At 62.6% G+C, this 56,121-nt stretch carries 53 protein-coding genes (1 of these 53 only partly in view); 23 read left to right on the top strand and 30 right to left on the bottom strand.

Annotation, left to right across the window (positions count from 1 at the left end; genetic code table 11):
• Positions 1 to 802 carry the 3' portion of an NAD(P)/FAD-dependent oxidoreductase gene (locus ACFQND_RS10525; protein ID WP_371437279.1) on the top strand. 134 nt of this gene lie to the left of the window's left edge, so 802 of the gene's 936 nt are visible here — the last part of the coding sequence; its start codon lies off the left edge, out of view; the stop codon is at positions 800 to 802.
• 21 nt (positions 803 to 823) lie between these two features.
• Here ACFQND_RS10525 and ACFQND_RS10520 read toward each other — a convergent pair whose 3' ends face one another.
• The 9 genes from ACFQND_RS10520 to ACFQND_RS10480 all read right to left on the bottom strand — a co-directional run bounded on the left by ACFQND_RS10520 (position 824) and on the right by ACFQND_RS10480 (position 11,738).
• Entirely contained in the window at positions 824 to 1,903 is a 1,080-nt protein-coding gene (locus tag ACFQND_RS10520; RefSeq protein WP_371437278.1) for a pirin family protein, read from the bottom strand.
• 225 nt (positions 1,904 to 2,128) lie between these two features.
• Entirely contained in the window at positions 2,129 to 3,124 is a 996-nt protein-coding gene (locus tag ACFQND_RS10515; protein WP_371437277.1) for a Bug family tripartite tricarboxylate transporter substrate binding protein, read from the bottom strand.
• Between the two features lie 14 nt (positions 3,125 to 3,138).
• On the bottom strand, positions 3,139 to 4,002 hold the full coding sequence (locus tag ACFQND_RS10510) for a hypothetical protein (RefSeq protein ID WP_371437276.1): 864 nt from the start codon (positions 4,000 to 4,002) through the stop codon (positions 3,139 to 3,141).
• 65 nt (positions 4,003 to 4,067) lie between these two features.
• Positions 4,068 to 4,922, bottom strand: coding sequence for a hypothetical protein (locus ACFQND_RS10505; RefSeq protein ID WP_371437275.1), 855 nt, complete (start codon positions 4,920 to 4,922; stop codon positions 4,068 to 4,070).
• Between the two features lie 43 nt (positions 4,923 to 4,965).
• On the bottom strand, positions 4,966 to 6,288 hold the full coding sequence (locus ACFQND_RS10500; protein WP_371437274.1) for a TRAP transporter large permease: 1,323 nt from the start codon (positions 6,286 to 6,288) through the stop codon (positions 4,966 to 4,968).
• A 67-nt stretch (positions 6,289 to 6,355) separates the two neighbouring features.
• Positions 6,356 to 6,886: a TRAP transporter small permease gene (locus tag ACFQND_RS10495; protein WP_371437273.1), complete on the bottom strand. Its 531-nt coding sequence runs from the start codon at positions 6,884 to 6,886 to the stop codon at positions 6,356 to 6,358.
• Positions 6,887 to 6,979: 93 nt separating this feature from the next.
• Entirely contained in the window at positions 6,980 to 7,957 is a 978-nt protein-coding gene (gene dctP / locus ACFQND_RS10490; protein WP_371437272.1) for a TRAP transporter substrate-binding protein DctP, read from the bottom strand.
• A gap of 98 nt (positions 7,958 to 8,055) precedes the next feature.
• Positions 8,056 to 9,555, bottom strand: coding sequence for an indolepyruvate oxidoreductase subunit beta family protein (locus tag ACFQND_RS10485; RefSeq protein ID WP_371437271.1), 1,500 nt, complete (start codon positions 9,553 to 9,555; stop codon positions 8,056 to 8,058).
• Entirely contained in the window at positions 9,552 to 11,738 is a 2,187-nt protein-coding gene (locus ACFQND_RS10480; protein WP_371437270.1) for a thiamine pyrophosphate-dependent enzyme, read from the bottom strand. Before ACFQND_RS10480 ends, ACFQND_RS10485 begins: the two co-directional genes overlap by 4 nt.
• Positions 11,739 to 11,976: 238 nt before the next feature.
• Here ACFQND_RS10480 and ACFQND_RS10475 point away from each other — a divergent pair, with 238 nt between their 5' ends.
• The 4 genes from ACFQND_RS10475 (at position 11,977) to ACFQND_RS10460 (ending at position 15,608) form a co-directional block, all read left to right on the top strand.
• The gene (locus ACFQND_RS10475; RefSeq protein ID WP_371437269.1) at positions 11,977 to 12,909 is read left to right on the top strand and encodes a LysR family transcriptional regulator; all 933 of its coding nucleotides are present in this window, start codon (positions 11,977 to 11,979) and stop codon (positions 12,907 to 12,909) included.
• A gap of 143 nt (positions 12,910 to 13,052) precedes the next feature.
• Complete coding sequence (locus ACFQND_RS10470) at positions 13,053 to 14,036, top strand: Bug family tripartite tricarboxylate transporter substrate binding protein (protein WP_371437268.1); 984 nt, start codon at positions 13,053 to 13,055, stop codon at positions 14,034 to 14,036.
• A 2-nt stretch (positions 14,037 to 14,038) separates the two neighbouring features.
• Positions 14,039 to 14,938 carry an alpha/beta hydrolase gene (locus ACFQND_RS10465; RefSeq protein ID WP_371437267.1) on the top strand — a complete coding sequence of 300 codons (900 nt, stop codon included), beginning with the start codon at positions 14,039 to 14,041 and terminating at the stop codon, positions 14,936 to 14,938.
• 106 nt (positions 14,939 to 15,044) lie between these two features.
• Positions 15,045 to 15,608, top strand: a complete 564-nt coding sequence (locus ACFQND_RS10460; RefSeq protein ID WP_371437387.1) for a DNA-3-methyladenine glycosylase — start codon at positions 15,045 to 15,047, stop codon at positions 15,606 to 15,608.
• Positions 15,609 to 15,706: 98 nt separating this feature from the next.
• Here ACFQND_RS10460 and ACFQND_RS10455 read toward each other — a convergent pair whose 3' ends face one another.
• From ACFQND_RS10455 to ACFQND_RS10410, 10 genes are all read right to left on the bottom strand, one after another.
• Positions 15,707 to 16,696, bottom strand: a complete 990-nt coding sequence (locus ACFQND_RS10455; RefSeq protein ID WP_371437266.1) for a Bug family tripartite tricarboxylate transporter substrate binding protein — start codon at positions 16,694 to 16,696, stop codon at positions 15,707 to 15,709.
• Positions 16,697 to 16,820: 124 nt separating this feature from the next.
• On the bottom strand, positions 16,821 to 17,903 hold the full coding sequence (locus tag ACFQND_RS10450; protein ID WP_371437265.1) for an amidohydrolase family protein: 1,083 nt from the start codon (positions 17,901 to 17,903) through the stop codon (positions 16,821 to 16,823).
• Positions 17,896 to 18,882 carry a Bug family tripartite tricarboxylate transporter substrate binding protein gene (locus ACFQND_RS10445; protein WP_371437264.1) on the bottom strand — a complete coding sequence of 329 codons (987 nt, stop codon included), beginning with the start codon at positions 18,880 to 18,882 and terminating at the stop codon, positions 17,896 to 17,898. Before ACFQND_RS10445 ends, ACFQND_RS10450 begins: the two co-directional genes overlap by 8 nt.
• A gap of 204 nt (positions 18,883 to 19,086) precedes the next feature.
• Positions 19,087 to 20,067 (bottom strand): Bug family tripartite tricarboxylate transporter substrate binding protein, encoded by a 981-nt coding sequence (locus ACFQND_RS10440; RefSeq protein WP_371437263.1) that lies wholly within the window; start codon positions 20,065 to 20,067, stop codon positions 19,087 to 19,089.
• Positions 20,068 to 20,089: 22 nt separating this feature from the next.
• The gene (locus ACFQND_RS10435; RefSeq protein ID WP_377413368.1) at positions 20,090 to 21,652 is read right to left on the bottom strand and encodes a bifunctional 3-(3-hydroxy-phenyl)propionate/3-hydroxycinnamic acid hydroxylase; all 1,563 of its coding nucleotides are present in this window, start codon (positions 21,650 to 21,652) and stop codon (positions 20,090 to 20,092) included.
• A 9-nt stretch (positions 21,653 to 21,661) separates the two neighbouring features.
• A complete protein-coding gene (locus ACFQND_RS10430) occupies positions 21,662 to 22,528 on the bottom strand; it encodes a fumarylacetoacetate hydrolase family protein (RefSeq protein ID WP_371437261.1) in 867 nt (288 codons plus the stop codon).
• 80 nt (positions 22,529 to 22,608) lie between these two features.
• Positions 22,609 to 23,121, bottom strand: a complete 513-nt coding sequence (locus ACFQND_RS10425) for a GlcG/HbpS family heme-binding protein (RefSeq protein ID WP_371437260.1) — start codon at positions 23,119 to 23,121, stop codon at positions 22,609 to 22,611.
• A gap of 50 nt (positions 23,122 to 23,171) precedes the next feature.
• Positions 23,172 to 24,077 carry a VOC family protein gene (locus tag ACFQND_RS10420; protein ID WP_371437259.1) on the bottom strand — a complete coding sequence of 302 codons (906 nt, stop codon included), beginning with the start codon at positions 24,075 to 24,077 and terminating at the stop codon, positions 23,172 to 23,174.
• Positions 24,074 to 25,120 (bottom strand): amidohydrolase family protein, encoded by a 1,047-nt coding sequence (locus ACFQND_RS10415; protein WP_371437258.1) that lies wholly within the window; start codon positions 25,118 to 25,120, stop codon positions 24,074 to 24,076. Before ACFQND_RS10415 ends, ACFQND_RS10420 begins: the two co-directional genes overlap by 4 nt.
• 6 nt (positions 25,121 to 25,126) lie before the next feature.
• Positions 25,127 to 25,552 carry a GlcG/HbpS family heme-binding protein gene (locus ACFQND_RS10410; RefSeq protein WP_371437257.1) on the bottom strand — a complete coding sequence of 142 codons (426 nt, stop codon included), beginning with the start codon at positions 25,550 to 25,552 and terminating at the stop codon, positions 25,127 to 25,129.
• Positions 25,553 to 25,682: 130 nt separating this feature from the next.
• On the opposite strand from ACFQND_RS10410, the gene ACFQND_RS10405 reads away from it, so the two are divergent.
• Positions 25,683 to 26,588 (top strand): LysR family transcriptional regulator, encoded by a 906-nt coding sequence (locus ACFQND_RS10405; protein WP_371437256.1) that lies wholly within the window; start codon positions 25,683 to 25,685, stop codon positions 26,586 to 26,588.
• Here the strand turns inward: ACFQND_RS10405 and ACFQND_RS10400 are convergent.
• Positions 26,575 to 27,828, bottom strand: coding sequence for an MFS transporter (locus ACFQND_RS10400; protein ID WP_371437255.1), 1,254 nt, complete (start codon positions 27,826 to 27,828; stop codon positions 26,575 to 26,577). The two genes, ACFQND_RS10405 and ACFQND_RS10400, sit on opposite strands and share 14 nt — an antisense overlap.
• A 654-nt stretch (positions 27,829 to 28,482) precedes the next feature.
• Between ACFQND_RS10400 and ACFQND_RS10395 the strand changes: the two genes are divergently transcribed.
• From ACFQND_RS10395 to ACFQND_RS10350, 10 genes are all read left to right on the top strand, one after another.
• Complete coding sequence (locus tag ACFQND_RS10395) at positions 28,483 to 29,625, top strand: cupin domain-containing protein (protein ID WP_371437254.1); 1,143 nt, start codon at positions 28,483 to 28,485, stop codon at positions 29,623 to 29,625.
• A 9-nt stretch (positions 29,626 to 29,634) separates the two neighbouring features.
• A complete protein-coding gene (locus ACFQND_RS10390; RefSeq protein ID WP_371437253.1) occupies positions 29,635 to 30,768 on the top strand; it encodes an LVIVD repeat-containing protein in 1,134 nt (377 codons plus the stop codon).
• Positions 30,769 to 30,793: 25 nt separating this feature from the next.
• The gene (locus ACFQND_RS10385; RefSeq protein WP_371437252.1) at positions 30,794 to 31,180 is read left to right on the top strand and encodes a RidA family protein; all 387 of its coding nucleotides are present in this window, start codon (positions 30,794 to 30,796) and stop codon (positions 31,178 to 31,180) included.
• A 33-nt stretch (positions 31,181 to 31,213) separates the two neighbouring features.
• Positions 31,214 to 31,807, top strand: coding sequence for a glutathione S-transferase family protein (locus tag ACFQND_RS10380; protein ID WP_371437251.1), 594 nt, complete (start codon positions 31,214 to 31,216; stop codon positions 31,805 to 31,807).
• A gap of 59 nt (positions 31,808 to 31,866) precedes the next feature.
• Complete coding sequence (locus ACFQND_RS10375; protein ID WP_371437250.1) at positions 31,867 to 32,691, top strand: ABC transporter ATP-binding protein; 825 nt, start codon at positions 31,867 to 31,869, stop codon at positions 32,689 to 32,691.
• Entirely contained in the window at positions 32,688 to 33,506 is an 819-nt protein-coding gene (locus ACFQND_RS10370) for an ABC transporter permease (protein ID WP_371437249.1), read from the top strand. The genes ACFQND_RS10375 and ACFQND_RS10370 overlap by 4 nt, the downstream gene beginning before the upstream one ends.
• Before the next feature lie 74 nt (positions 33,507 to 33,580).
• Positions 33,581 to 34,618, top strand: a complete 1,038-nt coding sequence (locus tag ACFQND_RS10365; RefSeq protein ID WP_371437248.1) for an ABC transporter substrate-binding protein — start codon at positions 33,581 to 33,583, stop codon at positions 34,616 to 34,618.
• A gap of 34 nt (positions 34,619 to 34,652) precedes the next feature.
• Positions 34,653 to 36,152, top strand: a complete 1,500-nt coding sequence (locus ACFQND_RS10360; RefSeq protein ID WP_371437247.1) for an aldehyde dehydrogenase family protein — start codon at positions 34,653 to 34,655, stop codon at positions 36,150 to 36,152.
• Between the two features lie 8 nt (positions 36,153 to 36,160).
• Entirely contained in the window at positions 36,161 to 37,792 is a 1,632-nt protein-coding gene (locus ACFQND_RS10355) for a GMC family oxidoreductase (protein WP_371437246.1), read from the top strand.
• 10 nt (positions 37,793 to 37,802) lie between these two features.
• Positions 37,803 to 38,738 carry a hypothetical protein gene (locus ACFQND_RS10350; protein WP_377413357.1) on the top strand — a complete coding sequence of 312 codons (936 nt, stop codon included), beginning with the start codon at positions 37,803 to 37,805 and terminating at the stop codon, positions 38,736 to 38,738.
• A 164-nt stretch (positions 38,739 to 38,902) separates the two neighbouring features.
• Here ACFQND_RS10350 and ACFQND_RS10345 read toward each other — a convergent pair whose 3' ends face one another.
• Positions 38,903 to 39,586: a FadR/GntR family transcriptional regulator gene (locus ACFQND_RS10345; RefSeq protein ID WP_371437244.1), complete on the bottom strand. Its 684-nt coding sequence runs from the start codon at positions 39,584 to 39,586 to the stop codon at positions 38,903 to 38,905.
• Positions 39,587 to 39,673: 87 nt separating this feature from the next.
• Positions 39,674 to 40,150, bottom strand: a complete 477-nt coding sequence (locus ACFQND_RS10340) for an FKBP-type peptidyl-prolyl cis-trans isomerase (RefSeq protein ID WP_371437243.1) — start codon at positions 40,148 to 40,150, stop codon at positions 39,674 to 39,676.
• Between the two features lie 172 nt (positions 40,151 to 40,322).
• Between ACFQND_RS10340 and ACFQND_RS10335 the strand changes: the two genes are divergently transcribed.
• A complete protein-coding gene (locus tag ACFQND_RS10335) occupies positions 40,323 to 40,913 on the top strand; it encodes an esterase (protein WP_371437242.1) in 591 nt (196 codons plus the stop codon).
• A gap of 78 nt (positions 40,914 to 40,991) precedes the next feature.
• Here ACFQND_RS10335 and ACFQND_RS10330 read toward each other — a convergent pair whose 3' ends face one another.
• The 3 genes from ACFQND_RS10330 to ACFQND_RS10320 are packed head-to-tail and all read right to left on the bottom strand — an operon-like array spanning position 40,992 to position 43,217.
• Complete coding sequence (locus ACFQND_RS10330) at positions 40,992 to 41,720, bottom strand: SPOR domain-containing protein (RefSeq protein ID WP_371437241.1); 729 nt, start codon at positions 41,718 to 41,720, stop codon at positions 40,992 to 40,994.
• On the bottom strand, positions 41,714 to 42,631 hold the full coding sequence (locus tag ACFQND_RS10325) for a biotin--[acetyl-CoA-carboxylase] ligase (RefSeq protein ID WP_371437240.1): 918 nt from the start codon (positions 42,629 to 42,631) through the stop codon (positions 41,714 to 41,716). The genes ACFQND_RS10330 and ACFQND_RS10325 overlap by 7 nt, the downstream gene beginning before the upstream one ends.
• A gap of 34 nt (positions 42,632 to 42,665) precedes the next feature.
• Positions 42,666 to 43,217: an SET domain-containing protein gene (locus ACFQND_RS10320; RefSeq protein ID WP_371437386.1), complete on the bottom strand. Its 552-nt coding sequence runs from the start codon at positions 43,215 to 43,217 to the stop codon at positions 42,666 to 42,668.
• Between the two features lie 236 nt (positions 43,218 to 43,453).
• Between ACFQND_RS10320 and ACFQND_RS10315 the strand changes: the two genes are divergently transcribed.
• Positions 43,454 to 44,014: a TlpA disulfide reductase family protein gene (locus tag ACFQND_RS10315; RefSeq protein WP_371437239.1), complete on the top strand. Its 561-nt coding sequence runs from the start codon at positions 43,454 to 43,456 to the stop codon at positions 44,012 to 44,014.
• Positions 44,011 to 46,965 (top strand): DNA topoisomerase III, encoded by a 2,955-nt coding sequence (locus tag ACFQND_RS10310; protein WP_371437238.1) that lies wholly within the window; start codon positions 44,011 to 44,013, stop codon positions 46,963 to 46,965. The genes ACFQND_RS10315 and ACFQND_RS10310 overlap by 4 nt, the downstream gene beginning before the upstream one ends.
• Before the next feature lie 121 nt (positions 46,966 to 47,086).
• Here the strand turns inward: ACFQND_RS10310 and ACFQND_RS10305 are convergent, their stop codons facing one another.
• From ACFQND_RS10305 to ACFQND_RS10290, 4 genes are all read right to left on the bottom strand, one after another.
• Complete coding sequence (locus ACFQND_RS10305) at positions 47,087 to 47,884, bottom strand: gamma-glutamyl-gamma-aminobutyrate hydrolase family protein (RefSeq protein WP_371437237.1); 798 nt, start codon at positions 47,882 to 47,884, stop codon at positions 47,087 to 47,089.
• Between the two features lie 16 nt (positions 47,885 to 47,900).
• Entirely contained in the window at positions 47,901 to 49,361 is a 1,461-nt protein-coding gene (locus ACFQND_RS10300) for a sensor histidine kinase (RefSeq protein ID WP_371437236.1), read from the bottom strand.
• 129 nt (positions 49,362 to 49,490) lie between these two features.
• A complete protein-coding gene (locus ACFQND_RS10295) occupies positions 49,491 to 50,165 on the bottom strand; it encodes a response regulator (RefSeq protein WP_296926259.1) in 675 nt (224 codons plus the stop codon).
• A gap of 101 nt (positions 50,166 to 50,266) precedes the next feature.
• A complete protein-coding gene (locus ACFQND_RS10290) occupies positions 50,267 to 50,764 on the bottom strand; it encodes a MarR family winged helix-turn-helix transcriptional regulator (RefSeq protein ID WP_371437235.1) in 498 nt (165 codons plus the stop codon).
• 164 nt (positions 50,765 to 50,928) lie between these two features.
• On the opposite strand from ACFQND_RS10290, the gene recA reads away from it, so the two are divergent.
• Complete coding sequence (gene recA / locus ACFQND_RS10285; RefSeq protein WP_371437234.1) at positions 50,929 to 52,053, top strand: recombinase RecA; 1,125 nt, start codon at positions 50,929 to 50,931, stop codon at positions 52,051 to 52,053.
• A 100-nt stretch (positions 52,054 to 52,153) separates the two neighbouring features.
• Complete coding sequence (recX, locus tag ACFQND_RS10280; RefSeq protein ID WP_371437233.1) at positions 52,154 to 52,627, top strand: recombination regulator RecX; 474 nt, start codon at positions 52,154 to 52,156, stop codon at positions 52,625 to 52,627.
• A gap of 128 nt (positions 52,628 to 52,755) precedes the next feature.
• Here recX and argC read toward each other — a convergent pair whose 3' ends face one another.
• On the bottom strand, positions 52,756 to 53,667 hold the full coding sequence (gene argC, locus ACFQND_RS10275; protein WP_371437232.1) for an N-acetyl-gamma-glutamyl-phosphate reductase: 912 nt from the start codon (positions 53,665 to 53,667) through the stop codon (positions 52,756 to 52,758).
• Between the two features lie 291 nt (positions 53,668 to 53,958).
• Here argC and sucC point away from each other — a divergent pair, with 291 nt between their 5' ends.
• Positions 53,959 to 55,119, top strand: coding sequence for an ADP-forming succinate--CoA ligase subunit beta (sucC, locus tag ACFQND_RS10270; RefSeq protein WP_377413349.1), 1,161 nt, complete (start codon positions 53,959 to 53,961; stop codon positions 55,117 to 55,119).
• Positions 55,120 to 55,146: 27 nt separating this feature from the next.
• On the top strand, positions 55,147 to 56,040 hold the full coding sequence (gene sucD, locus ACFQND_RS10265; protein WP_377413346.1) for a succinate--CoA ligase subunit alpha: 894 nt from the start codon (positions 55,147 to 55,149) through the stop codon (positions 56,038 to 56,040).
• Positions 56,041 to 56,121 lie beyond the last annotated feature (81 nt).

The raw sequence follows: 56,121 nt of genomic DNA, 5'->3' as shown, positions 1-56,121 counted from the left end.
GCGCAACCGTTTTGCCTCGCACGCACATGGCATGCTGGCGCAGGACGGCAAACCCGGAACGGAAATACTGGCCACTGCTGCGAAACAGTTGCTGGCCTACCCGACGGCGCAGATTTTCAAATGCAAGGCCACGGCTGTAACCCGCAAGGGCAATGATTTTGTGGTCGAGGTTGAAGACGGCGCGCGCTGGTTCACCGGCCGCCGTCTGCTGCTGGCCACCGGTGTTGCCGACAACTTGCCCGATGTGCCGGGCCTGCAGGAGCGCTGGGGCAGCACGGTGCTGCATTGCCCGTATTGCCACGGCTACGAACTTGGCGGCGGGCCGATTGGTGTGCTGGGTGTGAGCGCGATGTCTGTCCACCAGGCCCTGGTGGTGGCGGACTGGGGCGACGTGACGCTGTTTGCAGGCAAGGCCGTCAGCATTGATGACGAGCAGCGCGCCATGCTGGCGCGGCGCAAGGTGAAGGTCGAGCCTGTGGCCGTGGCGGCGCTGGAGGGCGATGCACCTGCCATCGACGTTGGCCTGGCGGACGGCCGGCGCATCGCCCTGCGTGCTGTGTTTGTAGGCGGTGGTGTGCGGCCCGCCAGCCCGTTTGCGCAGATGCTGGGTTGTGCGATGGATGAAACACCCATGGGCCAGACGGTGCAGACCGATGCCCTGAAGCAGACCACGGTCCCGGGCGTTTATGCGGCCGGCGATGCTGCTGGCATGCGGCACAGCATCAGCCTGGCTGTGGGCGATGGTGCGCTGGCCGGGACCATGCTGCACCAGTCGCTGGTGGCCGAAGACGCGCGCGGCTAACGCCTTGCGGCGTGAGTTGCTTCAGCCGCTGACGGCCTCTTTGCCTGTGGCTTCGCTGTGCGGGCGTTCCACATGCCCGCCCGGATGTTTGGCAAAACGTGCCGGGTCGCGGCCGTGCGTGGGCGCGTGGTCTGGCCAGGGCCAGCCGCCGAACTGGGTGCGCTGGTAGTCCTGCATGGTTTGCATGATCTCGGCCTGGCTGTTCATCACAAACGGGCCGTACTGCACCACAGGCTCGCCAATCGGCTTGCCCTGCAGAACGAGGAATTCGCTGACGGTGTCGCCGTTGACCAGCTCAACTGCCGCGTCGGCACGCAGCTCGATCGCACCGTTGGCCTTGATGGCCTGGCCGGCAACGCTGACCGATGCGCCCTTGAAGAAATACAGCACGCGGTTTGTGCCCTGGCTGGCGGCGGGCAAGGTCCAGCGGGCGCCGGGCTCCATGCGCAGCGTCCAGATGGCCAGGTCGGCCTGCTCGCGCGAGGCCCATGAATCGGGCGGCGGCGCCAGCGGGGTGATGGGCTCGGCTGCGGCGCTGGCCTGCAGCTTGCCGGCCACTACTGAAATATGGGTGGCGCGGCCCTGCTCGTCTTTGGCAACGGTATCGGGGATGTCTTCGGACCAGAACATCTTGAAGTGTGGTGGCGCCATCTTTGAGGCGGCGGGCAAATTCAGCCAGATCTGGAACAGCTCCATCGGGTTGGGTTTGCCCGTGTCCAGCAGCGGGAACATCTCCGAATGCACGATGCCCTTGCCGGCCGTGAGCCACTGCACATCGCCCCGGCCAAAACGCGCCGTGGCGCCCAGCGAGTCGGAGTGGTCGATCAGGCCCTTTCGGACGATGGTGACGGTTTCAAAGCCGCGGTGCGGGTGGCCGGGAAAGCCGGGCACGGTCTCGCCGTGGTACATGCTCCAGCCGTCCTTGCGGCTGAAGTCCTGGCCCATGTCGCGGCCGGCCAGCGAGGCCTTGGGGCCCATGTCCGCATTGGCCTCGGGGTAGGCATCGTCGTGGTAGACGCAGAACAAAAACGGGTCCAGCGTTTCCCAACGGTGGCCCAGGGGTTTGATATTCAGGATGGGGCTGGCGGTGGCGGTAGACATGGTGCGGGCGGGGCCTTTCTGCCTTCAGGTTTGCAAAGAAAACACATGAGGGTAACCGCATCTTCTTTCAAGCGCTTGCCTGGAGCGGGCCTGGAGCCGTCAGGCTGCCGTTTTGGCCGGTTTTGGCCGGTTTTGGCGTGTTTTCAGTATGAAAAGTGCCCGTGGCCGCCGTCAATAGCGCGCCACCAGCTATCAAAATGATAGCGTTTTCCTGTGTCCGCGCGTTTATTCGGGCTCGATACCGGCCTTTTTGGCGAGCCTGATGTTGAGTTCCACATCCTTGTGGATGAACTTGTCGAACTCTTCCGGCGAGACGGACCACGGCTCTATCGACAGCGCGGCCAGTCGCTTCTTGACCTCGGGGGTGTTCAGCGCGGCCTGGATGGCGGTGTTGAGCTGCTGCACCACCGCTTTGGGCATCCTGGCGGGGCCGACAACGCCCCACCAGCCGCCGGCCTCGATGTTGGGAAAGCCCTGCTCGGCCAGCGTTGGCACCTCGGGCAGGAAGGGGGTGCGCTGCGGCGACAGAACGGCGACGTAGTTGAACTTGCCGCTGCCCTTCATCGCCAGCGTCGAGGCAATCGTCGTCACGCTGTAGTTGACATGGCCGCCCGCCAGGTCGGTCATGGCAGGGCCGGTGCCCTTGTAGCTGACCGAGACCATCGGCAGGCTGGTGGCGCCGGCCAGCATTTCAGTGGCCAGGCGGGTTGAGGTTTCCGCCGAGCCGAAGGACAGGCTGTCCGGCGTTTTCTTGCCGGCGTCGGTCAGGTCCTTGAAGGTCTTGACGTTGGTGACGGACGACGACACCAGCACCAGCGGCGAGCGGCCCAGCGTCGCGATCGGCGTGAAGTCGGTGAAGGTGTCGTAGGGCAGCTTCTTGAAGGTGGCCGGGTTGGTGGTGTGGCCGTTCTGCAGCACCATCAGCGTGTAGCCGTCGGCCGGTGCGCGGGCCACCATTTCCGAAGCGATGGTGCCGCTGGCGCCGGCCTTGTTTTGCACGACAAAGGGCTGCTTGAGCGCTGCGGCGAGCACGTCGCCCAGCACGCGGCCAATCGCATCGGTACCGCCGCCGGGCGTTGCCGCAACGACGATCTGCACCGGCTTGCTGGGGTAGGCCTGCGCTGTGGCGTCAAAGGCTGCGCTGCCAAGACAGGCCAGTGCGGCGAGCGAAGCCAGCGCGCTGCGGCGCGGGATAAAACCTTGCGTTGAATTCTTGTGCATGGCAGTCTTTCGGATCAGAAGCGCGGGAACAGCAGCACCATCGCTTCGGTCAGCGTGGTGGCCGTCATGGCTGCGGATTCGCCGGGGCCGAGGTCCACGGCGGTGTGTGCATACCAGCTGTCACCATCACTGCTGCCGTTGCCGAACCGGCCGGTGCCGCTGCGTACAAAAAGCAACTGCTGCTGCGGTTGTGCGGGCAGCGTGTAGCTGGCGCCAGGCTGCAGCTGCACAAAATAGACCTTCACGCCCCTTTCGGTGAAGCTGCCGATGTCCTTGGCCGCCACGCCGGGGTTGCCTGCAAGTGCCTGCCATTCAAAGTTGGGTTCGCGAAAGTGGATGGCGTCCATAAAACGCGGCTTCTGGTATTCAATCGGCCGGCCGCTGTGGTGCTCCCAGATGGCTTCGTAGGCATCCTGGTTTTTGCGGCCGTCGGCGGCGGGGCTGTGGCGTTTGTAGATGCCGCCTTCAAAGTCGCCGTGGGCCTTCAGCGCCTGGGCGTTTGTATCGTGCTGGCCCATGCTCATGTAGCCGTTGCCCGAGGGGCCGCCGAACTGGATCACCATGGTCAGGCTGGGCTTGCCGACTTCTTCCTGGTTTTGCGGGCCGTAAAACGTGCCCTCGGGAAAGTAGGCGAGGTCGCCGGGTTCGAGGTTGCGTTTGGGGCCGATGTTGGTCGAGCCGTCGAGTGCAAAACGCACCTGGTCAAAGTTGTGCCGGTGCCGTGGTGACTGGAAACTCGGGTCGGTGTCGGCCAGCAGCAGCTGGTAGTTGGCGGGCGAGCCTTCCCGGCCCTCGAGCAGGGTCTTGAACTTGATGACGCCGCCGCGCGTGGAACGCACAGGGCCCCAGGGAGTGGTTTCGGAATGGGCTAAACGCATGCTTGTCTCCTGTTTCTGGAATGGTGGTTCGCTGGACGGGGGAGCGGGGTTGCGGGCTTTTTGCCTTATGGACTGGTTTCAAATACCGGGTGTGCAAACACCAGCAGCTTCGCCGGCTCCTGTGGTGTCAGCGTTACGGTCTCGCCTTCTTTCAGGTGCACGACATCAAAAGGTTCGAATGTTTTGTGCTGCCCTGTTGCGCCGCCGGCCTGCACCTGGCCTGCGCCCTGTTCGACAAAGCAGGACAAGGGGCCTTCAAGCTCAAGCGTGGCTGCGGCTGCAAGCCGGTACTGGGCCACTGCAACGGTCTGGCTGCCGAAGTCCCAGACCTGGCGCCGCTCTATACCCCGGCAGCCGGCCTGCCACGCCAGTGCTTCGGGGTTCATCAGCACGGGCTTCTGGAAGCGCTGCGGCGGGTAGACCATCTTGCGGCCCTGCGCGTATTCCCAGGCGGCCTGCAGGCTGTCCATGCCCGTGCTGCCGGTGTCGCCGGGTGCGAAGTAGCGGCCTTCACTGAAGCGGCCGACTTTGGCAAGGGCATCCACCGCGGCCACGCGCTGCGCCTCCGACATATAACCGGCGCCGCTGGGCCCGCCTATCTGCAGCACCAGCTGTATGGTTTCGTCCTGTGAGGTTTGCGGGCCATAGGGCGTGCCCTCGGGGAAATAGGCCACCGCGCCGGGCTTCATCACGCCGTCGGTTGCAAAGTCAAACTCGCCCTGAATCTGCACCCGCACCTGGTCGAAGTTGTGCAGGTGGCGCGGCGAGAAAAAATCCGTCTGCGACCACACCAGGCGCAGAAAGAAATTGCCCGGCGTGCCGGGCACGCCCTCGCCCAGGTCCTTGTAGCGGAAGGTGCCGACGCGGTGGTTGATGCCGCGCGTCTGCAGTTCGGTATCGGCATATCGGACCAGTTGCATGGAAGCTCTCCGGTAACGAGGACGCTGAACGGTGGGTGGCTCTCTATCCGATCAGCTGGGGCAGCCAGGTGGCAATGGCCGGTATCCAGAACACGGCAGCCAGCAAAATCAGGCTCATCGCCACATAAGGCACCACGGCCATGAAGATGTGGCCCATGGTGACCGAGGGCGGCGCCACGCCGCGCATGGTCATCAGCAAAAGTCCGTGCGGCGGCAGCAACAGGCCCAGCTGCATGCAGATCAAAAACATCACGCCGAACCAGATCGGGTCTATGCCCAGCGCCTGCACGATGGGCATGAAGATGGGCAGGGTGATCATCATCATGCTGACCTGGTCGACAAAGATGCCCAGGAAGATCAGCATCAGCATCATGCCCACCACAATCATGTTGGTCGACAGGCCCTGGCCGGTGATGAACTGCACCAGGCCGTTGCTGGCACCCGAGAACGAGAGGATTTGCGCAAAGGTGGTGGCGCCCAGGATGATGAACAAAATCATGCCCGAGATGCCGGCCGTGCCCTTGAGCGCCTTCAGCACGGCGTCCACGGTCAGCGCGCGGTAGCACAGGGCCAGCAGCATGGTGGCAAAGGCACCCAGCGCGGCGCATTCGGTGGGTGTGGCCCAGCCGGCGGCCAGCGCACCCACCACCACACCGAAGATCGACAGCGTAGGCAGCACATAGCCGAAAAACAGGCTCCAGCGCGCCCAGCCGCGGTGCTGCGCCGAATCGTCCTGGTCTATGGGCGCGAGCTGCGGGCTGATGCTGACGCGAATCACAATCCACGCCACAAAGGCGATGGACAAAATCACGCCCGGCACCACGCCGCCTATCAGCAGCTTGGAAATCGAGATGCCCGACAGCGAACCCAGCAGCACGGTGAGCGCCGAGGGCGGAATCAGCATGTCCACTGCGCCAATGGCCATGATGGGGCCGGCGGCAATCGTCGGGTGGTAGCCGCGCGCCAGCATCACCGGCAGCATCAGCGAACCCAGCATGGCGGTGGTGGCAATCGTCGAGCCCGAGATGGCCGAGAACACGGTGCCTGCAACCACGGCCACCACGGCCAGGCGGCCGGGCACATGTTTGATCAGGCGCTCCACGCCTTCAATCACTTTCAGCGCAAGGCCAGTGTGAAAAAGGATCTCGCCCATCAGCACAAACAGCGGAATCGGCGTGAGCGAAAAAGCCGTGACCGAACTCACGCTGCTGCGCGCCAGCTGCATCAGCCCGGGCTCGCCGCCCATGTACAGCCAGGCACCGATGATGTTGATGGCGATGAATGTCAATGCCACCGGCATGCCAATAAACAGCAGTACGGTGGAGCCGCCCAGCATCAGCCAGGCGGCTATGCCCCAGGCGCTCATGACAGCACCCTTGCGCTACGCGCTGCCGCCTTAGCGGGAAATTCGCCCTTGGGGCGGCCCTGCGGGCTCATGCTGCGCTCACCGCGTCGTTGCGCGGGCCGCGCTCGCCGCGTTGCAGGCGAATCATGCGAAAGATCATTTCAATTCCAAGCAGGACAAAAATAAAAGGCAGGGGCGCCAGCGCCCACCACTCGGGCGTGACCAGGGTCTTGATGTTGACGGCGCCCGACAGGTAGCTGGACCAGGCGGCCTGCGTGCCGAACCAGGCAATCACGATGCAGCAGGCAAAACCGATCACGTCGCCCACCCATTCCAGGTGCCAGGCGAGCCGGCGCGGGATCGCCTGCAGCATGATGTCGACCCGTATGTGCTGGCCCTGGCGCAGCAGCCAGGGCGCGACACACATGGTGATGAGGTAAAGCATCAGCTCGGAGATTTCGGTGCTCCAGGCCAGGCCTGTTGGCAGGCCCCGAACGGCCAGGTTGCGCAGCGCCACGTCAACCACAATGAGCATCATCATGGCCATCAGGATGGCGCAGCCGAACAGGGCCAGGCGCTCCAGAAAACGGCCGTAAAAAAGCGAGATCCGGTCTATCACTTGGTGTGTTCCTGAATTAGGGCCTGTTAACACTATGTTTTCACCGCGTTCGCACTCGCAAACATAGTGTTAACAGGCCCTAGCCCCAAGGGCTTATTTGGAAAAGAGTGCTTTGAAACGCGCAGCCACTTCGGGGCTTTGTTTGGCGGCACCGGCCCAGCCCACTTCATAGGCCTTGTCGTAAAAAGCCTTGGTCGCAGCGGCATCAAACTTGATGGTCTGGATGCCGGCTTTTTCCTGGCGTGCGGTTTCTTCCTTGCCGTACTGGGTCCAGAAAATGTTTTGTGCTTCCAGCGCCAGCAATTGTTTCTGCAGGTAGTTGCGCTGCGCATCCGTGAGTTTTTTGTAGGCCGGCAAATTCATGGTCAACGAAACTTCGGCGTCGTAAAAACCGGGGTCCACGCGGAACTTGGTTTTTTCGTTCCAGTTCAAATCGAAGATGCCGCCAATCGGCCAGCCATAACCATCGACCACGCCACGCTCCAGTGCGGTGTAGACCTCGCCCGGCGGCGTGGTGACCACGCTGGCATTCAGTGCCTGGAAGAAGTCACGGTACACCGGCGAGATGCGGATCTTCTGGCCGGTCAGGTCGGGTTTGTCGATCTTCTTGTTGGTATAGATGTGAAAGGGCTGGTTCTCCACCATGCGCGCCAGGTACTGCGTGTTGCCCTTTTCGTTCCAGACCTTGTTGATCGCATCAAACGCACCGTTCTTGCGCTGCTCGGCAACGGGGATTTGTGTGAGCTTGAGGAAGTCTGCCTCGGGCATGACGTTGGTGTAAAACGCACCGGTGTTCATGGCCATGTCGACCACACCGGTCTTCACCGCATTGCCGGCCTCAAAGGTTGGTATGGCCTTGGGGCCACCCAGGAAATTGATTTGCAGGACACCCTTGCCTTCGGTGTTGACCTTTTGAATCCAGGGCAGCAGGCGCTGCACGTAGATGCCGTTTTCAGGGAAGGCGCTGACGAGTCGCAGCGTGACTTCCTGCGCGAGTGCACCGGCAGAAAAGCTGGCGGCCAGCAGCAATGCTGCGGCGGTGCGGGCGGGTTTGAAGGACGTGATCTTCATTGTGTTTGTCTCCTGTTTTTAGTTGGGTATCAATGATCCGGTTTGCACAAAATCCCGTCAATGCGGGCTACTACCACTTCGTGCGGTGGCTTGTTGATTTACACGGTAGCCGCCAGCATTTGTTCCAGCGCCTTGCCGCTGTCATCGGCAAGCGCGGCCTGGCTCAGTGCATGCAACTGCTGCGCGCCTTGCGGCATGGTTTGCAGTTGCGGCAGCTTGGCCATGACACGCTGGTAGCTGCGCCAGCCGCGTGCATGGGTGTCGCCATAACCTTTGACCAGCCGCTGCGAGCGCGCCACCTCCAGCGCAAGCGCCGGTTGTGTGGGGGCCAGCCGTGTGATGGTGGCCAGCCAGTCGGCGATGCGCTGGTGTTCGACCTGGAAACGCAGCGAGCGTGGGCGCAATGGGCGCATGGCGGCAATGATGTAGAGCAGCAAATAACCGCGTATTGAACTGGTCTGCACGGTACGGCCCTTGCGCGTGAAGGGCTCGACGCAGGCGCATGCCCAGGGCGTGGCAAGCAGCCAGCGGCCCAGTCCGGCGGGCAAGGTGTCGGCAATTTCTTCCACACGCGGATGCAAATATTCATTGATGCCCAGGTGTTGGGCCTGGCTCAGTTTGACCTCGCCACCCACGCGCTCAAAACGTGAACGACGTGTCTTGAGGTCGGCCACACGCACAGTGTCTTCATACGACATCCACAGCGCGAGGTGCCGTGCGGTGTCGTCCATCAGTTCTGCGGCAAGCTTGGGGTCTGCCGGCAGGCTGGCCAGCAGCGGCTGCAGGCGGTCCAGGTAGCTGGCGGCATATGCCACGTCCTGGTAGTCGGCCGCACGTGTGATGCCGGCTGCCAGCGTGGCGTGGTTGGCCGGCGGAAAGTCTTGTTGAATACGCTGGGCCAGCGCCGCCAGACGGGCACCCACCGCTGGCATGGGTGTTACCGGCGCAGCAACCAGCGCCGGTGCCGGTGTTTGCTGCGCGACTTCAAAGCCTGCGACAAACGCTTTCAGGCTGGACTTCACGCCCACACCGCCGCGTGTGATGGTGTCCTCAAACTGGGCACGGGTAAAGGGCAGGCGGCCGGTGGCGGCCAATGCGCCATACAGGGCGGGGGCGATCAGGCTGCCGGTGTCTTCGGCCAGTTGGGCAAAGTCGGCGCTGACAAACTGTTTTGCGGCAGCGCGGCCGCCTTCGAGCAGTTTGTCGGAGTCGACGCGGCCGTCGCCCATGGCGGTGCGTTCGGTCATCGAATACACCCGGTGGGTTGATGCAATAAAGGTGGTGCGGTCGGCGGTGACCAGACCGCGCTGCAATGCGCGGCCGGCTTCCATCAGCTCCGACGCAATCACGATGTCGACTTCGCCCGGCACCGGGCTCAGTGCCATGATGGGCAGGCGGCCCGGGGGCGCGCCTGCCTCGGGGAACATCTCCAGGTAGTACACCGTGGCGCCTGTGCGTTGTGCCACGCCGGGCACCGAAGTGGTCTGCGCGAAATAACCGTTCTGTTCGGCCAGGTCGACCAGCCAGTCGGCCAATACACCGCCGCCTTCGCCGCCCATGGCAAGGATAGCGATCGTTATCGAATGTGAAGTGTTCATGCCGCAATCCCTTCCAGCCGACGCTCGATGCGGTTTTGCAGCCAACCGATCACGCTTGTACGCAGGCGCAACTTGAAGCGGTCCCAGGCCGTCGGGTTGTTGATGATCTCGGCACGGTAAAACGAAGGGCACAGCACGGCGGCATGTGCCACTTCACCGCACAGGCCGCAGCCTACGCAGCTGTCTATCACGGTCGCAATCGGGTCGCGCCGCAGCGGGTCGGGATTGGGCTTGATGGTCAGCGAGGGGCAGCCCGACAGGCGTATGCACGAGTGGTCGCCGGTGCAGGTATCGGGGTCTATGCCGAAGCGCTCGCGCACCACACGCTCGCCGCCGGCAATCTTCTTGCGGATTTGCGGTTTGATGCGGCGCTGGCGATTGAGCTGGCATTCGCTTTGCGCAATGATGACCTTGGGGCCTTTTTCTTTTGTGGTCAGTGCTTCGCGCAGCACGTCGCGCATCTGCGTCAGGCTGTAGGTGTTGGTGACCGTCCTGGTCCACTTCACGCCCACGCCGCGCACGGCTTTCTCGATCGGGTTGTTGGTGCTGCGTATCGGGCTGATGGCTTTGGACGAGAGCACGTCCTGCCCGCCGGTCGCTGCCGAGTAGCCGTTGTCCACCACCATCAGGACGTTGTCGCTCTGGTTGAACACCGCATTGCCGACACCGCTGGTCAGGCCGTTGTGCCAGAAGCCGCCGTCGCCCATCATGGAGATCGTGCGTTTCGAGGTCTCCGTGGTGTTGAAGGCCGAGGCGCCGGCCCAGCCCAGGCCGTAGCCCATGGTGGTGGCACCTATGTTGAAGGGCGGCAGTATGGAAAACAGGTGGCAGCCGATGTCGCAGCTCACATGGTGCTGGCCCAGCTCGCGTTCAATCAGTTTCATCGCGGTGAAGATGGGGCGCTCGGGGCAGCCGGTGCAAAACGAGGGCGGCCGGCCCTGCACTTCGTCCGACGCGGCCTTGATGGCAAATGCCTTGGGGTTGCCGTCCAGCACGGCCAGGCCGCTGGAAGCGGGCCGCGCCGCCAGCGGCAGCTCGCGGTCCTGCAGCAGCTCGGGTGCGTAGATTTCAAGAAAGCGCGCCACGCCCTTGAGCACCACGCCGCCGGTGTACTCGCCCACCATGGGCAGCACATCCTTGCCGTGTACTTTGGTCTGTATGTCTGCCTTGCGCAGCATGGAGTTGACGTTCTGCTCTATGAAGTCGGGCTGGCCTTCCTCCACCAGCAGGATGCCGCGTTTGCCGGCGCAAAAGCGCTTGAACTCGTCGTCTATCAGCGGGTAGGTGATGTTGAGCACATACAGCGGCACCTTGGATTCGCCAAAAGCATCGGCCAGGCCCAGCAGTTCCAGCGAGCGCAGGACGCTGTTGTAGAGGCCGCCCTGCATGACGATGCCGAAGTCTTTGGCATCGGCTGCGAAAAATTCGTTGATCTGGTGCTGCTGGATGAACTTCACCGCAGCAGGCCAGCGCTCGGTGATCTTCTCCTGCTCCTGCGTATAGGTGGCCGGCGGCAGCACGATGCGGCTGGCATCACGTTGCGGGTTTTCAATCGCGTCTTTCAGCGTGAAGCTGGGGCGCTTGTTGGCCTTGGTGGCAAAACGCCCGTGTACATGGCAGGCGCGTATGCGCAGCTCCAGCATCACCGGCGTGCGGCTGGCTTCGGACAGCTCAAAGCCCATCTCGACGGCACGCACAATGCTTTCCAGGTTGGGGCGGGGGTCTATCAGCCAGACCTGGGACTTCATCGCAAACGCGTGCGAGCGCTCCTGCATGATGCTGGAGCCTTCGCCGTAGTCTTCGCCGACGATCAGCATGGCGCCGCCGGTCACGCCGCCGGATGCCAGGTTGGCCAGCGCGTCTGAGGCGACGTTGGTGCCGACGGTGGACTTGAAGGTCACCGCGCCGCGCAACGGGTAGTTGACGGAAGCGGCCAAGGTGGCGGTGGCGGTGGCCTCAGAGGCGCTGTGTTCAAAATGCACGCCAAGGTCCTGCAGGATGTCGTTGGCGTCGGTCAACACATCCATCAGGTGCGAAATCGGTGCGCCCTGGTAGCCGGCCACATAGGCCACGCCGGATTGCAGCAAGGCCTTGGTGACGGCCAGGATGCCTTCGCCGCGAAACTCGTCGCCTTCGCCCAGGCGCAGCTTCTGGACCTCGTTGGTAAATGAGCGTTCAGCCATGGCGCATACCTGCGGCGTGGGGCTGAACAAGGGCTCTGTGCTGAATCATGGTCGCGATTTTTCTGTACGTGGGGTAGCGGCGGGCAATGGGGTGCGCCCGCTGGTTTGGGGCAATTTACGCAGGTCGGAGTCATCCGGCAAATGGATTGTTTGGATGGAGCACATCCATTTGGTGAATAATTCGGTGAAACCCTGAGAAGCATTTCCGCATGGAGAAACCATTGATGGAGACGAGCACATGAACTTCCGCCAGCTTGACCTCAACCTTTTGCGCGTGCTGGCGGCGATTCACCGCACCGGCTCGGTGACCCGGGCCGGCAAGGCCTTGTCGCTGTCGCAACCAGCCACCAGCAATGCCCTTTCGCGCCTGCGGGATTTTTTTGAGGACGAGCTTTTTGTGCGCGCACCCTCGGGCCTGAAGCCCACACGCCTGTGCGAACAGCTGGCGCCGGCTGTGCTGGCGCAATTGCTGGCGCTGGAAACGGTGGTGACGGGCCATGAGGATTTCGAGCCCGCAGCCAGCGGCATGCACTGGCGCCTGTCCCTGTCGGACCTCGGGGAGATGCTGTTCCTGCCGGGGCTGGCGGGTGCGCTGCGCAGCGAGGCGCCGGGTGCGCGACTGTCCAATGTCTCGGTGGCGGCAACCGATGTGGCGGCTGCGCTGGAGGCGCGTGAAATTGACCTGGCGATAGGCATTCTGCAGCCGCGCCACCGCGGCATAAGGACGGAGATGCTGTTTCGTGAAAACTATGTGGCCGTGGCCTCGCCGCATTGGCGCCCGGCATCGGGCCGCAGCGGCCGTACGCTGACGGCGCAGCAACTTGCCGATGCGGCCTTTGTGGTCGCATCACCGACGGCGACCTTTCACACCAGCGTGGAGGAAATGCTGGTGCGCATGAAACTCGAAGACCGCATCGTGCTCCGCGCACGCCACTTCGGCGCCTTGCCCGAACTGGCGCTGACCTCGGACCTGCTGTCCATCGTGCCGGAAATGTATGCCCGCAACCTGCGTCAGCGCTACGACTTCAGGGTCTGGGGCATTCCGGGTGCGCCGGCTTATGAGGTTCGCCTGGTCTGGCACAGCAGCACCGACAAGGACCCGGCGCACCAGTGGATGCGCGAGCTGGTGTACCGCCTGTTCAGGCGCCCGCTGCAGGCCGGGGCTGTTTGACATGGCCTGAGTCGCCGGCAGTGCCCGCAAACAAATCAGTAATAATCAAATCGCGAGAGGGGAGTGTTACCGAGTCAGGCTGGCAAAGTATCAGGCTGTCGGATCAAAGGTGTGACAGCCGGTTCTTTTTCTGGAGCGACCGCATGACCGTGTTCAAGACTTCCCTGGCAGCGCTGCTGCTGGCCTGCACCGCCATGGGCGCCGCGCCCGCCGCGCTGGCGCAAAACTACCCCAACAAACCTATACGCATCGTGGTGCCCTACCCGGCCGGTGGCGGCATCGACGTGCTCTCGCGTGTGATCGGCGAGCGCCTGGGCCGCAGCCTGGGCCAGCCGGTGCTGGTGGACAACAAACCCGGCGCCGGCACGCTGGTGGCGGCTGAATTTGTGGCGAGAGCCCCGGCCGACGGCTACACGCTGATGGTCACCACCGACTCCACGCTGACCATCAACCAGCACCTCTACGCCAGGCTGCCTTATGACCCGGTAAAGGACTTTGCGCCCATCACGCAGCTGGTGGTGCTCAACCAGCTGCTGCTGGCCAATCCGGCCGTGCCCGCGAACAACCTCAAGGAGTTGATTGCCTACGCAAAAGCCAATCCGGGCAAGCTCAACTACGCCTCCTACGGCAGCGGCAGCCAGCCGCACCTGGCGATGGAGACGCTGAAAGCCCAGGCCGGCATAGACATCGTGCATGTGCCCTACAAGGGCATTCCGCAGGCCGTGCCAGCAGCGCTGGCCGGTGAGGTGCAACTGACGTTCTCCGGCGCGGCCTCATCGCAGGCCTTTATCAAGGCCGGCAAGCTCAAGGCACTGGCCGTGGGCGGCAAGCAGCGCATGGCCCTGCTGCCCGATGTGCCCACCTTCACCGAATCGGGTTTTCCGGATGTGCCGTCGAATGCCTGGTTTGGCCTGTTTGCACCAGCCGGCACGCCGCGTGACGTCGTGATGAAGCTGCACGCCGAGGTCACGCGCATCCTGAAAGACCCGGAGTTCGTGCAGAAGGAAATCGTCGCCAAGTCTTACGACCTGGTGGCCAGCACGCCGGAAGAGTTTGCCGCCTTCCTGGTGGCCGACAGCGTGCGCAACGCACGCGCCGTGAAGATCTCCGGCGCCAAGGTCGAATAGCCATGAGCGTAACCATGCTCTGGCGCGGCTACGACCAGGCCGCGCTGGACCGCCAGTACAACAGCCGCGGCACCGTGCCCGATGTGACGGTGTACCTGCGCGAGTATGCAGAGCGCACCGTCCAGGCCAAGGCGGCGCTTGCCTGCACCGAAAACATCGCCTACGGCCCGGACGCGGATGAACGGCTGGACATCTATCCTGCCTATCCTGGGACTGGCCGCAACGCGCCGGTGCTGGTGTACCTGCACGGCGGTGACTGGCGCGCATTGTCGAAAGAAGACAGCGGGTTTGCCGCGCCGGCTTTCGTGCAGGCCGGTGCGATGTTTGTTGCGCTTGACTTCAGCCTGGTGCCGGCCACGACCCTGCCCGCCATGGGCGCGCAGGTCAGGCGCGCCATGCACTGGTTGTGGCAGAACGTCGCAGCCCACGGCGGCGACCCGCAGCGCATCCACATTGCCGGGCATTCGTCCGGCGCCAACCTGGTGGGCCAGTTGCTGATGACCGACTGGCAGCGCGAATTCAATGCGCCTGCCGACCTGGTGAAAAGCGCGGCCTTCATGAGCGGGCTGGGCGACCTGGAGCCGGTGCGCCTGTCGTTTCGCAATGAAAAGCTGGGCCTCACGCCGGAGGTCGTGGCCGAGGTGTCCCTGCTGCGGCGCGGCGCGGTGGCCAACTGCCCGTTGCTGGTGGCGGTGGGCGGCAATGAAACCGAAGATTACTTGCGCCAGAGCCGCGAGGTGGCCGACTGGTGGGCGGCGCAGGGCAAACACGCGGAGTTCTTTGCGCTGGCCGGGCGGCACCACTTTGACGCCGTGCTGGAATGGGCAGAGCCGGCGAGCGCGCTGTTCAAGGCCCAGTGTGCGCTGATGGGGCTGAAGCCGGGTTTTAACGTTCATTTATAGGAAATAAGGCCCTGGGCCGCCGCAGGCATTGCGCAGCCAGCTATCAAATATGTAGCGAAATGATGCCATTGCAAGCTCGCACCAAAGCTGGTTATTCTTGATCGTCATGCCCGCACTGCCGCTCGATTTCTCCGCTTCTTCCGACATCGTCGCCCGCGCGCTGATTGGCGTGACGCTGCTGATCGATGGGGTGGGCGGCCGCATCGTGGAGACCGAAGCCTATGACCAGGGCGACCCGGCCTCGCACACCTTCGGCGGGCCGACCTTGCGCAATGCTGCAATGTTCGGCCCACCCGGGCGGGTCTATGTTTACCGCTCTTACGGCATTCACTGGTGCCTGAACCTTGTGTGCCGTGAGGAGGGCCATGGTGCCGGGGTGCTGATTCGTGCCATCGAGCCGACGGCCGGCATTGAACGCATGCAGGCGCGCCGCGGCCTGGAGGATATCCGCCTGCTGTGCTCAGGTCCCGGCCGTGTCGGGCAGGCGCTGGCGGTGGACGCCGGTTTTAACGGCATGCGCCTGGACAGGCCGCCCTTCAAACTGCTGGGGGCGGAAGGTGCAGAGCCGGCCGAGGTCCATGTTGGCCCGCGCATAGGCATTTCAAAAGCGGCGGATGTGCCCTGGCGTTTTGGCGCTGCGGGCTCGCGCTTCCTGAGCAGGCGGTTTTAGGCAGGGGTTCCCGCTTTTTGGGGATTTTTGAGTATAAAAAGGCCCCGAAGCCGAATAAGGATGTGCGCAGTCAGCTATTAAAAATGTAGCGCGCCGACTCACTCCGGCTGGATGCCTCCGGCCTGGATCGCCTTGCGTGTGCGCTCGATGTCACGGGTCAGGTAGCTGCGGAAGTCCTGCGCGCTGCCTGCGCTGGGCACTGCGCCGTTGGACTCGAATGCTTCACGCAAGGTCGGCTGTTGCAGCGCGGTGGCCAGCGCCTTGCGCAGCGTGTCCGCGACTTGCGGCGGCAGGCCTTTGGGGGCCATCAGGCCTATCCAGCCCGCAAATTCAAAACCCGGCACCGCCTCTGCAATGGAAGGCGCATTCGGTATCGGGTGCGCGTCCTGCGCCATGCTGTGCGCCAGCAAACGCAGCCGGCCCGCAGCCACCAGCCCGAGCGCTGCGGGCGCTGGCGTCAGCACCCAGTCGGTTTCGCCGGACACGACGGACGCCACGCCGGCGCTGCCGCTTTTGTAGGGCACATGCAGCGACTCGAAACCCGCTGCCGTCTGCAGCGCCACGCCTGCGAGATGGCTTGCCGAACCGATGCCGGCCGACGCCATATTGGTTTTGCCGCCTTTTGATCTGGCGTAGGCAATCAGCTCGGCAGTGCTTTTGACGTTCAGGCTGGGCGTGCACACCAGGACATTGGGCAACAGCGCGATCAGAGAGACAAAGTCAAAGTCGACTAGCGGTTTATAGGTGACTGCTTTTTGCAGCAAAGGCGCTACGGTGATGGCACTGCTGGACGCGACGATAAGCGAGTAACCGTCGGCTGCAGCCATGCGCCCGGCCTCGATGCCGATGGCCCCTGCGGCACCGGCCTTGTTGTCGACGACCACGGCCTGGTGCAGGAGCGGCGGCAACTGGTTGGCAACGATGCGGCCTATCGTGTCCACGCTGCTGCCCGCTGCGTTCGGCACGATGAACCTGACCGGGCGCTGCGGGTACGCGCCGGCCTGCGCAAATGCCTGCAAGGGAAAGGCCGAGGCAGCCGCCATCCAAAAGAGACCCTGCCGGCGATTGATGTGATGAAGTGTGTTCACGATGCTTGTCTCCTTCATATGTCTCTCCACAAGTGCCAGCGCGGAACCGGCTCAGCCGGGCCGCAGCTGGCGCCCCTGCAAGGGGAGGGGAGGCTACACGCAGTGAGCCTCAGCAGGGGTGTGCCTACTCCAGTCCAAGCAGCTTCGCCGCGTTGCCGCCGGTGACAGCCTCCAGGTTTTTGCCTTCAAGCCCGCAACTGCGCAGCCAGCCGACCGGGTCCGCCTCGCCTACCGGATAGTCGCTGCCCATCACCAGCCGGTCAATACCGATGCGGTCTTTCAGCGCCTGCAGCACCAGCGGGTCATAAACCGTGGTCTCGTAATAAAACGAGCGCAGAAAGTCGCCAGGCTTGATGCCGCCCGTGTTGCGCACGGTGTCCGGCCGGTTGGCGGTGTTGCGGTCAACCCGGCCCAGGTAGTGCGGAAAGTAGCCACCGCCATGCGCCATCACCACTTTCAGCGCCGGGAACCTGGTCATCACGCCTTCGTAAATCATGGAGGCCATGCACTTGGTTTCTTCAATCGACTGGCCCAGCGAGTTCCATAGTGCGTACTGCTGGAACCACGGGTCGCGCGCGCCCTCGGGATGTATCCAGGCGGTGATATTGTGCTTTTCAACCGCTTCCCAGAACGCGTGATACGGTGGCGCGCCAACATACACGCTGTTGTAGCTGGACGCCACGTTGGCCACACGCAGGCCCATGCCGGTGCAGCGCTCAAATTCCTGCATCGCCACGGCCGGGTCCTGCAGCGGCAGCACAAAGCTGCCGACAAAACGCGTCGGGTGGTCTGCCTGCCAGCGTGCGGCCTGGTCATTGCAGCGGCGGCACAGTTCAAGGTCGGTCTGCGCGTCGGCCCAACTGGTGCCCTGCAGCACCGTGCTGACGGTGAGTACGCCGATGTCTATGCCGCGCGCATCCAGGTCCTCGATGATGGCCAGCGGATCGAACATGCGCTCCATCGCGTTCTGGGTGCCGGGCCGCGGCGTTTTGGAGGGTGTCGCACCAAAGCCGGTGAACACGGTCTTGTTGGTGGACGCCTCAAACACACTGCGTTCCAGCATGTGGACGTGAAAATCGATGACAAGATTGTTGGCCCCCACGCTCCCCGCTTCGCGTGGTTCGCTGCCCCCCGAGGGGGCGTGTTTTCCTAGGGGCGGCCCGTCGGAAAACGATGCCGCAACTGCGGTGCTGTTGCTTTTATTCATTGGTCTTGATGTTTGCGATGCGGGCAACCTGCCGCCATTTGCCGAGGTCGTCATTCAGCAGCGTGGTCAGGTCCTGGGAGTTTCCGGACGCCGGTTGAACATGGATGCCCGCCATGCGCTGCGCCATGTCGGGCTGCGAGGTGATGCCGTTGATTTCTGTCTCCAGTCGCTTCACCGCAGCGGCAGGCGTACCGGCCGGCACAAACAGGCCGGCCCAGAACTGCATCTGCAACTCGGGCAGGCCCACGCTGCTCATGGTTGGCACGCCGGGCAGCGCCGCAAACGGCGTGGGCGATGTGACAGCGATGGCGCGCAGGCGGCCGTCGGCCAGCCCCAGTGCGGCCGGACCGGGGTCGACAAACGCGGTCAACAGGTCGCCGCTGATGAGGGCGGTGATGGTCTCGCTCATGCTTTTGTACTGGATAAACTCGCCGCCGGTCTGCGTCTTGATCTTGAACTGCTCGGACGCAAACTGGAAGGCCGGGCCGGAGCCGCCATAGTTGGCCTTGGCCGGATTGGCCTTCACATACGCCACCAGCTCGGGCACGGTCTTGATGGGCAGTTTCGAATTGACCAGCATCACCAGGGGGAAGGTTGCGACCAGCGCGACAGGCGTGAAGTCCTTCTGCGCGTCGTAGCGCAGCCTGGGTGTGAGGATGGGCGTGAACACCATGTTGCCGATGGGGCCCATCAGCAGCGTGTAGCCATCGGCGGGCGACTTGGCAACAAAGTCGGTGCCGATGATGCCGCCCGCCCCCACCTTGTTTTCCACCACCACAGGCTGCTTGAGCGCATCAGCCAGCCGGTTCCCGATCAGCCGGGCCAGGGTATCCATGCCGCCCCCGGCAGCCTGGCCGACGATGATGCGCACCGGCTTTGCGGGAAAGTCCTGGGCGAAGGCAGGCAAACCTGCAAGCGCAGCGCCAGCCGCCGCGACAAGCGCCATGCCGTGGCGCCGATTAATTTGCTTGTGTTCCATCTTGTCTCCATTCCTTGTTTTTTTGTCTTCTCTCTTCTCTCTAGGTCCTCACAAGTGCCAGCGCGGAACCGGCTCAGCCGGGCCGCAGCTGGCGCCCCTGCAAGGGGGAGGCGGCTACGCGCAGCGAGTCCGCAACAGGGTGTGCCACATACTGCGTCCCCTGCAAGGGGAGGGCAGGCTACACGCAGTGAGCCTGAGCAGGGGTTATTCCGGAAGAATGCCGATTTCCTTGGTAATCGCAGTCCAGCGTGTCATCTCATTGCGCAGGAAGGCGCCTGTCTGCGCTACCGACACATTCGCTTCGGCAATCGGGCCCATGGTGGCGATGCGCTCGGCTACTTCCTTGTCGGCCAGCAGCGCGCCCAGGTCGCGGTTGAAACGGTTGATGGCCGCGGGCGGTGTGCCGGCAGGGGCCACAACGGCGAACCAGCCGACCATGTCAAAGCCGGGCATGGTTTCAGACAGTGATGGCACTTGTTCCCAGCCCGCGACACGTTTGGGAGAGGTGGTGGCCAGCACGCGCATGCGGCCCTGTTTGGCCAGGGCTGCGGTTGAAGCCAGGTCGGCCACCATGGCGTCAATGTGTTTGCCCATCAGGTCCTGCACACCGACGCCAACGGAGGAATACGACACCAGGTTGGCCTGCGCCGCGGTGCGCGAGTTAAAGAGGCGGGCAATCATGCCGCTGAAGGTGCGCGGGCCTTCATTGCCCAGCGACAGCTTGCCGGGCTCTGCCTTGGCACGGGCAACCAGGTCTTCAATCGATTTGATGGGTGATGCGGTTTCGACCAGTATGGCAAACGGGCTGCGCGCGACAAATGAAACCGGCACAAAATCCTTTTGCGGATCGTAGGGGAGCGTCTTGAACAGCAGCGGATTGGTGATGAGTGCAGCGGTCGTTGCGAAATAAAAGGTCGTGCCGTCGGCAGCCGAGCGCGCGGCAAACTGGGCGCCAATCGCGTTCTGCCCGCCCGGCTTGTTGTCGATGACAACGGGCTGGCCCCAGTTTCTTGCCAGCCGCTCGGACAACAGGCGTGCCACATTGTCGGGGCCGGAACCTGCGGGTTGCGACAACACCAGCTTGACGGGCTTGTCCGGCCAGGCGGTGGACTGCGCGTGGCTGGTGGGCAGCCAGGCGGCAAGCGAGAGTGTGGCGATTGAAAGTGTTATCAGGCGGCGGTTCATGGTTTTTGTCTCCTTGGGTTTTTCAATTGGCGGTAGCGGTTTCGGGTTTTCCGGTCACTGCATTGGAGGGCCAGTGCCTTTGCCAGTCGGCGAGCAGTTCGTCAAGCTCTGATGCAGTGGCGGCGGTGCCAAATACATAGTGGTCGGGCCGCACCAGCGCGGCATGGCAATGGTGTTTTTTCATCCAGAGCGCTGTCACGCCATCGTTTTCCGTGACGTCGTTGCCGAGCCGTATGGTGGTCATGGGGGCGCCATGTTTCACTGCTGTTTCCAGCGAGCTGTCTGTTACCAGGCGCCATCCGTAGCCAAAGCGCTGGTCCATCAGTGCGGCTTCACCCGACTTTTGCATGACGCGCGGCTGCGGAAAAAGCGTACCGCGCCCGCTGCCGGCGGCGGCGCAAAGCAGGCCGGCCTCAAGCCGCGGGATCATGTCCTGCCGGGGCGTGTCTTTCACCACACCGCCGCATTCGTCCAGCATGTGTTTGTCGCGGGCGCGCGCCTTGCCCACGTCGCGCTCGCAGATCACGGCGCCTGCGCCCTTGATGCGGGTGGTGAGGTCGCGCACATGCGTTTTGCGTTCGGTGCCGTAACTGTCAAGCAGTGCTTCAGCGGCATGGCCGGTGACTTCGCCCTTGATGGCGGCACGCAACTTCCAGGAAAGATTCGCCACATCACGAATGCCCTGGCACATGCCCTGGCCCATGAAGGGCGGTTGCTGGTGCGCAGCGTCGCCGGCCACAAACACGCGGCCCTTGCGCCAGTCGTGCGCGACCAAGGCATGGAAGCGGTAACTCGCCTGGCGCCAGAGCTCGCCGTCCTGCGGTGTGAGCCAGCGTGAAAGCAGCTTCCAGGCAGCGTCTGGCTTTGCGACTTCAAGCGGGTCTTCGCCTTCTTTCAGCGAGATTTCCCAGCGCCTATGGTTGCCGGGGCCTATGACCATGGTGCAGGGACGCTCTGGCTCGCAGTACTGCACGCTGGTGACGGGAAGTTTCGCCAGTCCCTGTTCATTGACCAGCACATCAATGACCAGCCAAGGCTCGTCAAAATCCAGGTCGTCGAGTTCAACGCCGATCTGCGAGCGCACGGTGCTGGTGGCACCGTCGCAGCCGATGACGTAGCGGGCGCGAATGGTTTGCGCCCTGCCCTCGCCATCGCGCAGTTGCAGGGTTGCGGCATCCTTGTCCTGTGTGAGTGAGATGAGTTCGACACCAAGCGCTATGGTGACCGACGGCAATGCCTGGGCATTGGCGCGCAGTATGCGCTCCACCGGTGGCTGGGTGAATACCATGGACGGCGTGTAGCCCAGCGGGAACGGCGGCGCCACCATGGTCATGCGGCGTATCAACTGGCCATCGACGCCAAAATATTCGGATGGCGTGAAGGGTTCGACGTGCGGCAGGACCAGCCCGGCCACGCCGATCTGCTGGAACACGCGCATGATTTCATGGTCGAGCGCAATCGCGCGGGGCTTGTCATAGACCGAGGTCAGTTTGTCGCAGACATAAGTCTTGAGTCCCGCCTGGCCCAGCAGGCTGGCCGCCACGGCACCTGACGGGCCAAAGCCGACGACTGCAACGTCATACATGTCGGACATTCAGAGGATCTCGTTGGCAATCGGGTTGGACAGCAGGCCGACACGTTCGATCTCGACTTCATACACGTCGCCAGCCTTCATCCAGACCGGCGGCGTGCGCGCCTGGCCGACCCCTGCGGGCGTGCCCATGACGATGACATCGCCGGGCTCGAGCGTGAGCACGTCGGCAAGCAGTTCGATCGTTTCGGCAACGCTGAAAATCATGTCGCTGGTGTTGGCGTCCTGCATGACCTGGCCGTTGAGCCGGCCCTGGATCTTCAGGCCGGTGGCGCCGGGTGGCAATTCGTCAGCGGTGACCAGCAGCGGGCCGAAGGCACCGGTGTCGTCGAAGTTTTTGCCTATGGTCCACTGCGGGGTTTTCTTCTGGTAGTCGCGCACCGACATGTCGTTGAAGCAGGCGTAGCCGAACACGTGAGCGAGTGCCGTGGCTTGCCTGGTATGGCGCGGCACGCGGGTGCCTATGACCACGGCCAGCTCGGCCTCATAGTCAAATTTGACGGACACCGATGGCACACGGCCAATGTCCCTGTGTGCAATCAATGAGCTGGCGCCGCGCAGGAAAAACCACGGGTAGTCAGGCTTGTCGCGTCCGCCTTCCTTGGCATGGTCGAAGTAATTGAGGCCCAGGCAGATGACCTTGCCGGGTTCCGGCACCAGCGGTGCGAGTTTCAGGCTGTCAAGTTTCAGGCGCGGTGCTGGACCGGCGAGGGCTGCCTTGCCGGCTGCAGCCAGGTCAACGCCTTTAAGCAGTGCCGCGCGCATGTCGGCCGGCACTTGCGGCTGGGCGGTATTCAGGTCGATCACATCGTTGCCATCGACGAGGCCAAGGCGGGCCTGACCATTGTGGAGAAAGGTGGTGAATTTCATGAAAACTGCTGGAAGGTAATAAATGAAAGAAGGAAAGAAGGAAAGAAGAAGGAAACGGAAAAATTCACCGCCTGTTCGGTTTAGCGAATCTGTTCAGCACCGGCCTTTGCAACGATGCCATCCTGGGCGCCGGTGCCGCCGGATGCGCCAATGGCACCAATCACCTTTCCGTTGGCGATGAGCGGAAGGCCGCCTTCGACAGGGTTGGCATTTGCAAGGCCAAGCACATAGGTATTACCTGCAGCCAGCATGTCGCCGAAGACCTTGGTAGGGCGCTTGAACATGGATGCCGAGCGTGATTTCTCAATCGCGATCTGGCCGCTTGCACTCTGGGTGTCGTCCATCTTCTCGAAGAAGACCAGATCGCCTGAGGTGTTGGTGATTGCAACGGCCATGGTCCAACCGTTTTTCTGTGCTTCGGCCAGGGCCGCTGCTGCAACCTTGCGTGCGCTTTCAAGCGGGATGGCGGGGCCATAGGCGGGTGGACCCGGAGGTGTTTGTGCTGCAGCTGATGCAGCAATGCCAGCAAGCACCAGGCACAGCGGACCGGTGATGCGGCGGAATACGGAGGTGGAACGCAGGGTTGAATGCATGAATGTCTCCTCTTTTGGGTTGAATTTCCGGGTCTGTCGAAAATGCCTTGTCAGGCTTCTGAGGCCACAAAAAATACCGCGCGCTGGGCTTCTTTCAGCTTCGCGCTGGGCGGGGCTGAAATGCCCCAGTGGTCAACGCGGCCGGCGGGCCATTTCCAGTCCTCGGGCGTGCCGGTGCGGTAGCTTTCATCGATCTGCTGCACATCGGCGGTGTACTCAATCACCACGCCGAACGGGTCTATGAAGTAGTTGAAGGCGTTGTTGCCGGGACCATGGCGGCCGGGGCCCCACTCGATGGCATGGCCTGCATCCTTCATGCGGCCGCCGCCGCGCATGACGGACTCCATCTCAGGCATCAAAAATGCGATGTGGTTGAGCGCATCGTTGTCGGCATCACCCAGTGCCAGGCTGTGGTGGTCGCTGTTGCAGTTCATGAAAGCCATGATCCTGGTGCGGTCCACGAGCCGGAAACCCATCGCTGCTTCAAAAAACCGCTGTGATTTCGGGATGTCGTGGGCGTTAAGCACCACATGGGCCAGGCGGATGGGGTGGTCCTTGTCCTCTTGCGTTTCGCTGTGGCGGGCATCGCCAAAAACCACCTGGACCAGCCGGCCATCCTGGTCACGCACGGTCAGGCCCACGCCGCCGGCCGACTCATTCAAGGGGCCGAGCGGCACGGCAACCGTGCCGCCTGCTGCGACTGCCGCTTTGGCGATATCCGCAAGTGCGGCTTCGGAACGTGCGCGAAAGGTCACATGCCTGATTTGCGGCGTTTCGCCGCCTGCGTGCAGCGACAGCAGGTGATGGTCGGCGCCGGTGCCGCGCATGTAGATGACCTTGTCGCCGCGTGCGGCAACCGTGAGTTTCCATACATCCGTATAGAACGCTTCTGCCTTTGCCAGGTCCGGCATATTCAGTGCGACGCTGCGCAGCGACGCTATTGTGGGTGAGCTCATGCGGGTGTCCTTGCAGGGGTGTTGATGCCGAGAAAGGTTTCGGCATTTTTGTAAACCAGGCGATCGACCGTTACGGCGTCAAGTCCGGCGGCGTTGACTCTTGCAACAGGCGTTCGGTCATGAAAGTTGAACGGGTAGTCGGTGCCCAGCATCAGCTGGGTGTCACCGAACATATGGACCAGGTGCGCCAGGGTCGGTGCATCGAACACCAGCGTGTCGAAATAAAGGCTGCGCGCCTGCGCTGTGGGAGAGGACTCGACCTGCTCCCTGAGCGCAGGAAACACGGACCAACCCTGCTGCAAGCGCGGCAACAGGCTGGCCAGCGTGCCGCCGCCGTGGCTGAAGGCGATGCGAAGCCCGGGGTGGCGCAGCATCAGGTTGCTGGTGATGACGGACGCAGCGGCCAGGCCTATGTCGGTCGGGTAGGCCAGCACCTGTTGCAAGGGCGGCGGGCCGACCAGGCGGTCCATGCCGGCGGGCTTGACCGCATGCACAAAGACCGATGCACCCAATGCTTCGCAGGCTGCAAAGAACGGCTGGAAATGCGGATCGCCAATCGGCATGCCGTTGACGTTGCTGCCGATCTCGACGCCGACCATGCCCAGTACCTCGACGGCGTGGCGCAGCTCGGCAATCGCCAGGTCCAGATCCTGCAACGGGACCGCGCCCATGCCTATGAGTGCGCCCTGGGACTCGGCGGCCATGGCCGCTATCTGTTCGTTCAGAAAGCGCAACAGCTGCTGCGCCTCGGCCGGTTCGAACCAGTAGGAGAACAGCTCGGGCATTGGTGAGATCACCTGCCGCGCCAGGCCCATCTCCGGCAGGTCGGCCAGCCGGCGCGAGGTGCTCCAGCATTTCTCGGACACCGTGCGGTAATTCTTGCCGTCGATCATGATGTGGCGGTGGCACAGGCCGCCGGCATCGGGCGCGAGCGCCGTCGATGGCCACAGCTTGGGCATGGCGCCGCCGAAACAGGGTGGAAAGCGCTCGGGAACGACGTGCGCATGCACATCAATGCCGCAGTTGCAGGGCGTGGCTGTCATCGCGGCTCAAGCGTGCTGGAGACCGGCGGCCTGTATGCCCGCGATGCAGATGGCTTCGTCCTCGTCGCCGCTGCCGCCGGATGCGCCCGCTGCACCGATGATGGCGCCGGCTGCATCCCTGATCAGCACTGCGCCTGTCTGCGGGATAAAGCGGCCCTGCGATGCCGCGGAAAGCGATGCAAAAAAATTGGGGTTGTCTTTTGCGCGCTGCATGAGCGTGCGGCTGGAGGCATCCATGCCCACGGCCGCCCAGGCCTTTCCGGTGGCCACATCCAGACGGAACATGCTGGCGCCGTCTTCACGTTGTGCGGCCTTGAGGTGGCCCGCTGCATCAAGCACCACGACGGCCATGGCCTTGTGGCTGGCCTGGCGCGCGGCCGCGAGTGCTGCCGTGATGATGGTGTTGGCCTGCGCCAGCGAGAGTGTTGTCATGGGTCCTGTCTCCGTTAAACGCACCCGTTGCCAAGGTGGCCGATGTGCGTCAAGGCACAGCAGAAGGCGGAGTTTATGCAGCAGGCAGGCATCCATCAAGTCAATGTTCTGGATATATACAATCCATGCCATGGATATACGTTCCATTGACATGAACCTGCTGGTGGTGTTTGACGCCATGATCGAGCACCGCAGCGTGACCCGCGCCGGCGAGGCCATAGGCCTGAGCCAGCCGGCAATGAGCGCGGCCGTGGCGCGCCTTCGAGCCTGGTTTGACGACCCGCTGTTTGTCAAGACCGGCGCCGAGATGAAGGCCACGCCGCGCGCGCTGGTGCTGGCGAAACCGGTGCGCCGCGTGATTGAAACCGTGAAGGACGAGATCCTGCAGCGCTCGGGGTTCGATCCGCAAAAAACGGACCGCACCTTCACCATACTGATGCCTGACATCGCGGAGGTGAATTTTTTGCCAAAGCTGCTGGCCCGCCTGTCGCAGGCCGCACCCGATGTGCGGGTGCGCACGGTTTCAAAGTCGCGGCCGGCGGCTGCGGAGGCGCTTGAATCCGGCGAGGCCGAGCTGGCGGTGGGTTACTTTCCCGATCTGCACAAGGCCGGCTTCTTCAAACAAAAGCTTTTTGACAGCCCGCATGTCTGCATCGTGCGCACCAGACACCCGACGGTGGGTGACAAGCTGACGGTGAAGCAGTATTTGTCGCTGTCGCATGCGGTGGTGCAACCGGAGGGGCGGGAACATGTGTTTGAGCTTTTCCTGGAGCAGCGTGGGCTCAAGCGGCGCGTGCTGCTGAAGCTGTCGCACTTCATGAGCCTGCTGCCGGTGATTGAAAGCTCGGACCTGATAGCCACCGTGCCGTCCGACCTGGCCGATGTGTGCCGCCGCTACGCCAACATCCGCGTGCTTGATGTGCCCATCAGGTCACCGGTGATTGCGGTGCACCAGTCCTGGCACCGGCGCTTCCACAAGGACCCGGCCAATGTGTGGCTGCGCGGCGTGATTCATTCGCTGTTTACGGCTGCCTAGGCGGCCCTGGCAGCAAAGAGTAAGCCAGCGCACCGGCCACCAGCAACGCGGCAATGCTGGCCAGCACAGCGGTGAACGGGTCTGCGCCGTGGGCCGTGGCGATGGAGGCCACGATGCCGGTGAACCATTGCATCACGGCCACACCCAGGAACATGGCCATGGTGAAAACCGCCATGGCGCGCCCCGTGAGTGAGGCCGGGTAGGCGGCGCGCACATCGGCATACTGCAGCACCAGGCAACCCGACAGCAGGCCGATCACGATGGGGCCGACGACATCAACCAGGGTGTAGTGGGTCATGGCAAATGCGGCAAACAGGGCTGCCAGCAGCAGGGTGAAACCGACAATCCAGGCGCGCCGCCGGGCCGGGCCGGGGTCCAGGCGGCCAAACAGCGGCGGGCCCAGCAGCGAGGCCAGCGACATCACCAGCGCGACGTTGCCGCTTTGCACCAGCGAAAAGCCGTGGCGCTGCATCAGCAGCGGCCCCAGCCAGAGGCCGCGCAGCGAAATGAATGCCGCATAACCCACACCTGCCAGCAGCACGATGCCCAGGGTGTGCGGCAGCAAAAACAGCGCACCGAATTTGCGGAAGGCCTCGCGAACGGACTCCCTGGGCAACGCGTCTGACGGTGCGGGCTCATGCACCAGTTGCCAGATCAGCAACCAAGCCAGCGCCGCCAGGCCGCCCAGCACCGCAAACCCCATGCGCCATGACGTGGCCTGTATCAGCCAGGCCAGGGGCGTGCCGGTCAGCAGCATGCCGATGCCGCCCAGGCCCAGCGTGATGCCGGAGATCGCTGCGAAGCGCCCGGCGGGGAAATGCCGCGCGATAAAAACCGTGCAGACCAGGAATGCGGGTGCGCAGCCGACGCCGATGAGAACCTGGCCCAGAACCAGCATGCCGTAGCTGCCCGACAGGGCCGACAGTGCCGAGCCGGCAATCGCGACCGGAAACGCGGTGAGCACGGTGCGCCGCACGCCATGCAGGTCTATGCCTATGCCCATGAACAGCTGCATGGCACCGAACGCGAAATGAAACGCACCGGCAAACAGGCCCAGCTGCTGTGCGCTGAGGTGAAAGTCAGCCTGCAGCGGCGCCGCCATGATGGCCGCCACCGTGCGCCAGGCCTGGCTGAGCGCAAAGGCGGTGGTCAGTGCAAACAGCATGACCCAGGCGTTGCGCCTGGCGCTGGCGCTGCTTGTGCCGGATTGGGAGCTTGTTTGTACAGGGGTAGAGGTCATCGGCTTTGCAGGTTGGCGGCCAAGGTCGTGCCAGGGTCAGGGTATGGGCCTTGTGTTGCAGTTTGCCACGCAGCGGTGCGGTGTGTGTGGAGCGGTGGCCTGGCGCTGCATCCGGGGCGATTTTGGGCATCGAATCGATGTCTGGCCCCGTGGATATGCGCGCAGCAAGCTATGAAAGTCGTAGCAACTGACGGGTCACAGCAGGCTCGGAGGCTGGCCTTGTCTGGGTGCTCTGGTGGCACATGGCACCAAAAAGAGGCGCTGGTCAGCACCACAACCAGACATTAAAAAATAAAACCAGATGATTTGGTTGTGCAACCGGGTTGAATGTCTTTTTCGCTAAAACATCCTGTCCCTGGTGTTCACAGGTGAAACGTTGGGCTGCCGTCAATCATGTTGAAAAATATACAAATAAATCAATGAGTTAAGGGTTTTCCATAGGTATTTTGAGGGTGATCCGGGCTTCCCTGAAGACACAATTGAGGCCTGGGCTGAATTATTTCCCCCAGCACTTTTTGCAGTTGGCCTGCTTTATGCATTGCATAAATAGACAACCAAATACAACCAAAATCACACAGTTGACATATTTGGTTGGTGATGGTTGAATTCGTTTGGTTGATTTACTTATCCCGATTTGATCTTTAAGGAGCACTGATGACAAGCACTGTTGCCGAGCCGGTTGCCCAGGCTGGCCGAGACGAAGAGCTCAAGGCCATGTATGAGCAGATTAATGCCAAGAACATGTTCCCGTTCTGGGCCAAGCGCTCGGATGTTGAGCACGATGAAATCAAGCAGCTCATGGAAGGCGTCAAGGCGGTGCCCTTTCACTGGAGCTTCAAGCGCGACCTCGAGCCGCTGATCCACCAGTCGGCCCGCCTGATCAACCACGCCGATTCCGACCGGCGCTCGCTGATCCTGGTCAACCCCGGCCTCAAGCCCAAGCGCGCCACGGTCACCACGCTGTATACCGCCTACCGGCTGAACGATCCCAATGAGGTGATGCCGCCGCACCGCCATACCGCCAGCGCCATCCGCCTGGGCCTGACCGGCCAGCAGAACTTCACCGGCGTGGAAGGTGAGGACATCGTGTTTGGCCATGGCGACATGGTGCTCACCCCGCGCGACACCTGGCATAACCACGGTAATGTCGGCTCGGAGCCGGCCATCAACCTGTCGGTACTGGACTACCCGCTGGTCGAAACGCTCAATGCGCTGCAGTTTGAGCACGACTACAAGGAAGACGGCAAGATCCAGAAGAAGCAGACCGCGCGTTTCACGCCGGACTACTCGGCCCGCATGTACGGAACCGGCGGCATGACGCCGCGTTTTGTGGACCACCGCCGCGGCGGCGGCGACTCGTCGCCCATGTACGTCTACCGCTACGAAGCCATGCGCGAGTACCTGGAGCGCAACCGCGAATGGGACGGCAACCCCTACGAAGGCCTGCTGGTCGAATACACCAACCCGATACGCGGCGGCGCGGTCTACAAGACCATGACCTTCTTCATGCAGATGCTGCGGCCCGGCGAGCGCACCTTGCCCCTGAAGCAGACGGCCAGCCTGCTGGTCTCGCCGCTCGAAGGCAACGGCCAGTGCATCGTGGACGGCAAGGCGTTTGACTTTGCGCCGTTTGACACGGTGGCCGTGCCCGGCAACCACTGGATGGAACTGGTTAACACCAGCGCCACGGAACCGGTGATCCTGTTTATTGCCAGCGATGAAAACGCACTGGATGCGTTCGGCCTGCTGCAACGTTTCGGCAAAACCGCTGGCGGCGAAGTCGTCCGGCTGGTCTGAGGGGATCACTTGGCCCGCGCATCGAACACACGCCTGCTCAGCCACATTGACTGCCCCGGCGGCGGTCAGGTCTGGGTAGACCGCAACATCATGTACGTCTCGCACATGCGTCCGCCGGAAGGCACGTCGATCTACGACGTGTCGGACCCGCTGCACCCGAAGTTCCTGTTTCGGATGGATGTGCCCATGGGCTGGCACTCGCACAAGGTGCGTGCGCAGGACGGCATCATGATCGTCAACTACGAGAAGTTTCGCGACGGCGCGCCGGACTTTGGCGGCGGCCTGGGCATCTTTGATGTTTCAAATCCAGGCGCTCCCAAGCTCATCAACAAATGGCGCGTGAGCAGCAACGGCGGCGGCGGTGTCCACCGCTTCAGCTTCGACGGCCGCTACGCCTATATCTCGCCTACCGCAGAGGGTTATGTCGGCAACATCATGAAGATCCTGGACCTGGCCAATCCGGCCAGGCCCGAGGAGGTCTCGAGCTGGTGGATTCCCGGCCAGCATGTGGCAGGCGGCGAGGAGTACCCATGGGACAACTTCGTGACGCCGCGTTGCCACCATCCGCTGCGCCTGGGCGACCGGCTGTATGTGTCGTATTGGCATCACGGGTTCTTTATCCTGGATATCTCCGACATGTCACGGCCAAAACTGGTGTCGTCCGTCAACAGCAGCCCGGCGCACCCGCACCCGACACACACGGCATTGCCGATCCCGTGGCTGCTGAAGGAGCGCAACATCCTGCTGGTGGCCGATGAAGACGTGGCCAAGCTGCGACCCAGCGCGCCGGCCTTCAGCTGGATTTACGACATCACCGATGAACGTCAGCCCATGCCCATCTCCACCTTCCAGGTCGAGGGCATTGACATCGACGGCCGGCCGCAGGAGCCGATGACGGGCTGCCACCAGCCCTCCGAAAAGTTCTTCAACAACATCGTGCCTTTTGCATGGTTTGCGCAGGGGCTGAGGCTGGTGGACATTTCCGATCCGTTCAAACCGAAAGAAGTCGGTTTTTACGAGCCCGATGTGCCGGCCGGTTACCAGCGCGTGTCGTCCAACGACGTGACCATGGACGAGCGCGGCATTGTCTACCTGCTCGACAGGCAGCAGGGCCTGGACATCATCGAGTGTTTCCCGAAATAAACCGGCAAGAGAAGGAGCGATACATATGAGCAACAACCAGGTACAGGTCTTCGGCAAGAAAAACCCGAACCTGCCGTTTCACCCGGCCGTGCGCGCAGGCGACTTTGTGTTCCTGTCGGGCCAGGTTGCCAAGGATGCAGACGGCAACATGATCAGCGGCACCATAGAAGCCGAGACGCACGCCACCATCAAGGCCTGCCAGCGCATTCTTGAGAGCGCCGGCTGCACGCTGGACGACGTTGTCAAGGCCACGATCTTCCTGGAAGACGCGCGCGACTTCGGCCGCTACAACGGCGTCTTCAAGGAGTATTTCCCCGAAGGGCGCCTGGCGCGCACCACGGTCGAGGCGCGCGCCGCCATCACGACGCGCATAGAGATCGAAATGACGGCCTACAAGCCGCTCGCCAAATAAGCATTCAAGACATTCACATCAAAAGGACATCACATGTACAAATTACTCGGCCGCGCCACCTCGGGCAATGTTCAGAAGGTCATCTTCCTGTTCAAGGAAATGGACGTTCCTTTCGAGCGTACCGACTACGGGCGCCAGTTTGAAAACACCACCACGCCCGAATACCTGGCGATGAACCCGACGCAGAAGGTGCCCACGCTGGTGGACGGCGACCTCTCCATCTGGGAGTCACACACCATCCTGCGTTACCTCGCGAGCAAGGAAAAATCGGCGCTGCTGCCGACTGACCTGGCGGCGCGCACACAGGTCGAGCGCTGGATGGACTGGCTGCTGGCCGCGTTGAACTCGGCTTACCTCGGCGGTTTCCGCGATGCGAAGAAACCCGAAGCCGAACGTGCACCCGACACCGTCAAGAACCTGGTGGCCGAGCTGGCCGTGCTTGAAAAACAGTTGGCTAAAAACGCCTGGGTGGCAGGCGCTGAATTCAGCCTGGCAGACGTCGCACTCGGCCCCATCGTCAAACGCTGTGTGGCCTTCCCCTTCGACATGCCGGCCACACCGCACATCAGCGCATGGCTGGCAAAGCTTGCCGGGCGTCCTGCATTCGTGGCCGCCACCGCGGCCTGACGCCCTGACCCGGCCAAGAAACCTTCGAAAAGACCATGCGAATGCTTCCTGAAACCACGATGCCCCCTACTTCCTCCGCGACCAAGGACAGCGCTGCAGCCCATATCTGGGCGAAGGGCGTGTCGGTTGACTTCAGCCACGCGGGGCAGACCAACCGGGTGCTGCACAACATTGACATGTCCATCCCGCGTGGTGGCTTTGTCTCGCTGATCGGGCCTTCGGGCTGCGGCAAAAGCACCTTGCTCAAGGTGCTGGCGGGCCTGCTCCAGCCAGCCGAGGGGGAGGTGCGTGTAGCGGGTGTGACGCCAGCAGAGGCCGCGCGGCAACGCCGCATCGGCCTGGTGTTTCAGGAAGCGACGCTGATGCCCTGGAAAAACGCACTGGACAACGTCAAGGTGCTGATGGAGATCGCCTACAAGGATCGCTCGAAGGAAGACATCACGCAGCGCGCCACGGAAATGCTGCGCCTGGTCGGCCTTGAAAAAGCCGCGCTCAAGCGCCCCTCGCAGCTCTCCGGCGGCATGCGCCAGCGTGTGTCCATAGCGCGTGCGCTGGCCATGGACCCGGAAGTGCTGATGATGGACGAGCCCTTCGGCGCGCTGGATGCGATCACGCGCGAAGAGATGAGCGAGTTTTTGCTGGAGATCTGGCAGCGCACCGGCAAGACCATCGTGTTTGTCACGCACTCGATTGACGAGGCGGTGTTCCTGTCGCGCGAGGTCCACGTCATGGGCACCGGTCCGGCCCGCATTGTCGAGACCATGCCCATCACCCTGCCCTACCCGCGGGTGGAAGAGAGTTATTCCCTGCCCGAATTCGCGGTCGCGTCCGGCCGGCTTCGCAGGCTTTTAAAAGACGGCCACGGATCGAAAGCAACATCATGAGCAGCGCAAGCAATACAGCCAACCCCGGCAACGCATCTGCATCCACGGCAGGCGGCCAGCTTCGCCAGGCCTTCGCCGGCATTTATCCCGCCATCGTCCTGTCCGTCGTTGTGCTGGTCATCTGGGAACTGGTTTCCCGCATTTTCAAGTTGCCGCAGTTCGTGCTGCCGTCGCCTTCCGCCATCGGCCAGATGCTGCTGACGCGCCAGGCATCGCTGTCGCAGGCGGCCTGGGTCACGGCAGAAGAAATCCTCTACGGTTTCCTGTTGTCCACCGTGGTCGGCATGCTGATCGCCGTGTGCATTGCTCGCTTCGAGCGCATGGGCAAGGCGGTCTATCCGTTGATGGTGCTGTTCCAGAACGTGCCCAAGATTGCACTCGCGCCGCTATTCATCCTGTGGTTTGGCTACGACCTCGCGCCCAAGATCTTGCTGATCGTGGTGATGGCGTTTTTCCCCGTCGCGCTGAACATGCTGGTGGGCCTGCAATCGGCCGACCCCAACCTGGTCACGCTGATGCGCACCGTGGGCGCCTCGCGCACCGAGATCCTCATGCGCGTGCAGATCCCGAACTCGCTGCCGTCCCTGATGTCGGGCATCAAGATCGCCATCACGCTCAGCGTCATTGGCGCCATCGTCGGCGAGTTTGCGGGCGCTTCGGCGGGACTGGGTTATCTGATCCAGTTCGCTTCCACGCAGATGGAAACCGCACTGGTATTTGCCGCGCTGATTGAAATCTCGCTGCTGGGCATGCTTTTTTATTACGCCATCGAGTTCATCGAGTGGAAGTACATCTCCTGGGCACCCAAGCTTTAGCACTGCCCCTGTGACACCGTGTTTTGTTCGTTTGTTGCCTGTGTTCCCCTGTCTATCCTGAAAGGATGAAAACCGTGAAAACTACTACCAAGCTTCTGCGTTGTCTGGCCAGTGTCGGTGCAGCGTTTGTCATGACCTCTGCTGCCGTGGCCCAAACGCCAGCGAAGATGGATGACGTCTCGGTCCAGCTGGACTGGGTGGTCCGTTCCGACCACGCCATGTTTTTTGTGGCAAAAGAAAAGGGTTTCTTCGCGCAAAACGGCATCAACGTGACCGCGGTTCGCAAGGGCACGGGTTCCACCGATGCGCTGCGCCTGGTCGGCAACGGCAATGCCGAATTCGGTTTTGCAGATCTGCCCACCCTGATGGTTGGCCGCGTGCAGTCGGTGCCCGTGGTCGCGCTGGCTGCCGTCAACCAGAAAAGCCCCATGGCCATGATTTCGGTGAAATCGCGCAAGCCCATCACCAAGCCCAGCGACCTGAAGGGCATGAATGTCGGTGTGCACTCTTCGGGCTCCACCTATATTTTCCTGAAGTCATTCCTTGCCGCCAACGGCATGAGCATGGCCGACATCAAACAGAGCACGGTAGCGCCACCGTATGAAAGCTTTCTGGTGCTCGGGCGTGTGGATGCTGTCCCGGGTTATATCAATGCCGAAGTCCCCGAGCTGGAAGAAAAAACCGGTGGCCCGGGCTCGCTGTCCATAGTGCAAGGCTCGGATTTTGGCTACCACGCCTACGGCTCGGGCATGTTCACCTCGGAGAAGATGATTGCAGAAAAGCCTGACCTGGTGGCGCGTTTCACCAAGGCCTACCTGCAGGCCTTCCAGTTTGTCGCGGAGAACCCCAAGGAAGCCGTGGACATCATCGTCAAGCTCAATCCCGAGTACGGCCCCAAGTCGGAGATCCTGTCCAAGCAGCTGCAGACCAACCTCACGCGCAGCTTCTTCAGCGACTCGACCAAGGCCCGCGGCCTGGGCGTGATCACGGCGCAGCAATGGAAAGAAACTGCAGAAACCCTGATCGCACAGGAAGTGTTGCCAAAGACCGCCAGCCTGACCGCCGGCTACGACATGCGCTTCCAGGAAGCGGCCAAACCAGCGCGCCGCTGAGCCGTCCTTCATTTACAGCCAAACATTCATCAGCATGACTATTGAAAGCAAAGCCCTGGGGCCACAGACGGCGGCAATACCGCAAAACGATGGCCTTTTTTATGCAGGCGGCTGGCACGCCCCGGTAGCCGGTGGGTACCTCGAGATCACCGAGCCGGGCAGCGGCAGGCGCCTGGGCCGCGCGCCGGTCGCCACTTCCGCAGATGCCGACCTGGCCGTGGCCGCTGCAAAAAAGGGCTTTGCAGTCTGGCGCGACACGCCGCCGCTGGAGCGGGCGCGTGTCCTGAAGGGCATTGCGGCGAAGTTGCGCCTGCATGCTGATGAACTGGCCTTGCTGGATGCGGCCGACTGCGGCAATCCGGTCAAGGAAATGGCGGCTGACGTCATGGTGGCCGCCGCATTGTTCGAATTTTTTGCGGGCCTGGTCACGGAACTCAAGGGCGCGTCGATTCCCATGGGGCCGAACGCCGTGAACTTCTCGGTGCGTGAGCCGCTGGGCGTGGTGGCGCGCATCGTGGCGTTTAACCACCCCTTCATGTTTGCCGCCGGCAAGATGGCCGCCCCCCTGGCGGCAGGCAATGCCATCATCATCAAGCCGCCCGAGCAGGCGCCGTTGTCGGCGCTGCGGCTGGCCGAAATCATTGGCGGCATGCTGCCGCCCGGCGTGCTGTCCATACTGCCGGGCGGGCGCGAAATAGGCACTGCACTGGTGGCGCACAAGGACGTGGCCATGATAGGCCTGGTCGGCAGCGTGCCCACCGGACGCGCCGTCATGAAGCTGGCGGCCGAAAGGCTCAAGCCGGTGCTGCTGGAGCTGGGCGGCAAGAACGCGCTGATTGCCTACCCGGATGTGGACCCGGGCGAAGTCGCCGCCGGCATTGTGGCGGGCATGAACTTCACCTGGTGCGGCCAGTCCTGCGGCTCCACCAGCCGTGCGTTTGTGCATGCCGATATTTACGATGAAGTTGTGGCGCTGGTGAAGCAGCAATGCGCGCAGTATGTGCCGGGTTTGCCTACCGATTACGCGACCTCCATGGGCGCCATCATCAGCCGCGAGCAGCACGAAAAGGTGCTGGGGTTTATTGCGTCGGCCAAAGCCGAAGGCGCCACGCTGGTGTGCGGCGGCAAGGTGCCTGATGCGCCTGAACTGGCCGGCGGCTTTTATGTGGAGCCCACGGTGTTTGCCGATGTGAAACAAAACATGCGCATCGCATCGGAAGAAATTTTCGGGCCAGTGCTGTCCATCCTCAAATGGAGCGATGAAGGCAGCATGATGGACGAGGTCAATGGTGTTGACTACGGCCTGACCTGCGCGATCTGGACCAATGATCTTGAAAAGGCGCACCGAAGCGCGCAACGCGTGCAGGCCGGTTTTGTCTGGATCAATGAAGTGGGCAAACATTTCCTGGGCGCGCCGTTTGGCGGCGTCAAGCAGTCCGGCATAGGGCGCGAGGAATGCCTGGCGGAGCTGCTGGCATTCACGTCTGAAAAGAATATCCACATCAGCCTGCGGCGTGTCGCGCGCAAATCCTGAGGCGCCCCATGCAAGAGACGTATGACTATGTGATCGTGGGCGCGGGTTCGGCGGGCTGCACCCTGGCCAACCGCCTGAGCGAAGACCCGAAGGTAAAAGTGCTGCTGCTTGAAGCCGGCGGCTGGGACCGCGACCCGTGGATCAAGATCCCGCTGGGCTGGGGCAAGATTTTGCAGAACCGCCTGCACGACTGGATGTATTACGCCGAGCCTGAAGCCAATGTTGACGGCCGCCGTGTGGAGTGCGCGCGCGGCAAGGTTGTGGGCGGCTCGTCGTCGACCAATGCCATGGCCTGGGTGCGCGGCAACCCGAACGACTTCAATCGCTGGGCCAGCCGCTACGGCCTGCCTGAATGGGACTACGCACATGTGCTGCCCTACTTCAAGCGCCAGGAAAGCTGGGAGGGCGGCGCGACGGAGCAGCGCGGCGGCGACGGCCCGGTGGGCGTGCAGCGCTGCAAATATGAAGACCCCTTGATCGAGGCTTATGGTGAAGCCGCAAAAGCGGCGGGCCACGCCTGGACCGAGGACTACAACACCGCCGAGCAGGACGGCTTCAGCCGACTGCAGATGAGCATACGCAAGGGCGCACGCTGCAGCACCTCCGTGGCCTACCTGCGGCCGGCCATGCACAGGCCCAACCTCACGGTGAAGGTCAAAATCCTGGCCTCGCGCGTGCTGCTCAATGCCGGCAAGGCCACTGGCATTGAATACATCGAGAACGGACAGACCAGGACTGTCCATGCCGCGCGCGAAGTGTTGCTGTGCGGCGGCGTCATCAACACACCGCAGCTGCTGATGCTGTCCGGCATTGGCGACCCGGACCAGCTCGCAGCGCAAGGCATCAAGACCCAGGTGGCGCTCAAGGGCGTGGGCGCCAACCTGCAGGACCATGTCTCCGTGGTGGTGATGTACCAGCGCAAGCAGCCCGGGCCTTTTCACCGCATGATGCGGCTGGACCGCATAGGCCCGGCCATCGTTCAGGCTTACCTGAGCGGCACCGGTTTTGCGTCGGATGTGCCCGGTGGTGTTGTTGGTTTCCTCAAGAGCCAGCCGGGCCTGGACACGCCCGATCTGCAGATGCTGCTGACGGCTGCGCCGCTGCCGGCCTGGCCGTATCTGTCGCCGTTCAAGAAAGCGTTTAACGACGGTTTTGCCTGCCGCACCGTGATGCTGCATCCGGAAAGCCGCGGCCGGGTCGAACTGGCTTCAAAGGACCCGGTGGCTGCGCCGAAAATTTTCCAGAACTTCCTGGGCTGCGATGCCGACTGGAAGGCCGTGCGTGCGGCCCTGCGCCAGATCCGCGAGATTGCGCGGCAGCCGGCGCTGGCGCCTTATATAGGCCGCGAAATCGCACCCGGCCCGTTGTGCGACACGGACGAAGCCCTGGATGCCTTTATCCGCAAGACGGCCATCACCGTGCATCACCCGGCGGGTACCTGCCGCATGGGTGCGGCTGACGATGCCATGAGTGTTGTGGATGGCGAGTTGCGTGTGCTGGGCGTGGAAGGGCTGCGTGTGGTGGATGCGTCCGTCATGCCGGACCTGACCTCGGGCAATATCAACGCGCCCGTCATCATGATTGCCGAGCGCGCGGCCGACCTGATTGCCGGGCGCCCCACGCTGGCACCGGCGTACTGACAAGGCCGCCATGCTTGCCCGGACCATGACCCGCAGTTTGAAACACAGCGTGCTGGTGACCCATCCCATGTCGGAGGGTGCCATGACCCGGCTGCAGACTTTTTTTGACGTGGAAACGCGCGTCGGGGAATACGTGCCCTCAGGCGACGAACTGGTGGACTGGCTGTACGGCAAGGCGGGTGTCATCGCCGACACGCGTTTTGTTTTTGATGCCAAGCTTGTGGGCCGCCTGCCCATGCTGAAAGCCATCTGCAACCTGGATGCGGAACATCACAACCTGGACCTGCAGGCACTGACCAGCGCCGGCATACGCGCTACCAGCACGCCGGCAGCGGGCTCAGGCCAGTTGTCGGTTGAAGCCAGTGCCGACAAGGCCTGGCAGCAGTTGCTCCCGCTGCTGCAGCGGGCCGTGCCTTCGGCTGGCACGGACGGCCGCTACAGCAGCAAGTGGTCGCGCAGGGTGCTGTTGCAGGAGCCGGCGCATACGCTGCAGGAATTGCGCATGGGCATCCTGGGGTCAGGTCCGCTGGCCAATGCGCTGGCTGCCCGCGCGCAAGCCGCGAAGGTGCAGTTGCTTGACCTGGGGCGCGATTATGGCGCCTTCTGGCGCACTGCCGATGTGCTGGTTTGTGCTGGGGGCGCAAATGCATCGCCGGGATGCATCACGGCCACCGGCATGGCGCTGATGAAACCCGCCGCCCGCATTTTGAATCTTGCCGGTCCGCGGGCGCTGGCTGCCGATGTCCTGCGCAATACGGCCCTGTTCGGGCGCATTGAAAACGGCGATGTGGGACCTGCCCATGAAACCACCGCGCCCGGCCAGTTGCTGCTGAACCAGACCCATGTGGCCGCCGAAGACCTGATTGCATCGCTGGGATTCGGGCGCAACAGCTGGCATCCGCCGCATTTGCTGAATCCGGACATCCTCTGCGATTCGTGTTGCTGATTCCGTTCCCGGATCATCCGTGCACTTTGTCGGCGGCGCTTGCCGTACGTTTGTACTGTCTGCGCTTCACCTTCGCGTTCACGAATGATCTGGAAATGGAGTGAAGATATGGCTCCCTGCTCGCTTACGGACTCTCCGTTCGCCCTGAGCCTGTCGAAGGGTTTCTAGTCGGCTGTAGTGCCGGACGGATTCAGCGAGATCCTGTCAAGAATCTGGCACTGCACCATGTGCAAATGGGCGCGCATGGCTTTTTCGGCACCGTCCGGGTCGCGTGCGGCAATCGCTGCCGCAATCAGGTGGTGTTCCGAGTCACGCTGGCGCAGGCGCGCGGCGGGCCGGGGTTTGACGTTCTGCACATGAATGCGTGAGTCGGCGCCTATCTGCCGCAGCAGCGAATACATGTCGGCCGCCAGGGTATTGCGTGTTGCCGCCGCAATCAGCCGGTGGAAGGTCAGGTCGGCCGACGAGCTTTCGGTTTCGGCCAGCGTGGTGGCGGCCTTTTCGATGCGGGCGATCTCCAGCGGCGTGGCGCGCAGGGCCGCCAGGCGCGCCAGGATGGGCTCCAGCGCCAGCCGCAGCTCTATGACCTCCAGCGGGTTGGTGTCGCGCGCCAGCGCCGCACCGCCGCGCGCCAGGGCAGCATGCCGGCGCGGCATGCTGCTGGCCAGCTCGCCCGATGCCCGTAATTTGATCAGGGCCTTGCGCAGCGTGTGCCGGTTGACGTTGAGCTGCTCGCCCAGCGTGCGCTCGGCGGGCAGTTTTTGCCCATCGGCAATCCGCTTGCGAAGTGCTTCAACCAGGGCGTCGAGATCGACTTCCCTGGCAGGTAAACGGACCACAGTATTCATGTGCTGAAGTATACGGCGCCGTTTGGTTGCGTGCTCTGGTAAGGCGCTTGGTTGAGCGCTTTGGTTGCGCCGCGGCGCTACGGACGCTCAGTGGTGGTGGCCGTGTTCGCCGTGCACATGCTGGTGTGCAATTTCCTCTTCGGAGGCCAGCCGCACGTCGGTAACCTTGAGGGTAAAACGCAGTTCCTTGCCGGCCAGCGGGTGGTTGCCGTCCAGCAACACCGTGTCGCCCTTGATCTTCATGACGTTGAAGACCTGCACGCGGCCGTCATCGCCGTGGCCCTCGAGCTGGCCGCCGACTTTTACGCCCGGCGGGAACTGCTTTTTCGGCAGGCTGCGCAGCAGGCTTTCGTCGCGCAGGCCAAAGGCGTCTTCGGGCTTTAGCTGCAGCACGACCTGGTAGCCGGGCTCTTTGCCCTCCAGTGCTTCTTCAATTTTTGGCAGGGTGTTGCCGTAGCCGCCGTGCAGGTAGACCATGGGCTCCTTGCTTTCCTCTATCGCTTTGCCATTGGCATCGGATACCTTGAACTGCAGGGTGACGGCGGTGTTTTTTTCGATTTTCATAAGCTGCTTTCCGGCGCCCGGGTGGCGCCCGCTGGGGTGGAATCTTAGCAACGAAGCCCGGTGGGCGGAAAACTTGCCAGTTTCCCGCTGCGAAGGCCGCCCGGGCTGGCAATAATCGGCAAAGCAGGTCCGCCTTTAAATTGCGGCAGAACCCCTTATCTGTTTATCCACCATGAAACCACTGGATACCGAAACCATAGAGCTGCTGTCCACGGCAGGCATACCGAAACAGCTGTTTGTGCTGCTGCACGACCAGGGCGGCACGGCGGCTGACATGCTGGCGCTGGGCAATGTGATTGGCGGCGCCTTTGCCGAGGCTGCCGTGCTGATTCCCGAAGGCCTGGCGCAGGTGGATGCGCTGGTCGCGTTTGTGCGTGCCCAGCAGCAGCGCTTTGAGATCCAGGGCTCGGCCGTCGCGCTGGTGGGCCTGGGCGCGGGTGCGGACCTGGCCCTGGCGCTGAGCGATGCGCACGACGGCCTGGTGGGCCGGGTGCTGGCGTTTGGCAGCGCATACGCGGCCGTCGCCGGGAGTTTTGAAAAGGCACCGGAGCTGACCACGCTGCACCTGCTGCACGGGCAGGACGACAAGGTGGCGCCTGTCACGCTGGCGCGCCGGGGCTTTGAGCGCCTGATGGCCCTGAACGCCGATGCCACGCTGGACGTGGCCGCATCACTGGGCCACGAGCTGCACCCCGCGCTCATGGACCAGGCTGTGGTGCGCCTGCAGACCTGTGTGCCCCTGCGTTACTGGCGTGAGCTCTGAGTTTTAAGCAAAAAGTGCCCCTGGTCGGGGCAGGGTGCGCGCAAACAGCTATAAAAAGAATAGCAAACGGAATGCCGCCTAGTGGCAGGTTTGCAGGGTTTTGCCGGCCAGTTGCGGTTTGAGCGCTTCCAGCTGGGGGCGCAGGCCGGCATCCACGGCGGGCAGGCGGAGCTTCTGGCCGCGTGATTCGGGCACGGCCTGTATCACTTTGGCCGTACGCACACCGCGTTTGGCGATGCGGGCCATTTCGGCATCGGCTTCAGGCTGCGACGTGAAGGTGCCCAGCGACAGGCCGGGTTCCAGCGCTGCGTTGTTCAGCGGCTCAAACGAGACGCGCAGCTGGCGCAACTCGCCCTTCTTTTTGGCCACGGCATCTGCGCCGCTGTATTTGCCCATGTAAACCATCCAGCGGGCGGGCTCGACGCTGTTTTCCAGCACCCAGCTGCCGGCCGGCAGGACGCTTTGCAGGCGGGCGCGCAGGACAACGGTTTGTTCCTCATTAAAAAGGCCGGCCTGCAGGCACTCTGCCGGCGTTGCACTGGATGCAGAGGCGTGCGCCGCGGAGGCTGGAGCAACGGTGCTGGAGGCGGCGGGTGCAGGCGCAGGGGCCGCCCCCATCGCGCCGCCGGCAGTACGCGCTTCAGGCGGTGCCAGGAGGCGCAGGGCCTCCGGATGTATCTGCTGCGCCAGGCGCTGCGGTTCGGTTTGCGAGGCGGGTGCAAAGCCGTAGTCGGCCAGCAAACCCCGGGTCCAGGCGAAATAGCCCGCGTTGGCAAGTACCAGCAGCAGGGCCAGCAGCCTCAGCACGCTTGCTGGCCTCCGGAAGGCGTGCCTGCGCTGCCATTGACCGGCCGCACGCTGACTTCGGAGCTGGTGATTTCTTTCATGCCAGCCGCAGTATGCACCAGCAGTGCACCGTTTTCGCCGGCGCCGTGCGCTGTTCCCCGGGTGCCGTCTGAAAGCTGCACGGCCCGGCCCGCAAGCACGTCGCGCCGGGCAAAACGCGCCTGGAAGGGCGCAAACCCGAACTGCTCAAAAGCCTGCACGGCCTGCACCAGCGGCGGCACGATGCGCAGCAGGGCCTGGGCGGCGTCCATGCCGGGAAACACCTCCTGCAGGCAGCCGGGGGGCATGGGGGCAACGGCCGGCGGGGCGGCGGTTTGCGCGGGGAGGGTCGGCAAGGTGACGGCGCGGATATTCAGGCCTATGCCAATCACCACATAACGGGTGCCTTCCAGGCTGGCCGTTTCGACCAGGATGCCGGCCAGTTTGCGCTCGCCCTGGGGACCGGAGAGCCATAAATCATTGGGCCATTTGAGGCCGACGCGGTTGCCCTGGTGGCTGTCGTTGCCGGGGTCCAGGCTTTCTGCCAGGCTGATGCCGACCACCAGTGACAGGCCGGACCAGTCGGCGGGCTGCAGGGGCAGGCCGAGGGAGAAGGTCAGGCTGTCGCCGCGCAGGCTTTGCCAGTTGCGGCCCAGGCGTCCGCGCCCTGCGGTTTGCTGTTCGGCCACCAGCAGCGTGGGCTCGGGCCGGGGGGCGATGCCGGGGCTGCCATCGCTACCGGAGGGGCTGCCGCGGAAGCGCCGCATCAGCTCCGTGTTGCTCGAGTCAACCTCGGGCAGTACTTCGACCGTAAAACCCGGCAGTGCGGGCGCCACGGCCTCCCAGATGGCCTCGGCGGGCCATCGCAGGGGGGTGATGAGGGGCGAGGTCACGGCAGCGTGTTAAACAAGGATTGGGCAGTCCGGCTCAGTCTTTCTTCTTTCCAGCTTTGTCCCCGGACTTCTTCTTGTCCTTTTTGCCGGACTTTTTATCGGCCTTCTTTTCAGCTTTCTCTTTTTCCTTCTTCTTGTCGCCCTTGCTGTCCTTGTCCTTGGGTGCCAGCAGGGTGCCGCGGCAGCTCTTTGCACCGCACCAGCAGGGGTATTCGGCTTTCAGCTTCTTGGTGTACTTGGCGTCGATGATGAGGCCGTAGTCGTAAAACAGCTCCTCGCCGGCCTTGATGTTGCGCAGTGCCTTGATAAAGACCCGGCCGTCGTTTTCATCGGCTTCGCAGTTGGGCTGGCAGCTGTGGTTGATCCAGCGCGAGGAGTTGCCGCCGTGCTTGGCGTCAATCACGTGGTTTTCGTCCATGTGGAAGTAAAACGTGTGGTTGGGGTCCTTGGGGTCGTGCGGGTGGCGGCGCAGGGCTTCCTTCCAACTGATGATCTCGCCCACATATTCAATCAGCGTCTCGCCTTCGGCAAGGTCGTTCAGCGCAAACACGCCCTTGCCGTGTACGCCGGATCGCCGGGTCTGGATGCGGCGGTTGTCGGTTGCAGCGTTTTTTGCAGGCGATTTTTGAGCGGGCCGTGAAAGTGGCGCGCTGGGCGCTGGGGGGGCGGAAGCCTGGTTTTTTAGCACGGCGGAATCTTCGTGAAATTTTTGGTATTGTTAATTCATGCATGTGCGCGCGTGTGCGTGCGCGCGTGCATGCGCGAGAAGCCGTATTGTAGTGATGCAATAAGTATGTAAACAAAAGGTCACCGGAGCCCATGATGCCGAACCGTCCAATGACGCGCCGAAATGCCATCCAGTCAACCGTGCAGTCCGCATTGGCGCTTGCCGTGCCTGCGGCGGCCCTGCCGGCGTGGGCGCGGGGCTCTGAAAGCCCCTTGCCAAGGATAGGCAGCGAGCTGCGATTGCCCGATGCCACGCTGCTGGACGGACGCCCCTGGCGGGCTGCCGACATGCAGGGAAAGACGCTTGTGGTGTACTGGTGGGCCAGCTGGTGCCCCTTTTGTGCCGTGCAGTCGCCCCATATAGAGGCCTTGTGGCGGGCGCAAAAGGCCAACGGGCTGGAGGTGCTGGCGCTGTCGATTGATAAACAGCCCGCCGCCGTTAACTATATGAAGGCCAAGGGCTACAGTTTTCCCGCCGGGATGCTGACACCGCAGGTGGCAAAGCTGTTGCCCAAGCCGGTGGGGCTGCCGGTGGTGGTGGTTTTGAAGGTCGGCGGCCGGGACGGCAGCTCAGGCCCGATTAAAGGCAAGGTTGTTTTTGCCGAAAGCGGGGAAATGTTCCCCGAAGATGTAGAAGGTTTGAAGAAGTACTTATGAAAACTCTGGTGATTGCAGAAAAACCCTCGGTCGCACAAGACATTGTGCGGGCGATTACGCCTACCGCGGGCAAGTTTGAAAAGCACGACGAGTACTTTGAGAGCGACGAATGGCTGGTCACCTCGGCCGTCGGCCACCTGGTGGAAATCCAGGCGCCGGAGGAGTTTGACGTCAAGCGCGGCAAGTGGAGCTTTGCCAACCTGCCGGTGATTCCGCCCTACTTTGACCTGAAGCCCATGGACAAGACCAAGACGCGGCTCAACGCCATCGTCAAGCTGGCCAAGCGCAAGGACGTGGGCGCCCTCGTCAACGCCTGCGATGCGGGCCGCGAGGGCGAGCTGATCTTCCGGCTGATTCAGCAGTACGCGGGCAGCAAGCTGCCTGTCAAGCGCCTGTGGCTGCAGTCCATGACGCCGGCGGCGATCCGCGAGGGTTTTGAAACCCTGCGCAGTGAAAAGCAGATGCAGGGCCTGGCCGATGCGGCACGCTCGCGCTCGGAGGCCGACTGGCTGGTCGGCATTAACGGCACGCGTGCCATGACGGCGTTCAACTCGCGCGATGGCGGCTTCTTTCTGACCACAGTGGGCCGGGTGCAGACGCCTACCCTGTCCATCGTGGTGGAGCGCGAGGAAAAAATCCGCAGCTTTGTCAGCCGCGACTACTGGGAGGTGCATGCGACTTTCCTGGCCGAGGCCGGCGAATACCCCGCCAAGTGGTTTGACCCGAAATGGAAAAAATCCGTCGCCAATGCGGACAATGCCGAGCCCGACGCCGAACTCAAGGCCGACCGCGTCTGGTCTGAAAAGGAAGCCCGCGCGATTGCCGATGCCGTGCGCGGCAAGACCGCCACGGTCACCGAAGAAAGCAAACCGACAACGCAGGCCGCAGGCCAGCTGTTTGACCTGACCTCCCTGCAGCGCGAGGCCAACGGCAAGTTCGGCTTCTCGGCCAAGACCACCTTGTCGATTGCGCAAAGCCTGTATGAACGCCACAAGGCGCTGACCTACCCGCGTACCGATTCGCGCGCGTTGCCCGAGGACTACCTGCCGGTCGTCAAAAAGACCTTTGAAATGCTGGAGGACAGCGGCATGCGGCACCTGGCGCCGCACGCGGCCACGGCGCTCAAGGGCAACTACATCAAGCCCAACAAGCGCATTTTTGATAATGCCAAAGTCAGCGATCACTTTGCCATCATCCCCACGCTGCAGGCGCCCAGCGGCCTGAGCGAGGCCGAGCAAAAACTGTACGACCTGGTGGTGCGCCGCTTCATGGCAGTGTTTTTCCCGAGCGCCGAATACCTGGTGACCACACGCATTTCTCAGGTGCTCGAGCACAGCTTCAAGACCGAGGGCAAGGTGCTGGTCAAGCCCGGCTGGCTGGCGATTTACGGCAAGGAAGCCGAAGACGAAAACACCGACGAAAAAGACAGCAAGACGCTGGTGCCGGTCAAACCCGGCGAGATGGTCCTGGCCGAAACAGTCGATGCAAAGGGCCTGAAAACCCGGCCACCCGCACGTTACAGCGAGGCCACCTTGCTGGGCGCCATGGAAGGCGCCGGCAAGACCATCGACGACGACGAGCTGCGCGAAGCCATGCAGGAAAAAGGACTCGGCACACCGGCTACCCGCGCCGCGACGATCGAGGGTTTGATCGCCGAAAAATACATGCTGCGCGAAGGCCGCGAGCTGATCCCCACGGCCAAGGCCTTCCAGCTCATGACCTTGCTGCGCGGGCTGGATGTGCAGGAGCTTTCAAAGGCCGAACTCACTGGCGAGTGGGAGTTCAAGCTCGCGCAGATGGAGCATGGCAAGCTCAGCCGCGAAACCTTCATGGCCGAGATTGCCGCCATGACGGAGCGCATGGTCGCCAAGGCCAAGGGCTATGACAAGGACACCATTCCCGGCGACTACGCCACCCTGAAAACACCCTGCCCCAATTGCGGTGGCGTGGTGAAGGAAAACTACCGCCGCTACACCTGCACCGGCAAAAGCGGTGACGATGGCTGCGGCTTCTCGTTTGGCAAGACCCCTGCGGGCCGCACCTTTGAAACGGCCGAGGTCGAGCAGTTCCTGCGCGACAAAAGGATAGGCCCGCTGGACGGCTTCCGCTCCAAGGCCGGCTGGCCCTTCACCGCCGAGATGGTCATCAAGTTCGACGAAGAGACAAAAAACTACAAGCTGGAGTTTGATTTCGGCGACGACAAGAACGGCGAGACCGGCGAGATCGTGGACTTCAGCGGCCAGCAGTCGCTGGGCGCCTGCCCCAAGTGCGGCGCCGGTGTTTTCGAGCACGGCAAGAACTACGTCTGCGAGAAATCGGTACCGACCAATGCCCAGCCCACGCCCAGCTGCGACTTCAAGACCGGCCAGGTCATCCTGCAGCAGCCGATCGAGCGTGAGCAGATGGTCAAGCTGCTGGAGACCGGCAAAACCGACCTGCTCGACAAGTTTGTTTCCATGCGCACGCGCCGGCCCTTCAAGGCCATGCTGGCCTGGGACAAGGAAGCCGACAAGGTGAATTTTGAATTCGCCCCGTCGAAGTTCCCGCCGCGCAAACCCGCTGCGGCCAAAACCGGCACGGTGAAAACACCTTTCGGCAAGACCGTGGCTGTAAAAGCCGCCGGCGCGCCTGTAGCCAAAAAAGTGGCTGCAAAAAAGGTTGCTGCAAAAAAAGCGCCCGCTGCCAAAACCGCCAAACCCAAAGTTGCACGTGTCGCCAAGCCGGGCTCAGGCCTCAAACCCAGCGATGCGCTCGCAGCGGTGATTGGCGCCGAACCGGTGGCGCGTACCCAGGTGATCAAAAAGCTCTGGGATTACATCAAGGCCGAGGGCCTGCAGGACGCGGCCAACAAGCGCGCCATCAACGCCGATGCCAAGCTGCTGCCGGTTTTCGGCAAGCCGCAGGTGACGATGTTTGAGCTGGCCGGGATTGTGGGCAAGCATCTGAGCTGATGCCTGTTGTCAGGCCAGCTATGTTTTTCATAGCTGGTTGCGCTTGATTTGCTTGGGCTGCAGGCCCTTTTGATGCCTGGAAGGCGCTGTTTTTCGGTTGCATGCGGCTTTATCGCGGGTATCAGCTGCCGTTATGGCTTTTCGCCCTGGCAACTGCCGACAGGAAGTCCTCCAGCACGGCCCCGTCGTCAATGGTGTCCGAGCCGGGTTGGTGAAACTCCGGGTGCCACTGCAGCGCGGCGATATAACTTTTGGAGCGGTCCTTGCGGCGTATCGCTTCCACAATCCCGTCGGTCACGCTGAAAGCCTCGGCTTCAAACTCGGGCGAGAGCTCCTTGATCGCCTGGTGGTGGATGCTGTTGACGCGCACCCTCTCCACGCCGGGGTACAGGCGGGAGAGGTGCGAGCCCTGCACGATGTCCACGCTGTGGAAGTTCAGGTCGTAAATTGCGGCGTCGCGGTGTATGAATGATTCGGGCACCTGCGTGTTGATGTCCTGGTACAGCGTGCCGCCGTAGGCCACATTGAGCAGCTGCAAACCGCGGCAGACGCCGAACATGGGTTTGCCGACGGCTTCAAAGGCGGCGACCAGCGCCTTGTCGTATTCGTCGCGCACGCGGTCGCCGGACCACTGCTCCTGCAGCGGCGTTTCGCCGTAACTGCCGGGCCAGACGTCGGCGCCGCCGTGCAGCACCAAGCCGTCCAGCCATTCGGCGTAATGCCTGTAGGTGACGTCACCGCGCTGCGTAGAGCCCGTGGGACAGGGCACCATGACGACCATGGCGCCCGAGGACATCAGCCAGTGGGCTATCGACTGCTCGACGTACTGAAGGGTTTTGCCGCTGAAGAATGAGCGTGTGGGGTCGGCGTGTGAAAAGCAGGCCGAAAGGCCGATCTTGAGGCGACTTGCGGTGACCATCGTGTATCTTTCACTTTCAGGCTTGACCTGTGCGGTCCATACCTGCAAAGCGTACCGCAATGCGCGTGCCAGGTCCATTCGGCGGCGTAGGTGGATGACCCGCAACAGTGGCGTCCTCGATGCTGATTGTGGCGTCGTGCTGGTTGGCGATTTCCAGCACGATGGCCAGGCCCAGGCCGGAGCCGTCCACATTGGTGCCGAGTGCGCGGTAAAAAGGCTGGAACACCAGCTCGCGCTCCGACTCCGGAATGCCCGGCCCCGAATCCTCGACCAGCAGCACCAGCACGCCGCTGAAACGGTCCGTCAGCAGCCGCAGGGTGACCTGGCCTTTTTCGGGCGTGTAGTTGATGGCGTTGTCCAGCAGGTTGCGCACCAGTTCCTTGAGCAGGGTCGGGTTGCCTTCGAGCTGGCCGGCCTGGTCGCCGGCGGCGGGGCCGTCGTAGCCGAGGTCAATTTTCTTTTCAAGCGCACGCGGAACCGAATCGGCCATGACTTCCGAGACGATGAGCACCATGTCAAGCTGTTGTTTGGCCAGGCTGCGGCCCGTGGTTTCGGCGCGCGCCAGCGCCAGCAGTTGGTTCACAGTGTGGGTCGCGCGAATGCTGGACTGGCCTATGTGCTTGAGCGATTTTTTCAGTTCATCGGCATCGGTTTCGCGCTGTGCCAGGTCGGCCTGCATGCGCAGGCCGGCCAGCGGCGTCTTGAGCTGGTGTGCGGCATCGGCCAGGAAACGTTTTTGCGTGTTCAGCGAGACCTTGAGCCGGCCCAGCAAATCGTTGATGGACGACACCAGCGGCGCGACCTCCTCGGGCACGGCGGTGTCATCCAGCGGGCTCATGTCGTCGGACTTGCGCGCGCGAATGCGTTTTTCCAGCTGCGCCAGCGGCTTGATGCCGCGCACCAGCGCCAGCCACACCAGCAGCACGGCCAGCGGCAGGGTGACGAACTGCGGCACCATGGTGCCCTTGACGATTTCCGTGGCCAGGGTCTTGCGTTTTTCCAGAGTTTCGGCGACCTGCACCAATACCGACCCGCCATTCTTGACCTCGACCTTGATCCAGGTATAGGCCACGCGGACGTCCTCGCCCTGAATGACATCTTCGCGCAGCCGCACTTCGCCGTCGGTGGCCTTGTCCTCGTCAGGCGGCGGCGGCAAGTCGTGTTCGCCGCTGAGGTATTCGCCGCGCGTGCCCAGCACCTGGTAGTACACCAGGTCGGTGTCGTCGGCCCGCAGGATTTCGCGCGCCGGCCCGGTCAGGTTGAACTGCACCTGGTTGTTCTTGACGACCACCAGCTTGGCCAGCGCCTGTACGTTGTATTCAAGCGCGCGGTCAAAAGGCTTGCCGGCAATGTTTTGCGCCACCAGCCAAGTCAGCGCCAGGCTGATGGGCCACAGCAGCAGCAGTGGCGTGAGCATCCAGTCGAGGATTTCGCCGAACAGGCTTCGGCGCTCACGCTGAAAGAGTCTCAGCGCCATGCTCGACGCAGGCAGATGCGTCCCATCCCATGCCAGTCCGAGACGCGGAACCGGCTTCGCCGGGCCGCAGGCGCAGCGGCCCCCCCGGGGGGCAGCGCATTACACGCGGTGAAAAGCGTGGGGGCCATATCAGCCAGGGATCTTCTCCAGGCAGTAACCGAGGCCGCGCACAGTCGCAATCCGCACCGGCCCTTTTTCAATCTTCTTGCGCAGGCGATGGATGTAGACCTCGATCGCGTTGTTGCTGACTTCCTCGCCCCATTCGCACAGGCGCTCCACCAGCTGGTCCTTGCTCACGAGGCGGCCGGCGCGTTGCAGCAGCACTTCCAGCAGGCCGAGTTCGCGCGCCGACAACTCCACCATCTGGCCGTCTATGGTCGCCACGCGTCCGGCCTGGTCGTACACCAGCGGGCCGTGTTTGATGGTGCTGCTGGCGCCACCCATGCCGCGGCGGATCAGCGCGCGCACACGGGCTTCAAGCTCCTGCAATGAAAACGGCTTGGCCATGTAGTCGTCGGCGCCATAGTCCAGTCCCTTGACGCGCTCTTCAACGCTGTCGGCTGCTGTCAGGATCAGCACCGGCAGCGCCGAGCCGCGGGCGCGCAAACGCTTGAGCACTTCCAGGCCATGCATGCGCGGCAGGCCGAGGTCCAGGATCAGCAGGTCAAATTCGGTATTGGTGAGCAAGGCCGCATCGGCTTCGGTGCCGCTGGCTACATGGTCCGCAGCCGCGCCCGAAGCGCGCAGTGTGCGCAGCAGGCCATCGGCAAGAACCTGGTCGTCTTCAGCAATCAAAATACGCATGGCTGTCTCCAGATGCCGGTTCCGCGCGGTGGCTGCGCGGTCAGCGGTTTTTACTTGTACTGCAAATTTTAGGCTTTTGCACCCTGCGGTTTGCTGACAGATCAAGCGCCCGCGTAGGCCTCCAGCCCCAGCGCCACTACGGTGGCCACATCCTGGCCCACGGCCTGCCGGAATTCATCCTCGGCCTGGGCCACCGCGTGCCTGAAGGCTTCCAGCCAGAGCAGGCCCGATGCGGTGAACACCACCTGCCTGGCCCGCTTGTCATGCGGGTCGGCCTCGCGCGTGACCAGGCCCCAGGCCTCGCACTGGCTCACCAGGTCGCCCATGGCCTGTTTGCTCATGCCGGCGCTGTCTGCCAGTTCGGTCAGGCGCGAGCCGCCGACAGCGAGGTGGCGTGTGATGTGGATGTGCGCGGCGCCGACCTGGTCGCGCGCTGCAAGGTTGGACAGTGCCAGCGGGACGTTGACATTGCTGGCCATGAGCGTGAGCACACGTTCGTCAAAACGGCGCAAGGCATGGCCGAGCAGGCGGCCCAGGTGCGTGATGCGCCAGCTTTGATCACTGCCCTGATCGCTGCCTTGGACTTCTGTTTTTTCCATCAGATCATGCTAACTCAATTGGTCAGGCAAACTGACTAAAAACAGGGTTTACTTATTTCAATGGCGCCAATAAAGTACTGGTCATGCATCCAGCGCTGTAATTAAAAGCAGAGACTGGAATTGATGCCAAAGTTTTCAACACATTGATTTTCAAGGAGATTTTCATGGACCTGCCGAACAAAGCCGCTGTCGCCCCATCCGCCGCCCTGAACACCGAAAAAGCCAAGGCCCTGCAGGCCGCGCTGGCCCAGATCGAAAAGCAGTTCGGTAAAGGCACCATCATGAAGCTGGGCGCCGGCGAGGTGATCGAGGACATCCAGGTGGTCTCCACCGGTTCGCTGGGGCTGGACATTGCCCTGGGCGTCGGCGGCCTGCCACGAGGCCGTGTGGTTGAAATCTACGGCCCGGAATCGTCCGGCAAAACCACGCTGACCCTGCAGGTGATTGCCGAAATGCAAAAACTGGGCGGCACCTGCGCTTTCGTTGATGCCGAGCACGCACTGGACATCCAGTACGCGCAAAAACTGGGCGTGAACCTGCAGGACTTGCTGATCTCCCAGCCAGATACCGGCGAGCAGGCGCTCGAGATTGTTGATTCCCTGACCCGCTCCGGCGCGGTTGACCTGATCGTGATTGACTCGGTGGCGGCGCTCACGCCCAAGGCCGAACTCGAAGGCGAAATGGGCGACTCCCTGCCCGGCCTGCAGGCCCGTTTGATGAGCCAGGCGTTGCGCAAGCTCACCGCCACCATCAAGAAGGCCAACTGCATGGTCATCTTCATCAACCAGATCCGCATGAAGATAGGCGTGATGTTCGGCTCGCCCGAAACCACCACCGGCGGCAATGCGCTGAAGTTCTACGCCTCCGTACGCCTGGACATCCGCCGCATCGGCTCCATCAAGAAGGGTGAAGAGGTGATCGGCAACGAAACCCGCGTCAAGGTGGTCAAGAACAAGGTGGCCTCGCCCTTCAAGACGGCGGAGTTCGACATCCTCTACGGTGAAGGCATCAGCCGGCTGGGCGAGGTGCTGGACCTTGGTGTGGCTGGCCACATCGTCGAGAAAGCCGGTGCCTGGTATGCCTTCAACGGCGAAAAAATCGGCCAGGGCCGCGACAACTCGCGTGAGTTCCTGAAAGAAAACCCCGAACTCGCCATCGAGATCGAGAACAAGGTGCGTGAATCGCTGGGTATCCCGCTGGTGCAGCCGTCGCAGGTGAGTGCTTCGGAGGAGGCCGGAAAGGCTGACAAGCCTGGCAAAGCAGAAAAAGCGCCAAAAGTAGCCGCCTGAGGCCGCTTTTACATGCCAAACAAGGCTCTGGCCAAGGCAGAATGTGCGCGGCAAGCTATTAAAAAGGTAGCAAAAAGTGCGTCCTGATGAGCATGCCCGCATGAACGTGACTGCGCCGGCGGCCAGGACTGGCTTTGCGCTTTCGCTCAAGGGCAGGGCCCTGCGTTACCTCGCGGCCCGCGAACATTCGCGGGCCGAGCTGGAGCGCAAATTGGCCCCGCATGAGGAAACGCCCGGCCAGCTGGCCCAGGTGCTGGACGAGTTGCAGGCCAAGGACTTCATCAGCGAAGCCCGCGTGGTGGAGTCGGTCATCAACCGCAAGGCAGCGCGCTTTGGCGCCTCCCGCGTGCGGCATGAGCTGCTCGGCAAGGGGCTGGGGGCTGAATTGGTGGCAAACGCGATGGACGGCCTCAAAGCGACCGAGCTGGAGCGCGCACGCGAAGTCTGGCGCCGCAAATTTGGCGAGCCGGCAGCAGACGCTGCCGCACGGGCAAAGCAGATGCGCTTCCTGGCGGCGCGTGGTTTTGGCGGTGAAGTGATCCGGCGTGTGGTATCGCAGTCGGAAGATGATTAAGTGACCAAGGGGCTGGAGGCAAGCGAGTCGCCCGCAGCCTCGCTTGCCCCTGAATTTCTAGTGAAATAGGCGACTGGCCAGCGTAAACAGCCCGCAAGCAGCTATCAATTTAATAGCGATTGACCGGGTTACAGCCCAAGCATCAGCTTCAGGTTCTGCACCGCCGCGCCGGAAGCACCCTTGCCTAGGTTGTCCAGCCTTGCAATCAGCACGGCATGGCGGTAGGTCTCATTGCCGAAGACACGCAGTTCCATCTTGTTGGTGTCGTTCAGCGCCAGCGCGTCCAGCTTGCCGGATTCGGTTGCGGCTTCCACCGTCACCCATTCGCTGCCCGCGTAATGCCGCGCCAGCGCGTCTTTCAGTTGTGCTGCGGTCGGTTTGCCTGGCAGCAGGTCCAGGTGCAGCGGTAATTGCACCAGCATGCCCTGCTCAAAGTTGCCGACGGACGGGATAAACACCGGGCGGCGGCTCAGGCCGGTGTATTTCATGATTTCCGGCAGGTGTTTGTGCTCCAGTCCCAGGCCGTAAAGTTCAAACAGCGGCGCGGTGCCGGCCTTGTAGGCCTCAATCATTTGCCGCCCGCCGCCGGAGTAACCGCTCACAGCCGGAAGGCTCAGCGGGAAATCGGCAGGGATGAAGCCGGCATCCACCAGCGGCCGGATCAGCGCAATCGCGCCGGTGGCGTAGCAGCCCGGGTTGCCCACGCGGTCGGCCGCGACCACGGCGGCACGCTGGGTTGAGGTGAGCTCGGGAAAGCCATAAACCCAGCCCGGCGTGGTGCGATGAGCTGTGGATGCATCGATGATTTTTGGTTTTTTGCCCGGCAGGGCGTCGATCATGGCGACCGATTCGCGTGCCGCGTCGTCGTGCAGGCACAGGATGACCAGGTCCACCCCGGCCATCAGTTCGCGCTTGGCAGCCGCATCCTTGCGCAGCTCGGGCGCAATGCTGACCAGTTCGATCTGCGGCATGGCCTGCAGCCGTTCCCGTATCTGCAGGCCCGTGGTGCCGGCTTCTCCATCAATAAAAATCTTGGGCATAAAACTCTCGGGTGAACTTGGACTAATTTTTTGACGCGAATCAGGTATCAGGTGCTAATTAGATGGCAAAGAGCCGCCGGATGCAGCGGGCGAGGCCCTTTTCCCCTACGTAAGACCAGCAAAAGGATTGTGCGTCGCACCATGATACAGTTCTGCGTTGCTACATCCAACGGCCGCTAACATGGCGTTTTGAGTCGGCATGGCCTGTTTTCACTTCTGTTAAACAGCACCACGGCCCCCGCGTAAACCTCTGTTGCACCCCCCTTTTTTACTGAATTCTGAAGGTTTTCCATGAAAATTCACGAGTACCAAGGCAAGGAAATCTTGCGCAATTTTGGTGTGCCTGTGCCGCGCGGCATTCCTGCGTTCACGGTGCAGGAAGCGGTGGAAGCCGCACAAAAACTCGGCGGCCCGGTGTGGGTGGTCAAGGCCCAGATCCATGCGGGTGGCCGCGGCAAGGGCGGCGGCGTGAAGGTTGCAAAGACCATTGAAGACGTCAAGCGCATTGCCGGCGAAATCCTGGGCATGCAGCTCAAGACCCACCAGACCGGCCCTGAAGGCCAGAAGGTTCGCCGCCTCTACATCGAAGATGGCGCCGATATCCAGAAGGAATACTACGTTTCCCTCGTCACTGACCGTGCCTCCCAGAAAGTGGCCTTCATCGCATCCAGCGAAGGCGGCATGGACATCGAGGAAGTGGCGCACGCCACGCCCGAGAAGATCATCACCGAGTACATCGATCCGCTGACCGGCCTGAGCGCAGAGCAAGCCACCAGGATCGCCAACGGCATCGGCCTGCCCGCCGAGTCCACCGCCCAGGCTGTGGACATTTTCCAGAAGCTCTACAAGTGCTACATGGACACCGACGCGTCGCTGGTGGAGATCAACCCGCTGAACCGCGACAGCAAGAACAAGCTGATGGCCCTGGACGCCAAGTTCAACTTTGACGCCAACGCGCTGTTCCGCCACCCTGAAGTCGTGGCTTACCGCGACCTCGATGAAGAAGACCCGGCCGAAGTCGAAGCCAGCAAGTTTGACCTGGCCTACATCAGCCTGGACGGCAACATCGGCTGCCTGGTCAACGGTGCCGGCCTGGCCATGGCGACCATGGACACCATCAAGCTGTTCGGCGGCGAGCCGGCCAACTTCCTGGACGTGGGCGGCGGTGCTACCGCAGAAAAGGTCACCGAAGCCTTCAAGATCATGCTGAAGAACCCCGATGTCAAAGGCATCCTGGTCAACATCTTCGGCGGCATCATGAAGTGCGACACGATTGCCGACGGCGTCATCACCGCCTGCAAGGCCGTCAATCTGTCGGTGCCGCTGGTCGTGCGCATGAAGGGCACCAATGAAGACCTGGGCAAGAAGATGCTGGCCGACTCCGGCCTGCCCATCATTGCAGCAGACACCATGGCTGAAGCCGCGACAAGAATCGTCGCCGCCGTCAAGTAAGCCCGCGTAACTGATCAGGAAACAAACATGTCGATCTACATCAACAAAAACACCAAAGTCATCACGCAGGGTATTACCGGCAAGACCGGCCAGTTCCACACCCGCATGTGCCGCGACTACGCAAACGGCAAGGAAGCCTTTGTGGCTGGCGTGAACCCCAAGAAAGCCGGCGAAGACTTCGAAGGCATCCCGATTTATGCCAATGTGACGGAAGCCGCCAAGGCCACCGGCGCAACGGTGTCGGTGATTTACGTGCCGCCCGCAGGCGCTGCAGCCGCCATCTGGGAAGCCGTCGAGGCCAACCTGGACCTGGCCATCTGCATCACCGAAGGCATCCCCGTGCGTGACATGCTGGAAGTGCGCAACCGCATGAAGGCCAAGGAAGCCGCCGGCGGCAAGAAAACCCTGCTGCTGGGCCCCAACTGCCCAGGCCTGATCACGCCCGACGAGATCAAGATCGGCATCATGCCCGGCCACATCCACCGCAAGGGCCGCATTGGCGTGGTCAGCCGCTCCGGCACGCTGACCTACGAAGCCGTGGCGCAATTGACCGAAATCGGCCTGGGCCAGTCCAGCGCTGTCGGCATTGGCGGCGACCCGATCAATGGCCTCAAGCACATCGATGTGATGAAAGCCTTCAATGACGATCCAGACACCGATGCCGTCATCATGATTGGCGAAATCGGCGGCCCGGATGAAGCCGAAGCCGCCCTGTGGTGCAAGGCCAACATGAAGAAGCCTATCGTTGGTTTTATCGCTGGTGTGACGGCTCCTGCCGGCAAGCGCATGGGCCATGCCGGTGCGCTGATCTCCGGCGGCGCCGACACGGCCGATGCCAAGCTGGAAATCATGGAAGCCTGCGGTTTCACCGTGACGCGCAACCCGTCAGAAATGGCCAAATTACTGAAGGCGCTGCTGTAAACCTGCCTTTCAGGCAACGTTAGTAAGCGTTATTACGAACGGGGCGACGGCCCCGTTCGGGCTAAACTCAAAAAAACAAAA

Origin of the sequence: Polaromonas aquatica (assembly GCF_042659145.1) — a bacterium.
Classification (GTDB): domain Bacteria; phylum Pseudomonadota; class Gammaproteobacteria; order Burkholderiales; family Burkholderiaceae_C; genus Polaromonas; species Polaromonas aquatica.
The sequence above is the reverse complement of the archived record's forward strand: the minus strand, read 5'-3'. Positions and strand labels throughout refer to the sequence as shown.

Coding starts and splice junctions, on each gene's coding strand:
- ACFQND_RS10520 (WP_371437278.1), bottom strand. CDS start 1,903: ATGTCTACCGCCACCGCCAGCCCCATCCTGAATATCAAACCCCTGGGC.
- ACFQND_RS10515 (WP_371437277.1), bottom strand. CDS start 3,124: ATGCACAAGAATTCAACGCAAGGTTTTATCCCGCGCCGCAGCGCGCTG.
- ACFQND_RS10510 (WP_371437276.1), bottom strand. CDS start 4,002: ATGCGTTTAGCCCATTCCGAAACCACTCCCTGGGGCCCTGTGCGTTCC.
- ACFQND_RS10505 (WP_371437275.1), bottom strand. CDS start 4,922: ATGCAACTGGTCCGATATGCCGATACCGAACTGCAGACGCGCGGCATC.
- ACFQND_RS10500 (WP_371437274.1), bottom strand. CDS start 6,288: ATGAGCGCCTGGGGCATAGCCGCCTGGCTGATGCTGGGCGGCTCCACC.
- dctP (WP_371437272.1), bottom strand. CDS start 7,957: ATGAAGATCACGTCCTTCAAACCCGCCCGCACCGCCGCAGCATTGCTG.
- ACFQND_RS10485 (WP_371437271.1), bottom strand. CDS start 9,555: ATGAACACTTCACATTCGATAACGATCGCTATCCTTGCCATGGGCGGC.
- ACFQND_RS10480 (WP_371437270.1), bottom strand. CDS start 11,738: ATGGCTGAACGCTCATTTACCAACGAGGTCCAGAAGCTGCGCCTGGGC.
- ACFQND_RS10475 (WP_371437269.1), top strand. CDS start 11,977: ATGAACTTCCGCCAGCTTGACCTCAACCTTTTGCGCGTGCTGGCGGCG.
- ACFQND_RS10470 (WP_371437268.1), top strand. CDS start 13,053: ATGACCGTGTTCAAGACTTCCCTGGCAGCGCTGCTGCTGGCCTGCACC.
- ACFQND_RS10465 (WP_371437267.1), top strand. CDS start 14,039: ATGAGCGTAACCATGCTCTGGCGCGGCTACGACCAGGCCGCGCTGGAC.
- ACFQND_RS10460 (WP_371437387.1), top strand. CDS start 15,045: ATGCCCGCACTGCCGCTCGATTTCTCCGCTTCTTCCGACATCGTCGCC.
- ACFQND_RS10450 (WP_371437265.1), bottom strand. CDS start 17,903: ATGAATAAAAGCAACAGCACCGCAGTTGCGGCATCGTTTTCCGACGGG.
- ACFQND_RS10445 (WP_371437264.1), bottom strand. CDS start 18,882: ATGGAACACAAGCAAATTAATCGGCGCCACGGCATGGCGCTTGTCGCG.
- ACFQND_RS10440 (WP_371437263.1), bottom strand. CDS start 20,067: ATGAACCGCCGCCTGATAACACTTTCAATCGCCACACTCTCGCTTGCC.
- ACFQND_RS10435 (WP_377413368.1), bottom strand. CDS start 21,652: ATGTATGACGTTGCAGTCGTCGGCTTTGGCCCGTCAGGTGCCGTGGCG.
- ACFQND_RS10430 (WP_371437261.1), bottom strand. CDS start 22,528: ATGAAATTCACCACCTTTCTCCACAATGGTCAGGCCCGCCTTGGCCTC.
- ACFQND_RS10425 (WP_371437260.1), bottom strand. CDS start 23,121: ATGCATTCAACCCTGCGTTCCACCTCCGTATTCCGCCGCATCACCGGT.
- ACFQND_RS10420 (WP_371437259.1), bottom strand. CDS start 24,077: ATGAGCTCACCCACAATAGCGTCGCTGCGCAGCGTCGCACTGAATATG.
- ACFQND_RS10415 (WP_371437258.1), bottom strand. CDS start 25,120: ATGACAGCCACGCCCTGCAACTGCGGCATTGATGTGCATGCGCACGTC.
- ACFQND_RS10410 (WP_371437257.1), bottom strand. CDS start 25,552: ATGACAACACTCTCGCTGGCGCAGGCCAACACCATCATCACGGCAGCA.
- ACFQND_RS10405 (WP_371437256.1), top strand. CDS start 25,683: ATGGATATACGTTCCATTGACATGAACCTGCTGGTGGTGTTTGACGCC.
- ACFQND_RS10400 (WP_371437255.1), bottom strand. CDS start 27,828: ATGACCTCTACCCCTGTACAAACAAGCTCCCAATCCGGCACAAGCAGC.
- ACFQND_RS10395 (WP_371437254.1), top strand. CDS start 28,483: ATGACAAGCACTGTTGCCGAGCCGGTTGCCCAGGCTGGCCGAGACGAA.
- ACFQND_RS10385 (WP_371437252.1), top strand. CDS start 30,794: ATGAGCAACAACCAGGTACAGGTCTTCGGCAAGAAAAACCCGAACCTG.
- ACFQND_RS10380 (WP_371437251.1), top strand. CDS start 31,214: ATGTACAAATTACTCGGCCGCGCCACCTCGGGCAATGTTCAGAAGGTC.
- ACFQND_RS10375 (WP_371437250.1), top strand. CDS start 31,867: ATGCCCCCTACTTCCTCCGCGACCAAGGACAGCGCTGCAGCCCATATC.
- ACFQND_RS10370 (WP_371437249.1), top strand. CDS start 32,688: ATGAGCAGCGCAAGCAATACAGCCAACCCCGGCAACGCATCTGCATCC.
- ACFQND_RS10360 (WP_371437247.1), top strand. CDS start 34,653: ATGACTATTGAAAGCAAAGCCCTGGGGCCACAGACGGCGGCAATACCG.
- ACFQND_RS10355 (WP_371437246.1), top strand. CDS start 36,161: ATGCAAGAGACGTATGACTATGTGATCGTGGGCGCGGGTTCGGCGGGC.
- ACFQND_RS10350 (WP_377413357.1), top strand. CDS start 37,803: ATGCTTGCCCGGACCATGACCCGCAGTTTGAAACACAGCGTGCTGGTG.
- ACFQND_RS10345 (WP_371437244.1), bottom strand. CDS start 39,586: ATGAATACTGTGGTCCGTTTACCTGCCAGGGAAGTCGATCTCGACGCC.
- ACFQND_RS10340 (WP_371437243.1), bottom strand. CDS start 40,150: ATGAAAATCGAAAAAAACACCGCCGTCACCCTGCAGTTCAAGGTATCC.
- ACFQND_RS10335 (WP_371437242.1), top strand. CDS start 40,323: ATGAAACCACTGGATACCGAAACCATAGAGCTGCTGTCCACGGCAGGC.
- ACFQND_RS10315 (WP_371437239.1), top strand. CDS start 43,454: ATGCCGAACCGTCCAATGACGCGCCGAAATGCCATCCAGTCAACCGTG.
- ACFQND_RS10310 (WP_371437238.1), top strand. CDS start 44,011: ATGAAAACTCTGGTGATTGCAGAAAAACCCTCGGTCGCACAAGACATT.
- ACFQND_RS10305 (WP_371437237.1), bottom strand. CDS start 47,884: ATGGTCACCGCAAGTCGCCTCAAGATCGGCCTTTCGGCCTGCTTTTCA.
- ACFQND_RS10300 (WP_371437236.1), bottom strand. CDS start 49,361: ATGGCGCTGAGACTCTTTCAGCGTGAGCGCCGAAGCCTGTTCGGCGAA.
- ACFQND_RS10295 (WP_296926259.1), bottom strand. CDS start 50,165: ATGCGTATTTTGATTGCTGAAGACGACCAGGTTCTTGCCGATGGCCTG.
- ACFQND_RS10290 (WP_371437235.1), bottom strand. CDS start 50,764: ATGGAAAAAACAGAAGTCCAAGGCAGCGATCAGGGCAGTGATCAAAGC.
- recA (WP_371437234.1), top strand. CDS start 50,929: ATGGACCTGCCGAACAAAGCCGCTGTCGCCCCATCCGCCGCCCTGAAC.
- recX (WP_371437233.1), top strand. CDS start 52,154: ATGAACGTGACTGCGCCGGCGGCCAGGACTGGCTTTGCGCTTTCGCTC.
- argC (WP_371437232.1), bottom strand. CDS start 53,667: ATGCCCAAGATTTTTATTGATGGAGAAGCCGGCACCACGGGCCTGCAG.
- sucC (WP_377413349.1), top strand. CDS start 53,959: ATGAAAATTCACGAGTACCAAGGCAAGGAAATCTTGCGCAATTTTGGT.
- sucD (WP_377413346.1), top strand. CDS start 55,147: ATGTCGATCTACATCAACAAAAACACCAAAGTCATCACGCAGGGTATT.